Below are 57,077 nucleotides of genomic sequence, written 5' to 3'. Positions count from 1 at the left end.
CCTGGTCGAGCTGGACAAGGAGAACGCCGAGGTCGCGAAGGACGTCGCGCAGCACATCGCCGCGTTCGCGCCGAAGTTCCTCTCCCGTGACGCCATCCCGGCCGAGGTCGTGGAGAACGAGCGTCGCGTCGCCGAGGCCACCGCGCGCGAGGAGGGCAAGCCCGAGGCCGCCCTCCCGAAGATCGTCGAGGGTCGCGTCACCGGCTTCTTCAAGGAGCAGGTCCTGCTGGACCAGCCCTTCGCCAAGGACAACAAGAAGACCGTCCAGAAGATCCTGGACGAGGCCGGTGTCACGCTGAAGCGCTTCGCCCGCATCCGCGTCGGCGCCTGAGCCTCGGCAGGGCAGCGATTGACCCGCGACCCGCTAGGGTCGTACGCAGCCGACCGGTCACCGGCCGGCCGCTGATGTGACGAGGAGGCCATTGCCGCACAGGGAACCGAAAGGACCCACCGGCAATGGCCTTCTTCGTATGTGCACGAGGAGAACTCCAATGAATCAGGGTGCGGACGCCCACAGGGCCGCCGACGGCAAGAGCGACGACCACGGGAAACCCCGCCGGTTCCTGCTGAAACTGTCCGGCGAGGCCTTCGCCGGCGGCGGAGGGCTCGGTGTCGACCCCGATATCGTGCACGCCATCGCCCGGGAGATCGCGGCCGTGGTCCGCGAGGGCTACGAGATCGCCGTCGTCATCGGCGGCGGCAACTTCTTCCGCGGAGCCGAGCTCCAGCAGCGCGGCATGGACCGGGCGCGCTCCGACTACATGGGCATGCTCGGCACGGTCATGAACAGCCTCGCCCTCCAGGACTTCCTGGTGAAGGAGGGGGTCGAGACCCGCGTCCAGACCGGCATCACCATGGGCCAGGTCGCCGAGCCGTTCATTCCGCTGCGCGCCGTGCGCCATCTGGAGAAGGGCCGCGTCGTGATCTTCGGCGCGGGCATGGGCATGCCCTACTTCTCCACCGACACCACCGCCGCCCAGCGCGCCCTGGAAATCCACGCCGAGGCGATCCTCATGGGCAAGAACGGTGTCGACGGGATCTACGACTCGGACCCGAAGAAGAACCCCGCCGCGGTGAAGTTCGACGCCCTGGAGTACGGCGAGGTGCTGGCGCGCGGCCTGAAGGTCGCGGACGCCACCGCCATCAGCCTGTGCATGGACAACAAGCTGCCGATCCTGGTGTTCGAGCTGCTCGCCGAGGGCAACATCGCCCGCGCCGTCAAGGGTGAGAAGATCGGCACGCTCGTGAGCGACCAGGGCACGCGGGACTGAGACGCCCGTACGGCCGTCCGCCGCGCCCCCCGGGCAGCGGCGGACGGCAACCCGGGGCCGCGGGAAGACCACGGCCCGGGGATGGACAACCGCCTGCCGGTCGGACACCGTGCAGGAGAAGACGCGCGCAGGGGCGAGGCTCTGCTTACTGATAACACCAGGAGCAAGTGGTGATCGAAGAGATCCTCCTCGAAGCCGAGGAGAAGATGGAGAAGGCCGTCGTGGTCGCCAAGGAGGACTTCGCGGCGATCCGCACCGGGCGTGCCCACCCGGCGATGTTCAACAAGATCGTGGCGGACTACTACGGTGCGCTGACGCCCATCAACCAACTGGCGTCGTTCTCGGTCCCCGAGCCGCGCATGGCCGTGGTGACCCCGTTCGACAAGAGCGCCCTGCGCAACATCGAGCAGGCCATTCGCGACTCCGACCTGGGCGTCAACCCCAGCAACGACGGCAACATCATCCGAGTGAACTTCCCCGAGCTCACCGAGGAGCGCCGCCGGGAGTTCATCAAGGTCGCCAAGGGCAAGGGCGAGGACGCCAAGGTCTCGATCCGCTCCATCCGCCGCAAGGCCAAGGACGCCCTGGACAAGCTCGTCAAGGACAAGGAGTCCGGCGAGGACGAGGTGCGCCGCGCCGAGAAGGAGCTCGACGACACCACCGCGAAGTACGTGGCGCAGGTGGACGAGCTGCTCAAGCACAAGGAAGCCGAGCTGCTCGAGGTCTGATGAACGACGCATCCTGGGGAACCCCGTCGCGCGCCGGGCAGTGGGGATCCGCCGACCGGCACACCCCGTTCCCGGCGGGTCCAGTGCGCGAAGCGGCCGGGGCGGCGCAGACTCGGGCCATGCCGATCGTGCCCGACGCAGGCGGAGACCAGGAGGACCGTGACCAGGGGGCCACTCACCTCGGTGGCCCCCTGTTCCGCGATGAACGCGATGAACGCGACGAACGTCACCGAGGGGAGCCCGACATCCGGCCGCAGGAACCCGCCCCCCAGGCGCCCAAGGCGGGGAAGAAGAGCGCGGGCCGCGATCTGCGCGCCGCGATAGGGGTGGGCCTGGGGCTCGGCGCGGTCATCGTCGCCTCGCTCTTCGTCTACAAGCCCGTCTTCCTCGGCGTGATCGTTGTCGCCGTGGTGGTCGGGCTGTGGGAGCTGACCTCCCGGCTCGCCGAGCGGAAGGGCATCAAGGCGCCTCTGGTGCCGCTCGCCATCGGCGGGGCCGCGATGATCGTCGCGGGGTACGCCGACGGCGCCGAGGGTGCGTGGGTGGCCATGGCCCTCACCGCGCTCGCGGTGCTGGTGTGGCGGATGACCGAGCCGCCGGACGACTACCTCAAGGATGTCACGGCGGGCATCTTCACCGCGTTCTACGTGCCGTTCCTGGCCACCTTCGTGGCCTTGATGCTGGCAGCCGACGACGGTGCCTGGCGGGTGCTGACCTTCCTGATCCTCACGGTGGTCAGCGACACCGGTGCCTACGCGGTGGGCTGGCGCTTCGGCAAGCGCAAGCTCGCCCCGCGCATCAGCCCCGGCAAGACCCGCGAGGGTCTGATCGGTGCCGTGCTGTTCGCCATGGCGGCGGGCGCGCTGTGCATGCGCTTCCTGATCGACGACGGGGTGTGGTGGCAGGGCCTGCTGCTCGGCCTGGCCGTCGCGGTGAGCGCGACCCTGGGCGACCTCGGCGAGTCGATGATCAAGCGGGACCTGGGCATCAAGGACATGGGCCGGCTGCTCCCGGGTCACGGCGGCATCATGGACCGGCTGGATTCGCTGCTGCCGACGGCGCCGGTGGTGTGGTTGCTGCTGGTGGTTTTCGTCGGCGCCGGGTGACGCGGGCGCCGGTGGTGCGATCACTGCCGGTCGCTTTCGTCGGCGCCGACTGAACCTCGGCTGACCTGCGTATTCCCCTCGGGTGGGGCCCGCTGTCCACAGGACGGCGGGCCCCACCCGCGCGTCTGCGACACTAGAAGAACCATGCCTAAGCCCGGAGAACTCACTTTCGTCGCCCCCCGCGGAGCCAAGAAGCCCCCGCGGCACCTCGCCGACCTCTCGCCCGCGGAGCGCAAGGAGGCCGTCGCCGCCATCGGTGAGAAGCCGTTCCGGGCGAAGCAACTGTCCCAGCACTACTTCGCGCGGTACGCGCACGACCCCGCGCAGTGGACGGACATCCCGGCCGCCGCCCGCGAGAAGCTCGCGGGCGAACTGCTGCCGGAGCTGATGAGCGTCGTGCGGCACATCTCGTGCGACGACGACACCACCCGCAAGACGCTGTGGCGGCTGCACGACGGCAAGCTCGTCGAGTCCGTCCTGATGCGCTACCCGGACCGGGTCACCATGTGCATCAGCTCACAGGCCGGCTGCGGGATGAACTGTCCGTTCTGCGCCACCGGCCAGGCCGGTCTGGACCGCAACCTGTCGACCGCCGAGATCGTGCACCAGATCGTGGACGGCATGCGGGCGCTGCGCGACGGTGAGGTCCCGGGAGGCCCGGCGCGGCTGTCGAACATCGTCTTCATGGGCATGGGCGAGCCGCTGGCCAACTACAAGCGCGTCGTCGGCGCCATCCGCCGGCTGACCGACCCCGAGCCGGACGGCCTGGGGCTGTCGCAGCGCGGCATCACCGTCTCCACCGTCGGCCTGGTGCCGGCGATGCACCGGTTCGCCGACGAGGGCTTCAAGTGCCGCCTCGCCGTCTCGCTGCACGCGCCCGACGACGAGCTGCGCGACACGCTCGTCCCGGTCAACACCCGTTGGAAGGTCCGCGAGGTCCTGGACGCGGCCTGGGAGTACGCGGAGAAGTCCGGCCGCCGGATTTCCATCGAGTACGCCCTGATCCGGGACATCAACGACCAGGCGTGGCGCGGCGACCTGCTGGGCCGGCTGCTCAAGGGCAAGCGGGTGCACGTGAACCTGATCCCCCTGAACCCCACGCCGGGCTCGAAGTGGACGGCGTCCCGCCCGGAGGACGAGCGGGCGTTCGTCGCGGCGATCGCCGCCCACGGCGTCCCGGTCACCGTCCGGGACACGCGTGGTCAGGAGATCGACGGCGCCTGCGGTCAGTTGGCGGCGACCGAGCGCTGAGCCTCGCCGAGGGCGGGGAAGCGGGCGGGTGCACTGATACGGTGCACTCGCACCGCTCGCACAAATGAACAATCCGACAGGGGAGCGCACACAGCGCTGAGAGTGCGGCCACGCCGCAGACCCTCGGACCTGATCCGGTTAGTACCGGCGTAGGGAGTCAGCTCGACCATGAACACCACCCTCCGGCGTGCCCTGGGCGCCGTCGCCGTCTCCGCCCTGGCCGTTCCGGTCCTCGCGGCCTGCGGCGGCTCCGACGAGGCCAAGGAGACGGACGGCGGCAAGACGGTCACCCTCGTCTCGCACGAGTCGTTCGTCGTCTCCCCGGATGTGCTGAAGGAGTTCACGGCACAGACCGGGTACAAGGTCAAGACGCTCAAGAGCGGCGACGCCGGGCGGGCCGTGAACCAGGCGATCCTGTCCAAGAGCCACCCGCAGGGGGACGTGTTCTTCGGCGTGGACAACACGCTGCTCTCCCGCGCCCTCGACAACGGGATCTTCGAGCCGTACGAGGCCAAGGGCCTGGACCGGGTGGCGAAGGAGTACCGGGCCGACGACGCGGAGCACCGGGTGACGCCCGTCGACTCCGGTGACATCTGCGTCAACTACGACCGCGCCTACTTCACCGGCCACAAGCTGACGCCGCCGAAGACCCTCGACGACCTGGTGAAGCCCGAGTACAAGGGCCTGCTGGTCACCGAGAACGCGGCCACCTCCTCCCCGGGCCTCGCCTTCCAGCTCGCGACGGTGGCCAAGTTCGGTGACGAAGGCTGGCAGGACTACTGGAAGAAGCTCAAGGACAACGGCGTCGAGGTCGTCGACGGCTGGGAGCAGGCGTACAACGACCGTTTCTCCGGCTCCGCCGCCGGCCGCAAGGCCAAGGGCGACCGGCCGCTCGTCGTCTCCTACGCCTCCAGCCCGCCGGCCGAGGTGCAGGGCATGAAGGCGCAGCCGAAGTCGGCGGACGAGGCGCCGACCGGCGTCGCGACCGGCACCTGCTTCCGGCAGACCGAGTACGCCGGGCTGCTCAAGGGCGCGCAGAACGCCAAGGGCGGCAAGGCGCTGCTGGACTTCCTGCTGAGCAAGCGGTTCCAGGAGGACGTGCCGCTCAGCATGTACGTCAAGCCGGTGGTGACGGACGCGAAGCTGCCCGAGCTGTTCACGAAATTCGGCGCGACGGTCGACGCCCCGCAGACGCTCGCCCCCGAGAAGATCGCGAAGAACCGTGATCAGTGGGTCAAGGCATGGTCCTCGATCGTCCTGAAGTAACCGCACCGAAGGATCGCGGAGCGCGAGGGACGGGTGTCCGCCTCGGCCTGATGGCCGTCCCGCTCGCCTTCTTCGGTCTCTTCTTCGCCTATCCGGTGGCGGCGATCGTCACGCGGGGGCTGAAGGCGGACGGGCGGTGGCGGTTCGGCCGGATCGGCGAGGTGCTCAGCGACCCGGCGACCGGGCACGTCCTGTGGTTCACCACCTGGCAGGCGGCGGCCTCCACGGCGCTCACGCTGGTGCTCGCGCTCCCCGGCGCATACGTCCTGGCGCGCTTCGACTTCCCCGGCAAGGGGCTGCTGCGGGCGGTGGTCACCGTCCCGTTCGTGCTGCCCACCGTCGTGGCCGGGTCGGCCTTCCTGGCGCTGCTCGGGCGGCGGGGGCTGCTCGACGAGCTGTGGGGCGTCCGGCTCGACAACTCCGTGTGGGCGATCCTGCTCGCCCACGTCTTCTTCAACTACGCCGTGGTCGTCCGGACCGTCGGCGGGCTCTGGGCGCAGCTCGACCCCCGGCAGGAGGAGGCCGCGCGGGTGCTCGGCGCCGGCCGGTTCGCCGCCTGGCGGCGGATCACCCTGCCCGCCCTCGCCCCGGCGGTGGCCGCCGCGGCGCTGATGGTCTTCCTCTTCACCTTCACCTCCTTCGGCGCCGTCCAGATCCTGGGCGGCCCGCGGTACGCCACGCTGGAGGTCGAGATCTACCGGCAGACCGCCGAGCTGCTCGACCTGCCGACGGCCGCCGTCCTCACCCTCGTCCAGTTCGCCGCCGTCGCCGCCCTGCTCCTGGTGCACGCCTGGACCGTGCGCCGGCGCGAGTCCGTCCTGCGCCTGGTGGACGCGCGCCGCACCGCGCGCCGGCCGCGCGGCGCCGCCCAGTGGGGGCTGCTGGCCGCCGTGCTGGCCAGTGTGACCGCGCTGCTCGTGCTGCCGCTCGCGGTGCTCGTGCTGCGCTCCTTCGACGGGCCCGACGGCTACGGCCTCGACTTCTACCGCGCCCTGGCCTCGGCCGGGGACGACGGTGTGCTCGGCGTCGCCCCGCTGGAGACGATCGGCAACTCGCTGGCGTACGGTCTCGCGGCCACGGCCATCGCGGTCGCCGTCGGGGGACTGGCCGCCGCCGCGCTCACCCGGCGCGAGGGCCGGCTGGTCCGCGGCTTCGACGCGCTGCTGATGCTGCCGCTGGGCACCTCCGCCGTGACCGTCGGCTTCGGCTTTCTGATCGCCTTGGATGAGCCGCCGCTGGACCTGCGGACTTCCTGGATCCTGGTGCCGCTGGCCCAGGCGCTGGTCGGAGTGCCGTTCGTGGTGCGCACGATGCTGCCGGTGCTGCGCGCCGTCGACCCGCGGCTGCGGGAGGCCGCGGCGGTGCTCGGCGCGTCCCCGTGGCGGGTCTGGCGGGAGGTGGACCTGCCGATGGTCGGCCGGGCGCTGGCGGTCGCGGCGGGCTTCGCCTTCGCCGTCTCCCTCGGCGAGTTCGGCGCCACCGTCTTCATCGCCCGTCCTGACAACCCCACGCTTCCCGTGGCCGTGGCCCGGCTGCTGGGCCGGCCCGGGGAGCTGAACTACGGGCAGGCGATGGCCCTGAGCACGATCCTGATGCTGGTGTGCGCCGTGGCGCTGCTGGTGCTGGAACGCGTCCGCACCGACCGTACGGGGGAGTTCTGATGCCGACCGCTGCGATGCCGTCCGCTGCGATGCCGACCGCTCCGATGCTGCGCCTGGAAGGCGTCACCGTCCGCTTCGGTGACCGGACCGTCCTGGACGCCGTCGACCTCGACGTGGCCGAGCACGAGATCGTCTGTGTCCTCGGCCCCAGCGGCAGCGGCAAGTCCACGCTGCTGCGGGTGGTCGCCGGGCTCCAGCGGGCCGACGCGGGGCGGGTGTTCCTGTCCGGCGAGGACGTCGGCGGAGTGCCGGTGCACCGGCGCGGGGTGGGGCTGATGTTCCAGGACCACCAGTTGTTCCCGCAGCGGGACGTGGCGGCGAACGTCGCCTTCGGCCTGCGCACCCGAGGCGCCGGCCGGGCCGAGGCCCGAGGGCGCGTCACGGAACTCCTGGACCTGGTCGGCCTGCCGGGCGCCGGGCGCCGGTCCGTCGCCGCGCTGTCCGGCGGCGAGCAGCAGCGCGTCGCCCTGGCCCGGGCGCTCGCGCCGAGTCCCCGGCTGCTGATGCTGGACGAGCCCCTCGGTCAGCTCGACCGGAGCCTGCGCGAGCGGCTGGTGACCGAGCTGCGGCAGCTCTTCGGCCGGCTCGGCACGACCGTGCTGGCGGTCACCCACGACCAGGGCGAGGCGTTCGCGCTCGCCGACCGGGTGGTGGTGATGCGGGACGGCCGGATCGCCCAGCAGGGCACGCCCCTGGAGGTGTGGCGGCGGCCCGCCTCGGAGTTCGTGGCCCGTTTCCTCGGCTTCGACAACGTCGTCCCCGCGACGGTCTCGGGCGACCGGGCCGACACCCCGTGGGGCAAGGTGCCCGTCCCGGCCGGTGCGCCGGAGGGCGCGTCTCCGCTCCTGGTGCGGCCCGGCGGCGTCCGGTTGGTGGAGGACGGCCTTCCCTGCGAGGTCACGGCCCGGACCTTCCGCGGCGACCATGTGCTGGTCTCCTTGCGCCCGGAGCACGGCCCGGCGCTCCAGGCAGCGTGCGCGCTGGCGCACGCGCCGGAGGTGGGCGCCCGGGTCCGTGTCGCTTTCGACCCGGAGCACGTGGTGGTGCTGGGAGACTGAGTTCTCCCGGGACGGCGGGGAAGCGCCCGGGCCCCCTTCTTTTCTTGACCAGTTCTTGACCCAAGGCAACTTCCTCGCCGCATTGGACGTCTGGTTCAGGAGCAGGCGGTTCATTGGCGAACGGAGCAATTGGTGATCATCGGCCTTGTGACGGCTGTCGCGGCCTCGGCGTGCTACGGCACGGGTTCGGTCCTGCAAGCCGTGGGATCGCGGAAATCCGCTCAGCGGGAGGCGGCCTCGTCCCCCGAGGCGGGCGTGACCCAGCACGGCGGACCCAGCCTGTCCTCCACCGCCAAGGCCGCCGTGACGTGGGAGTTCATGGTCGGTACGGTCCTGGACTTCCTCGGCTTCGGCCTCGGCGCGCTCGCGGCCCGGATGCTGCCCCTCTTCCTCTCCCAGACGGTCATCAGCGCCAACCTGATCGTCACGGCGCTGCTCAGCATCAAGCTGCTCGGCATCCGGCTCAAGCGTCCCGAGTGGGCGTCCATCGCCGTGGTCTGCGTCGCTCTGGTGCTGCTCGCGACGGCCGCCGGGCACGAGGGCAGCGGGGAGACCGCTCGGTCCACGCACTGGTGGCTGCTGATCATCTCCGTCGTGCTGATGGCCGGTGGCACGGTGGCCGTGCGGCTGATGGGCTCCCGGGCCGCGATCCTCGCCGGTCTGCTCTCCGGGCTGGGCTTCGGTGCCATCGGTGTCGGGGTCCGCATACTCGACGGCATCGATCCGTTCGACGTGCCCACTCTTCTCGCCGACCCCGCTCTCTACGCGATCCTGATCTCGGGTGGCGTCGGCATGTACCTGCACACGGTGGCCCTGCAGATCGGGTCGGTCAACGGGGCGACGGCCGCGCTGGTCGTCGGCGAGACGATCCTCCCCGGCATCATCGGCGTCCTGCTGCTCGGCGACGCTTCTCGGGCGGGGTTCGCCTGGGTGGCCGTCCTGGGATTCATCCTGGCCGTGGCGGGCGCGGTCGCTGTCGCCTGGTTCGGCGAGCCCGACAGCCATGGGGCGGCGCCAACCGTCGCGGAGGCGCCCGAGGCGTCCGCGCAGCGCGTGTAGGAGTGCCCCGGCCCCTCCCTTTCACCGTTTCTTGCGGGGGCTACGCCCCCGCACCCCCGAAGCGCCCTGCGGGCGCTGTCCTCAAGCGCCGGACGGGCTGTTTCAGCCCGTCCGGCACTTGAGGACACGGGGGTCTGGGGGCTGGCCCCCAGGAAACGGTGATATGGGGGTGCCCCCTCTAGGGGAGGGGCCGGGGCACCCTCACCGCGTCAGCGGCAACGCCGCCAACTCCGCGATCACCCACGTCAGCGGGGCGAGAACGGCGACCAGGGCGACGGTCCGAACAGCGGCGGCGCCCCGCAGCAGCGACCCCGGCAACCCCAGCCGCAGCAACGCCGCCGTCGTCTCGGAACGCACCTGCCGAGTATCCAGAGCGGCGGTGATCGCCGTGGCGGTGGCGCAGGCCATGACCACGGCGGCGCCCAGCCCGGTGAGCGGGCCGAACGGCCGGGGGCCGGCGGCCTCCCAGGCCACACCGTAGAGCTCGGCGGCGGCCAGGGCACCGGCGGCGACCGCGCACAGCACACCGAGCGGCCGGCCCAGGCGCGTCGCCGCGTCCTGGAGCATGCGTCCGGCCAGCATCCGGACGGGACCGGGCCGCCCGGCCGCCAGCGCCGCCCCGCACCAGTGGGTCAGCCCGGGCCCGGCCAGGACCAGGCCCAGCACGGTGAGCAGCCAGCCGCCGAGGAGGCCGGGGGAGGCGCCGCCGTCCTGGCCGGGGAGCGCGAGCAGCCGCCCCGGTTCGGGCGCGGGCGCGTGGCCCACGTACGCCACCAGGGCGAGGCCGGTGGCGATGACGGCGATGCCCCAGGGGAGCCCGGCGTACGAGGGCCGGACGGGCGCGCCGCGCGACGGTACGCCGGTGTCGTCCGGCTGCGGACGGGCGTGTGCCGGGCCCGGGCGCCGGCGCGCCGCCTCGCGCGGGCGCAGAACGAGGGCGCACACGCCGGAGCTCACGGCGGGCAGCAGGGCGAGCAGGGTCACGGTGGCGGCCCAGGGCAGGGCGTGGCCGCCGTCCAGCAGCCGGTGCGCCGTTCCGCTCAGCGGGGTGCCGCCGAGGTCGCCCCGCAGCTCCAGGTAGACGAGGAGGGCGGCGCCGCTGCCCAGGCAGCAGGTGACGGCCGTCGAGGTGGCCGCCAGCAGGGCGAGCCGCACCGGCCCGAGCCCGATCGCGTCCAGCCCGTCCCGGGGCCGGGTGGCCGGGTCCGTCCGGGCCACCGCCAGCGCGAAGTACACGACCGCCGCGCAGGGAACCGCGCACCACAGCAGCCGCACGACCCCTTCCTCCGGCCGCTTCGGGTGCGCGACCGCGTATCCGAGGGCGCAGAGCAGCAGGAAGGCGGCGCCCGCCGCGGCGGCGGCGACCAGCACGCGCCGGAGCAGGACGAGCGGGTGCGCGCCCCGGGTCAGGCGGAGACTGAGCACGCGGCCCTGCCCTCCCCGTCGGGAGCGTCCGGTGCGGGGATGCCGCCGCCCCGGCGGCCGTCGGCGAGGCCGACCGTCCGGTCGGCGAGCGCGGCTTCCTCGTCGTCCGGTGTCGCGAGGACGACCGTGATGTGGTGGGAGCGGGCCGCGGTGGTGAGGGTGCGCAGGACCTGGGCCCGGTCGGTGCTGTGCAGCGGCGCGGTGGGGTCGTCGGCGAAGACGACGGTGGGCTCGCAGGCCAGGGCGCGGGCGACGGAGATGCGCTGGCACTGGGCCCGGGAGAGCGCGCCGGGCCGTTTGCGGGCGCAGTCGCCCACGTCGAGGCGTTCCAGCCACTCGGCGGCGGCCTGTTTGGCGGCGCGGTGGCCGGTGCCCCGGGCCAGCAGGGGGAGCGCGGCGTTCTCCCAGCCGGTCAGCTCGGGCACGAGGTGCGGGACGCTGTCGATCCAGCCGAACCGCTCGCGCCGCAGCCGCTCGCGCGCCGGGCGGGGGAGGGTGTGCACCGGCGCGCTGTTGAACCACACCTCGCCGGAGTCGGGCACGAGCTGGCCGGAAAGACATTGGAGAAGGGTGGTCTTCCCCGCGCCGCGCGGCCCGGTGACCGCGAGGACCTCGCCCTCGCGGATACCGACGGACACGCCTGCGAGGGCGGGGGAACCGTTGTAGGAGTAGTGCAGGCCGCGTGCCCAGAGCACGTCGTTGTCCGGCGGGGCCACCATTTCGAGCACACCTCGGGTCGCTGGAGGGTCCGTTCCCCTGTCCGGGTGAACGAACCGGGGGCCATTGGGTCACTGGCACCGTACGGAACGGGGATCCTAGCCCCGGTCCAGGCTCGGCGCGGGAGTGGTCCAGGAGTGGCCCACTTTCCTCCCATCGGGCTCATGGCGCGAGGGAGCGAAGAGGGTGTGCGGGGGCGGAAACGGCCTCATGGGGCGGGAAGGGGCGAGGAGGGTCCGGCGAGGGGCCCGCGCGCACCGCCGACATGGCGCGCGCGAGCCCCCGCCGGGCCCCCGGACCGTCAGATCCGGGCCCAGGCCTCGCCGAGGACGCCGCGCAGGATCTGCTCGATCTCGTCGAAGGTGCCCTGGTCGGAGACGAGCGGCGGGGCCAGTTGGACGACCGGGTCGCCGCGGTCGTCGGCCCGGCAGTAGAGGCCTGCCTCGAACAGCTCCTTCGAGACGAAGCCGTAGAGCAGCCGCTCGCACTCCTCCGGTGTGAACGACTCCTTGGTGGTCTTGTCCTTCACCAGCTCGATGCCGTAGAAGAAGCCGTCGCCGCGCACGTCGCCGACGATCGGCAGGTCGCGCAGTTTCTCCAGCGTGGCGCGGAAGGCGGACTCCTGGTCCAGCACGTGCCGGTTGAGGCCCTCGCGCTCGAAGAGGTCGAGGTTGGCCAGGGCGACGGCGGCCGAGACCGGGTGGCCGCCGAAGGTGTAGCCGTGCAGGAAGGTGTTCTTTCCCTTGAAGAACGGCTCGGCTATCCGGTCGGAGACCACGGCCGCGCCGATGGGGGAGTAGCCGGAGGTCATGCCCTTGGCGCAGGTGATGATGTCCGGCACGTAGCCGAACTTGTCGCAGGCGAACATCGTCCCGAGCCGGCCGAAGGCGCAGATGACCTCGTCCGAGACGAGCAGCACCCCGTGCCGGTCGCAGATCTCCCGCACCCGCGCGAAGTAGCCGGGCGGCGGCGGGAAGCAGCCGCCGGCGTTCTGCACCGGCTCCAGGAAGACGGCGGCGACGGTCTCGGGGCCCTCGAAGAGGATCTGCTGCTCGATCTGGTCGGCGGCCCAGCGGCCGAACGCCTCCGGGTCGTCCCCGTGGATCGGCGCGCGGTAGAAGTTGGTGTTGGGCACCTTGTGGGCGCCGGGGACCAGGGGCTCGAAGGGCGCCTTGAGGGCCGGGAGGCCGGTGATGGACAGCGCCCCCTGCGGGGTGCCGTGGTAGGCCACTGCCCGCGAGATGACCTTGTACTTGCCGGGGTTGCCGGTGAGCTTGTGGTACTGCTTCGCCAGCTTCCACGCCGTCTCGACGGCCTCGCCGCCGCCGGTGGTGAAGAAGATCTTGTTCAGGTCGCCGGGCGCGTAGTGGGCCAGGCGCTCGGCCAGTTCGATCGCCTTGGGGTGGGCGTAGCTCCACACCGGGAAGAAGGCCAGCTCCTGTGCCTGCTTGGCGGCGGCCTCGGCCAGTTCGACGCGGCCGTGGCCCGCCTGCACCACGAACAGCCCGGCCAGGCCGTCCAGATAGCGCTTGCCCTTGTCGTCGTAGATGTACGTGCCCTCGCCGCGGACGATCGTCGGCACGGGGGCGTTCTCGTACGACGACATGCGGGTGAAGTGCATCCACAGGTGGTCGTACGCCGTCTGGGAGAGGTCCTTGCTGCTCACGGCTATCGGGTTCCCCATGTATAGGTCTGTTTGCGGAGCTTGAGGTAGACGAAGCTCTCGGTGGAGCGCACACCGGGCAGGGTGCGGACGCGTTTGTTGATCACGTCCAGCAGGTGGTCGTCGTCCTCGCAGACGATCTCGATGAGCAGGTCGAAGGAGCCGGCCGTCACCACGACGTACTCCACCTCGTCCATCGCCGTCAGGGCGTCGGCGACCGGGTCGAGGTCCCCTTCGACATTGATCCCGATCATGGCCTGCCGGCGGAAGCCCACGGTGAGCGGGTCGGTGACGGCGACGATCTGCATCACGCCCTGGTCCAGCAGCTTCTGCACGCGCTGCCTGACGGCCGCCTCGGACAGCCCCACGGCCTTGCCGATGGCGGCGTAGGGCCGGCGCCCGTCCTCCTGGAGCTGTTCGATGATCGCCCGGGAGACGGCGTCGAGGGGCGGTGCGCCGGGGGCGCCCTTGGGATCGGCTGCGTTACGAGTGGCCACCAGGCCACTGTGCAGGAGGAGTCCGCCGTATGACAAGCATCCGGCGATGAAATCCGTTGTCGAAGGCACGCTGAATAACTGATTCCGTTGCTCCTGGCTGGTGGGTATATCGAAAGCGTGGCCCTCCTGGCTAGGCTGGGTGTCTCACCCGTCGGACATCTCACAGGAGAGGTGCACACCGTGACCACCGAGCCGCGCCGGTTGCGCAACTACATCAACGGGGAGTTCCGGGACGCCGCGGACGGACGGACCACCGAGGTGGTCAATCCGGCCACCGGTGAGGCGTACGCCACCGCCCCGCTGTCCGGCGCCGCCGACGTCGACGCCGCGATGGCCGCCGCCGAGGAGGCCTTTCCCGTCTGGCGCGACCTGGTCCCGGCCGAGCGCCAGAAGGTCCTGCTCAAGATCGCCGACGCGATCGAGGCGCGGGCCGAGGAGCTGATCGCCGCCGAGTCGGAGAACACCGGCAAGCCCCTCGCCCTCACCCGCAGCGAAGAGGTCCCCCCGATGGTGGACCAGATCCGCTTCTTCGCCGGTGCCGCCCGGCTGCTGGAAGGCCGCTCGGCCGGCGAGTACATGGAGGGGATGACCTCCATCGTCCGCCGCGAGCCGGTGGGCGTCTGCGCCCAGGTCGCCCCCTGGAACTACCCGATGATGATGGCCGTCTGGAAGTTCGCCCCGGCGCTCGCCGCGGGCAACACCGTCGTGCTCAAGCCGTCCGACACCACCCCGGCCTCCACGGTCCTGCTCGCCGAGATCATCGGCGGGGTGCTGGAGGAGCTGGGCCACCCCAAGGGCGTCTTCAACGTCGTCTGCGGCGACCGCGACACCGGCCGCCTGATGGTGGAGCACCCGGTGCCCGCCATGGCGTCGGTCACCGGTTCCGTACGGGCCGGGCAGCAGGTCGCCGAGTCGGCGGCCAAGGACGTCAAGCGCGTCCACCTGGAGCTCGGCGGCAAGGCGCCCGTCATCGTCTTCGAGGACGCCGACCTCGCCAAGGCCGTCGAGGACATCGCCGTGGCCGGCTACTTCAACGCCGGCCAGGACTGCACGGCTGCCACCCGCGTCCTCGTCCACGAGTCCGTCCACGACGAGTTCGTCACCGCCCTCGCCAAGGCCGCGGCCGACACGAAGACCGGGCGGCCGGACGACGAGGACGTGCTCTACGGTCCGCTCAACAACGCCAACCAGCTCGCCCAGGTCACCGGCTTCATCGAGCGGCTGCCCGCGCACGCCAAGGTCGAGACCGGCGGACACCGCGTCGGCGAGAAGGGCTACTTCTTCGCCCCGACCGTCGTCTCCGGGCTCAAGCAGGACGACGAGATCATCCAGAAGGAGGTCTTCGGCCCGGTCATCACCGTTCAGTCCTTCACGGACGAGGACCAGGCCGTCGCCTACGCCAACGGCGTCGAGTACGCCCTCGCCTCGTCGGTGTGGACGAAGGACCACGCGCGGGCCATGCGGATGTCCAAGCGGTTGGACTTCGGCTGTGTGTGGATCAACACCCACATCCCGCTGGTCGCGGAGATGCCGCACGGCGGCTTCAAGAAGTCCGGGTACGGGAAGGACCTGTCGGCGTACGGGTTCGAGGACTACACGCGGATCAAGCACGTGATGACGTCGCTGGGCTGACGCCTCACGCGTTCGAACGCGGGTTCCGGGACAGGCCGTGTCCCGGGCCCGCGTTTGTCGTTCGACCGTGTGCGCAGGTGGCGCGCGGGAGGGGGCGGAACGGTGATCGATGCGGACCGGCTCGATACGGAGGGGACAGTCCCGGAAGAAGAGCCGGGTGACACGTTCCTGGACGGCATGTTCGGTGCTCTGGAGCGCCTGCCGGCCCCTGAGGGTCATCACATCGAGATCGTCGAGGGGACGGTGTACATCACGCCGAAGACCCCTGGCCACTGGCGCATCATTCGAACGGTTTTGCGGCAGCTTGTCGACCACTTCGGCGAGGAATCCCCCATCGATTCGGATGTGCGAATGGATTTCCCCGGGTACCGGAACGGGTTCTGCCCGGACCTGGTCAAAGTGGCGGACGGGGGCCGGCCCGACGCGAGGGGCCAGTACGCGCCGAAGGATGTGGAGCTCGTCGTCGAGGTCGTCTCGGAGGGCACCAGGAGCAACGACCACGGCCCCAAGAAGCGGACCTACGCCGCGGCCGGTGTGCCCGTCCTCCTGATCATCGACCCCTCTACCGGCCGGTGTCATGCCCACACCTCTCCCCGGGGCGGCACCTACCGTTCGGAACTGATCGTCGAGTTCGGCGAGCCCGTCGACCTGACCCGCACCCCGCTCGGCCTGACGATCGCCACCGACAAGTTCCCCCGCGACTGACCCCGCCCCCGGCGTTCCCGTATCATCGACGGCCCGGCGAAGCGTCTGCCGGCACCCCCGATCTCCGGACACCCCGCCCCTTGTCCGCGAAGATCGCCTCCCCCATCCTGCCGTCATGCGAGAGAAGCCCGTGAAGCACCTGTCCCGCCGCTCCCTGCTGCGCGCGACGGTCGCCGGCGCGGGTGGAGCCGCGCTCGCCGGCTGTGGAGTCCCGGCCGCCTACATCGCCCCCGGCGACCGCGCCGCGAAGGATCGTTCCGCCACCGACCGGCGCCTGACGTTCGCCAACTGGCCGCTGTACATCGACACCGACGAGGACCACCCCGGCCGGCGCCCCACCCTGGAGGCGTTCGAGAAGCGCAGCGGCATCTCGGTGAAGTACACCGAGGAGATCAACGACAACGACGAGTTCTTCGGGAAGATCAGCCCCGCCCTGATGAACCATCAGGACACCGGGCGCGATCTGATCGTCGTCAGCGACTGGATGTGCGCCCGATACGTCCGCCTCGGCTGGGTGCAGGAGATGGACCGCGCCGCGCAGCCGAACGTCGCCCGGCACCTCGACCCGCTGCTGCGCAGGCCGTCGTTCGATCCCGGCCGCAAGCACACCGTGCCCTGGCAGTCCGGGATCACCGGCATCGCCTACCACCGCAAGAAGCTGGGCCGCGAGATCCGCAGCACGGCCGAGCTGTGGAAGGACGACCTGCGCGGCCGGGTCACCCTGCTGTCCGGGATGGACGAGGCGTTCACCCTGCTGATGATGGGCGACGGCGTCGACGTCACCCGGTGGACCGCCGACGACTTCCACCGCATGACGGACCGGCTGCGCCGCCTGGTCGCCAAGCGGCACATCCGCCGGTTCACCGGCAACGACTACATCAAGGAACTGTCCTCCGGCGACGTGCTGGCCTGCCAGGCGTACTCCGGGGACATCATCCAGCTCCAGGCCGACAACCCGGACATCGCCTTCGTGGTGCCCGAGGAGGGCGCGGAACTGTGGGCGGAGAGCCTGATGATCCCGGACCTCGCCCGGCACAAGGCGAGCGCCGAGCGGCTGATCGACCATTACTACCGGCCGGAGGTCGCGGCGGAGCTGGCCGCGTCCGTCAACTACGTCTGCCCGGTCCCCGCCGCGCGGGACGTGCTCGCCGCCTCGAAGGAGAAGGAGCTCGCCGAGCTGGCGGGGAACCCGCTGATCTTCCCGACCGACGACATGCGGAAGCGGCTGGCGACGGCGCGCGACATCTCGGCGAAGGAGCGGCCGGGGTTCGCGAAGGAGTGGAACGAGATCGTGGGGCTGTGAGGCCGTGAGACCTCCGACGCGTCCCGGCCGCGCCGTGGGGGCGGCGTGTCTCAGGCTGCCAGCAGCGCCCGGAGGGTGCTCACCCGGTTCGTGGTGATCGAGTCGACGTCGGCGGCCAGCAGGCGCCGCATGGAGCGCCGGGTGTCCGCCGTCCACGCGGAGACCAGGTAGCCGTCGGCGTGGTGCCGGGCGACCAGCTCCGGACTCACCAGCCCGAAGCGGTAGTTGAGCCAGTGCGGGCGGACCGCGGCGAGCAGGGCCGGGGAGGGCGGGGTCAGGGTGGTCCGGGTGAGGGCGATCTCCGCCTCCGGATCGGCCCGCCGCACCTCGCGCATGGACTCGGTGGCGCCGCAGTAGTAGACGCGGGCGGCGGCACCCGCCGCGTGCACCTCGGCGACGGCGGCGGCCGCGGCGGACGGGTCCGGGAGGTCGACGAACAGCCGCCCCGGGCCGTCCTCCGTCAGCGCCTCCCGCAGCGTCGGCACTCCGCCGCGGGTCAGGGCGCGCAGTTCGTCGGCGGTCACCGAGGCGAGGGCGCGGTCGTGGCCCCACAGCCGGCGCAGGGTGGCGTCGTGCAGCAGGACGGGCACCCCGTCGCGGGTGAGCCGGACGTCGATCTCCACCGCCGCCGCCCCGGCCCGGCGGGCCGAGCGGATGGACGGCAGGGTGTTCTCGCGGTGGACGTACGGGTCGCCGCGGTGGGCGACGGCCTGGAAGGCGCGGGTGATCGGCATCCGCCCATTGTGGCCGGAAGGGGAGCCGCGGGGCGGGCGGGGCCGGTGGTACGGCCGGCTGTGTTGTCGACGCGGGGGCGGCGCGGGGGCGATGCGGGTTTGAGTCGGGGCGAGGCGGGGGCGATGCGGGGAGAGGCCGGGGCATGCGGGGCGTGCGGGTGGGCCGGCCGCCTTCGGGCACGCGGCCGGTCGGCTGTGCCCGAGTGCCCGAGTGCCCGAGTGCCCGAGTGCCCGAGTGCCCGCCGGGGCCGGTCGTACCGGCGGGGCCCCGAAACGCCCGGCCTCGTCCGAGTACGGGGACGGGCCGGCCGCGCCAGGGCGGGGGGAGATGCCGGCGGTTTCCGGGCGCGGGTGGCGCGCCGGCCGCGTGCGGGCGCGGGGAGGCCCCGGTGCTGCCCTGCCCGCACGCCGCTCAGCCCGCGTGGGCCGCCGTGTACGCGTCGATCTCCGCGGTGAGCCGGGCCTTGCCCGCCGCGTCCATGAACGACGCCTCGACCGCGTTCTTGGCGAGGTCCGCGACGCCCCGGGCGTCGAGCTCCAGCAGCCGGGCGGCCACCGCGTACTCGTTGTTGAGGTCGGTGCCGAACATCGGCGGGTCGTCGCTGTTGACGGTGACCAGGACGCCCGCGGCGGCCATCTCCCTGATCGGGTGCCGCTCGATGTCGGTCACGGCCCGGGTGGCCAGGTTGGAGGTGGGGCAGACCTCCAGCGGGATGCGGTGCTCGGCGAGGTGCGCCAGCAGCCGGGGATCCCGGGGAGCGCTGGTGCCGTGGCCGATGCGCTCCGCGCGCAGCGCGGTCAGCGCGTCCCAGACCGTCTCGGGGCCGGTGGTCTCCCCGGCGTGCGGCACGCTGTGCAGTCCGGCGGCGATGGCGCGGTCGAAGTAGGGCTTGAACTGCGGGCGCGGGACGCCGATCTCGGGGCCGCCGAGACCGAACGAGACCAGACCGTCCGGCCGCAGGTCGCACGCGATGCGGGTGGTCTCCTCGGCCGCCTCGAGACCGGCCTCGCCGGGGATGTCGAAGCACCAGCGGAGCACCACGCCCAGCTCGGTCTCGGCCGCCTTGCGGGCGTCCTCGATCGCCTCGACGAAGGCCACGTCCGGGATGCCGCGCCGCACCGAGCTGAACGGAGTGACCGTCAGCTCCGCGTACCGGATGTTCTGCCGGGCCATGTCCCGGGCGATCTCGTACGTCAGCAGCCGGACGTCCTCGGCGTCGCGGACGAGGTCGACCACCGACAGGTAGACCTCGATGAAGTGCGCGAAGTCGCGGAAGGTGAAGAAGTCGGCCAGGGCCTCGGGGTCGGTGGGCACCGGGGAGTCCGGGTGCCGGGCGGCCAGTTGGGCGACGATGCGCGGGGAGGCCGAGCCGACGTGGTGTACGTGCAGTTCGGCCTTGGGCAGGCCGGCGATGAAGGGGTCGAGCGCTGACATGCTGGCCTCCGGGGAAGAGTCGGTCGGCGGGTCGGATCGCGGGTCGGATCATCGTATGCGGGCGGTCTCCGGCGCCGTTCGCGGAGGCCGTAGCATGACGGGGGAGCAGGGGAGGGCCAGTGTCCGACACGGGCAGCGCGCAGCAGGAGCCGCGGGACCGCGATCCGTGGGCCGCGCCGACGCGGGGAGTACCGGTCGACGGGGGCGGAGTCCCGCTCGGCAAGGGCTCCGAAGCCGCTCGTCCACCACTCCCGCCACCCGCACCGCCGGCGCCCGCTCCGACAGTGCCCGTGGCTCCGGTGCCCATGGCTCCGGCGCCTCCGGTACGGGACGGCGTCGTGCCGCCCGTCCCCCCGGCCCCCACCGGGCCCGGCACCCCGAGCGCGTGGCAGCCTCCCGCCCCCTACGGACCGCGGGGCGGCTCCCCGTACGGGCCGTCGCCGTACCCGGCGTACGAGGCCGTGCCCCCGGGGCCGGGCTCCCACGCCGGCCCGGGACTGCCGTACGGCGCGGGCCCGCCGCCCGGCACCGGACTGCCGTACGGTCCGGGCCCGGCGTACGGCTCGCTGCCGCCGGCGCCCGCCGTCCCGGACAACGGGTTCGGCACGGCCGCGCTCGTGCTGGGCATCGTCTCGCTCGTGCTCTCCGTCTCCGTGATCCTGGGGCTGGTCCTCGGGGTCCTCGCCGTCGTCTTCGGGGCCGTCGGGCGGGCGAAGGCCGTCCGGGGGGTGGCGTCCAACCGCGGTCAGGCCATGGCCGGGCTGATCCTCGGCGCGCTCGGACTGGCCGCCTCCGTGGCCGTCCTCGTCCTGGTGCTCAACCTGCCGGACGACGAGGAGCACGGGGACGACCGCTACGGCGACGATCCCGACGTCACCGAGATCAGCGACGTGACCCACCGGGCTTCCGACGCGTCCGGCGCTCCCGGCGGTTACGCGTCGGGCGCCGCCGGCCGGGAGCCGTTCGTGGTGTCCGCCAGCCGCTGACGGGCTTCCATCAGGGCGAAGCCCAGCAGGTTCAGCCCGTTCCAGCGGGCCGGGTCCCCGGCGCGCTCGTCGTCCGCGGCGAGGCCTATGCCCCACACCCGGTCCAGCGGGCTGGCCTCCACCAGCACCCTGCTCCCGGTGCCGAGCAGGTAGTCCCGCAGCTCCGGGTGGTGGCCGAACTTGTGCACGCTGCCTTCGACGACGAGCTCGAAGCGGTGCCTCCGCCACTTCTCCTCGTCGAAGCCGCGCACCGTCCGGCCGGCGTCCTTGGCCTGCTTGGGGTGGGCCGCGGCCAGCACCCGGGCCTCGGCCTCGGCGTCGCCGAACAGCCGGGCCTTGCCCGCCATCATCCAGTGCTCCGCCGTCGCGTAGGCCGTGCCGTCCACCGTGAAGGGGGACGGCCACCACTGGCTGAAACACCCCGGCCCCACCGCGCCGTCCCGCCGCGGGCGGTGCCCCCAGAAGAAGACGTACTTGGGACGCTCACCGCGTGTGACGGCCGCCGTCAGCTCCTCGACCGTCCGTGCGCTCTCCACACCCGTGTCCACCACGTCATTCCCCGTTCCCCTCGTCATGCCGCACATTCTGGCACCGGCCACTGACAACGGAGAGTGAATATCCGCGGAGGGCGGATCTTCGCCCTGCTTTACCCATAGCATTGCCCGGCGTATCTACAATGAGGGGATCACCTTTGTCCGGTTACGGTCAGAATCCTTACGGGCCGCCTCCGCAGCAGCCGCCCCAGCCGCCCGGCTACGGCTACCCGGGCCCGGGGAGCCAGCCGCAGGGCGCCTATCCGATGGCGCCGCCCGTCCAGCCGTACGGCGTCGGCCCGTACGGGATGCCGATGCAGCCGAACAACGGCCTGGGCACGGCCGGTCTCGTCACCGGCATCATCGGCGCGGTCTGCGGTCTGCTGCCCTTCCTGTACTTCTTCGCCTTCGTGCTCGGCATCCTCGGCATCGTGTTCGGCGCCGTCGGCCGGTCGAGGGTCACCAAGGGGCAGGCAACCAACCGCAGTTCCGCCACGGCCGGCGTCGTGCTGGGCATCGTCGCCCTGATCCTCCCGTTGCTCTGGTTCGCCTTCATTGCGAGCGCCCTCGGCATCGCCATGTGGTGACCCGACGGGCCGTCGCGGCCGTCCGGACGACTCACCGTACCGACAACACTGATTCCGTCGTGGAGTGAAATCTCCGCGACGGAATCTCTTGTTGTGGGCCGCTTCCTCTGCCAGGATCGGCGATCACATCCGGTAGGAGCGACGGCGGAGTCCGTCGTGGCCACGGCCCCGGCGGGCAACGGAGGAGTGAGCGATGCGGCACCCGCACGGCCCGTACGCGGACACCCCCGTCCGTATGTCACTGTTATGTGCTCTACGCCCCCACATCCGATGGATCCACACCCATGACTGCAACCGCCCCGAGCGGCCCCGGCGGCAGCGGAACCGACGTCCGCCTGGCCGGGATCAGCAAGCGCTACGGCGCCTTCACGGCCGTGCACCCGCTGGACCTCTCCGTCCCCGCGGGTTCGTTCTTCGCCCTGCTCGGGGCCTCCGGCTGCGGCAAGACCACCACCCTGCGCATGATCGCCGGCCTGGAGGCCCCCACCGCCGGCAGCGTCGTCCTCGCCGGCCGGGACGTCACCGCTCTGCCGCCGTACAAGCGCCCGGTCAACACCGTCTTCCAGAGCTACGCGCTCTTCCCGCACCTGGACATCCACGAGAACGTCGCCTTCGGCCTGCGCCGGCGCGGTGTGAAGTCCGTGCGCAAACAGGTCGGCGAGATGCTCGACCTCGTCCAGCTCGGCGACCTCGCCCGGCGCCGGCCGCACGAGCTCTCCGGCGGCCAGCAGCAGCGCGTGGCCGTCGCCCGCGCGCTCATCAACCACCCTCAGGTGCTGCTGCTCGACGAGCCGCTGGGCGCCCTGGACCTCAAGCTCCGCCGCCAGATGCAGCTCGAACTCAAGCGGATCCAGACCGAGGTCGGCATCACCTTCGTGCACGTCACCCACGACCAGGAGGAGGCGATGACGATGGCCGACACCGTGGCCGTGATGAACGCCGGCCGGGTCGAGCAGCTCGGCGCCCCCGCCGACCTCTACGAGACCCCGCGCACCACCTTCGTCGCCAACTTCCTGGGCACCTCCAACCTCATCACCGCCGAGGTCGTCGACGCCTCCGGCGACGACCTCGTGCTGCGCGCCGCCGACGGCAAGCTCGCGCTGCCCGTCGCCCGCTGCCAGGTCCCGGCGCGCACCGGTGACAAGATCCTCGTCGGCATACGGCCCGAGAAGATCGCGCTCACCCACGCCGACGACGCCGAGACCGTGCCCGACGGCCGCAACCGGGTGCGCGGACGTATCAGCTCCGCGAGCTTCATCGGCGTCTCCACCCAGTACCTCGTCGACGCGCCGGTCGCCACCGGCACGTCCGGTCTGTCCGTCTACGCCCAGAACGTCGAGCGCGACCCCCGGCTGGTCCCCGGCGCCGAGGTGCTCCTGCACTGGAACCCCGGCCATGGCTTCGGACTGGACGCCGCGCAGCGCATCGAGGCGGGCACCGACGTGGACCTGGGGGAGGCACCCTCATGACGACGGTCGCCCCCGACCCCACCGAGACCCCCGCCCGGCCGTCCGCCCCGGGCCGGCGCGTCCCCTACTGGCTGCTCCTCCCCGGCATCCTCTGGCTGCTGGTCTTCTTCGTGGCCCCCCTCGTCTACCAGGCGTCGACCTCCGTCCAGACCGGCTCGCTGGAGGACGGCTTCCGGGTCACCTGGCACTTCGCCACCTACTGGGACGCCCTGGACGCCTACTGGCCCCAGTTCCTCCGCTCCATCGGCTACGCCACCGCCGCCACCGCGCTCTGCCTGCTGCTCGGCTACCCGCTCGCGTACCTCATCGCCTTCCGGGCCGGGCGCTGGCGCACCCTGCTGATGGTGCTGGTCATCGCACCGTTCTTCACCAGCTTCCTGATCCGCACCCTGGCCTGGAAGACAATCCTGTCCGACGGCGGACCCGTGGTCGCCGCCCTGGACTCGCTGCACGTCCTGGGCCTGACCGACGCGCTCGGCGTCACCGAGGGGCACCGGCTCCTCGCCACCCCGCTGGCCGTCGTCTGCGGCCTCACCTACAACTTCCTGCCCTTCATGATCCTGCCGCTCTACACGTCCCTGGAACGCATCGACGGCAGGCTCCACGAAGCCGCGGGCGACCTCTACGCGAGCCCGTTCACCACGTTCCGCCGGGTGACCTTCCCGCTGTCCATGCCCGGCGTCGTGGCCGGCACGCTGCTCACCTTCATCCCCGCCGCCGGCGACTACATCAACGCCGAACTGCTGGGCTCCCCGGACCAGAAGATGATCGGCAACGTCGTCCAGTCGCAGTTCCTGCGCGTGCTCGACTACCCGACCGCCGCGGCGCTGTCCTTCCTCCTCATGGCCGTGATCCTCGCCATGGTCACCGTCTACCTCCGGCGGGCCGGAACGGAGGACGTCGTCTGATGCGCGCCGCCGCCCGCCCGCTGCACTGGTTCCGCCGCCACCTGGTGGTGATCGCCGGTCTGGGCACCCTCGCCTACCTGCTGCTGCCCAACGTCATCGTCACCGTCTTCTCGTTCAACAAGCCCGCCGGCCGCTTCAACTACGAGTGGCGGCGGTTCTCCACGGACGCCTGGACGCACCCCTGCGACGTCGCCGGCCTCTGCGGCTCGCTGTCGCTCAGCCTCTGGATCGCCCTCTGGGCCACCGTGGGCGCCACCGTGCTCGGCACCCTGGCCGCCTTCGCCCTGGCCCGCCACCGCTTCCGCGGCCGGGCCGGGGTGAGCGGACTGGTCTTCCTGCCGATGGCGATGCCCGAGGTCGTGATGGCCGCCTCGATGGCCACCCTCTTCCTCAACACGGGCGTGGCCTTCGGCTTCTGGACGATCCTCATCGCCCACATCACGTTCTGCCTGAGCTTCGTCGTCACCGCCGTCAAGGCCCGGGTGGCGAGCATGGACCCGCGGCTGGAACAGGCCGCGCAGGACCTCTACGCCACGCCGCTCCAGACGTTCCTGCGCGTCACGCTGCCGATCGCCGCGCCCGGCATCGCGGCCGGGGCCCTGCTGTCGTTCGCGCTCTCCTTCGACGACTTCGTCATCACCAACTTCAACGCCGGCTCCACTGTGACCTTCCCCATGTACGTCTGGGGAGCCGCGCAGCGGGGCACGCCCGTTCAGATCAATGTCGTCGGCACGGCGATGTTCGCCGTCGCCGTCCTGTGCGTCCTGGCCGGCCAACTGGCCGGACGCCGGAAAAACAGAAGAAGAGGCAGCCGAAGGAGCTGAGAACATGGCCGCTCGTGCCATGAACCCTGCCCAATCACTTTCCGACACCGCTCTGCGCCCCTACTGGCTCGACGACCCCGGCCGGCCCGACCCCCGCCCCGCCCTCGTCGGCGACGAGCACTGCGATCTGCTCGTCGTCGGCGGCGGCTACTCGGGGCTCTGGACCGCCCTCAACGCCAAGGAACGCGACCCCGCCCGCGACGTCGTCCTCATCGAGGCCGAGGAGACCGGCTGGGCCGCCTCCGGCCGCAACGGCGGCTTCTGCGCCGCCTCCCTCACCCACGGCGTCGCCAACGGCCTCGCCCGCTGGCCCGACGAGCTCCACCGCCTGGAGGAGCTCGGCCGGCGCAACCTCGACGGCATCGAGGCCGCCCTCCGCCGCCACTCCATCGACTGCGACTTCGAACGCACCGGCGAGATCGACATCGCCACCGCCCCGCACCAGGTGGCCGAATTGCGTGAGGCCGCGGAGGAATACGCGGCCCACGGCATCACCGGCCACGAGTACCTCGACCGCGACGCCCTGCGCGCCGAGGTCGACTCCCCGACCTTCCTGGCCGGCCTCTGGAACCGCGACGGCGTCGCCATGCTGCACCCGGCCAAGCTCGCCTGGGGCCTCAAGCGCGCCTGCCTGGAGCTCGGCGTGCGGATCTATGAGCACACCCCCGGCAGCGGCCTGTCCTCACGCGGCGCCGGGGTCGCCGTCCGCACCCCCTACGGGCGGGTGTTCGCCCGGCGGGCCGCCCTCGGCACCAACGTCTATCCGTCGCTGGTCAAGCGGCTGCGCCCGTTCATCGCCCCGGTCTACGACTACGTCCTCGTCACCGAGCCGCTGACCGAGGAGCAGCTCGCGGCCGTCGGCTGGAAGCGGCGGCAGGGGCTCAGCGACTCGGCCAACCACTTCCACTACTTCCGCCTCACCGCCGACCGGCGGATCCTGTGGGGCGGCTACGACATCGTCTACCACTACGGCGGCGAGGTCCGGGCCGAGTACGACCACCACCCGGCCACCTACCAGCGGCTCGCCGAGCACTTCTTCCGCTGCTTCCCGCAGTTGGAGGGCGTCCGCTTCACCCACGCCTGGGGCGGCGCCATCGACACCTGCTCCCGCTTCTCGGCCTTCTTCGGCACCGCGCACGGCGGCCGGGTCGCCTACGCCCTCGGTTACACCGGACTCGGTGTCGGGGCCACCCGGTTCGGCGCCGACGTCATGCTCGACCTGCTGGCGGGGGAGCGGACCGAGCGCACCGAGCTGGAGATGGTCCGCAGCAGACCCCTGCCCTTCCCGCCGGAACCGGTGCGGTCGGTGGGGATCGGCATCACCCAGTGGTCGATGACCCGGGCCGACGAGAACGGCGGGCGGCGCAACCTCTGGCTCAAGGCGATGGACAAGGTGGGGCTGGGCTTCGACAGTTGACGCCGGCCGACCGCCGGCCGATCACCGCCTGCCCGCCCGCTGACCCGCCGGCCGGTGAACCCGGTCGGGGGAATCCCGCCGGACCCGCGTAAGGGCCGCCCGGCCGCCCCCTCCCACCCGTGCACGCACACACCCGACACGGAGGAGGCAGGCGTATGAGCGGCGGCGCCGGCAGGACGAGCGCGGTGGAATGGCTGGCATCGGCCGCCCCCGATCCCGCGGGCTGCCGGTGGGAGTGGGAGCGCAATCCCTTCGGGATCGCCCTGCTGCCCGCCGGCAGGCTCTGGGACGTCCTCATCTTCCCCGGCGGCCTCGGCCGCCCCACGGCCGACGTCCTGGCAGGGCGCGCCGGAACACCCGGGCCCGTCCTCGCCGACGAACGGGCGGGCCGCGTCGGCTTCCTCGTCCCGCCCGGGACGGCGACCCGGTGGCTGGCCACCGGGGTGCGCGGTGCCGGGCGTGGCACCTGGATCGTGGTGCCGCACCCGGTCCGCAACGCCTCCCTGGTCCGCTGGCTGGTACCGCCCGACGGGTCCGGGCTGCTCATCGACCCGGTGGTGCTGGAGCTCTCCCTGCACGAGGCCGCCGCCCGGCTCGCCCGCGGCTGAGCGCCCGGGACAGGCACCACAGCACGAGCGCGGCCAGGCACCAGGAACCGAGGACGTCCAGCGGCCAGTGGTAACCGCGGTGCACCAGACCGGCTCCCACCGCCACGTCGAGCAGGACGTACCCGGCGGCGGCCCGGCGGGAGCGGGTGACCAGCAGCAGGGCGGCGCCGTAGGCCACGGCGGCGGTGGCGGTGTGGCCGGAGGGGAAGAAGCCGTCGTGCGGGCCGGCCCCCATCGCGGGCGGCCCGGGCCGGCCGACGAGGGTCTTGAGCGGGACGACGAGGGCGGGCACCGCCGCCATGGCGAGGGCGGCGGCCAGCGCGTGCGACCACGGCCGGCCGCGCCGCAGGACCGCCCACAGCGCCGCGACGGCGAGTACCGGTACGGCGACGGAGGCGTTGCCGAGGTCGGCGAGGAAACCGGTGACCACCCGGGGGAACGCGGCACCGGAGACGGCGCGCCCCACCCGCTCGTCGAGCGCGCGCAGCGGGCCGTGCCCGGCCACCTGCCAGGTGAGCAGGGCGAACAGGACGACCGAGAGCACCGGGAGGAGAACGCCAGGAAGGCGGAAGGCCGACGGCTCCGGAACAGGGGGGGAGGTTCCGAGGCCGCCGGCCGGGCCGGCGTGCCGCTCGCCCCGGGGGGTGTGGAACGGGCGGCCGTCCGATCGGTGAGGAGTCCCGGGGCCCGTGTCTCTCGTGACCCCGGTCGCGTGCGCGGTGGCACGGCCGCGCCGGTACGGGGGACGCACCGGCGGGGCGTCGTCCGCAGTCCCCTGCGGACGGGGTGTCTCACTCATCTGCAGAAACCGTACGGCAGGGCGGGCGGCGGACGGTAGCCGTGTCACCCGTCCACCACCCGCCCCGCACAGGTTCTTCACGGGCGCCCGTGCAGACGCCCGCGCACGCCGGTCCGGAAACGGATCAGGAGCCGGCCGGACAGGGACCAGGAGCTGGTCAGAGCCGTGCGAAGGCCGCCTCGATGATGTCCAGACCCTCGTTGAGCAGGTCCTCGCCGATGACCAGCGGCGGCAGGAAGCGCAGCACGTTGCCGTAGGTGCCACAGGTGAGGACCAGCAGCCCCTCGGCGTGGCAGGCCTTGGCCAGCGCACCGGCGGCCTCCGGGGCGGGAGCCTTGGTCTCCGGGTCCTTGACCAGCTCGACCGCGATCATCGCGCCGCGGCCGCGGATGTCCCCGATGACCGGGAACTTCTCCTGCATGGCGGCCAGGCGGCCCTTCATGACCTCCTCGATGCGCTTCGCCTTCGCGTTGAGGTCCAGCTCGCGCATGGTCTCGATCGCGCCGAGCGCGGCGGCACACGCCACCGGGTTGCCGCCGTAGGTGCCGCCGAGGCCGCCCGCGTGCGCCGAGTCCATGATCTCCGCGCGGCCGGTGACCGCCGCCAGCGGCATGCCGCCCGCGATGCCCTTGGCGGTGGTGATCAGGTCCGGGACGACGCCCTCGTCCTCACAGGCGAACCACTGGCCCGTGCGGCAGAAGCCGGACTGGATCTCGTCCGCCACGAAGACGATGCCGTTGTCCTTGGCGAACTCCGCGATCCGCGGCAGGAAGCCCTTGGCCGGCTCGATGAAGCCGCCCTCGCCGAGCACCGGCTCGATGATGATCGCGGCCACGTTCTCCGCGCCGACCTGCTTGGTGATCTGGTCGACGGCCTGGGCCGCGGCCTCGGGGCCGCAGTTCTCCGGGCCGGTCGGCCAGCGGTAGCCGTAGGCCACCGGCACCCGGTAGACCTCGGGGGCGAACGGGCCGAAGCCGTGCTTGTACGGCATGTTCTTGGCGGTGAGCGCCATCGTCAGGTTGGTGCGGCCGTGGTAGCCGTGGTCGAAGACGACGACCGCCTGGCGCTTGGTGTACGCGCGGGCGATCTTCACCGCGTTCTCGACGGCCTCGGCGCCCGAGTTGAACAGCGCCGACTTCTTGGCGTGGTCGCCCGGGGTCAGCTCGGCGAGCCGCTCGCAGACCTCGACGTACCCCTCGTACGGCGTGACCATGAAGCAGGTGTGGGTGAAGTTCGCCAACTGCGCGGACGCGCGGCGGACCACGGCCTCGGCGCTGGCGCCCACCGACGTCACGGCGATGCCCGAACCGAAGTCGATCAGCGAGTTGCCGTCCACGTCCTCGATCACGCCGCCGCCCGCGCGGGTGGTGAACACCGGCAGCACCGAGCCGACGCCCCCGGCGACCGCCGCCGTACGACGCGCCTGGAGCTCCAGCGACTTCGGGCCGGGGATGGCGGTGACGACGCGGCGCTCCTGGGGGAGGGCCGAGCCTCCGGACAGTTCGGTCATGGGTGGGCTCCCGGGGGAAGAACGCGGACTTTTCACCGCAGGCTAAGGGCGGGCCGACGGCCCCGGCATGTTCCGTTCGGGAGCAGTACGGGCGCGCCGTTGTCCGGACGGTACATGGCGGACGGATGCGGGACGGGCCGCGACCGCCGCCTCCTCCGCCGGCCGGGACCGGACTGTGCCGGGACGGGTGGGGCCGTCAGCGGGCCGGGCGCCGGCCCTTTCGGGGTGTGCGGTGGCGTCTTCGGGCCGTGCGGGGCCGCCTTCGGGCCGGGTGGTATCGCGATCGGGCCGAATGGTGGGCGCCTTGGGGCCGCCCGTGCGGGGCCGTCTTCGGGCCGGCGGTGGGCTCCCCGGACCGGCCGGATGGCGCCGCCGGACCGGGCGGTGGCGTTCCCGGGCCGGCCGGGTGGCACCCACGGGGCTGTCCCGAGCCAGCCCCGAGCCGGCCCCGAGTCAGCCCCGAGCCTTCCCGGAAGTCGGCCCGGAGACGCTGAACTCCCCGCTCAGGGCCGCTAGATTGGCCACGCGACGTCGGTCCGGCCGCAGCCGGGCCGCACGGCCGCAGGCAGCAGCGGGACCGGCCGGCGGGGGCAAGGGGCAGCGATGGCATCCGAGGACACGTACGGGGACGCGTACGGCGCACCCCCCTTCCACGGTGGCCGCCCGGCCCGGCCCGACCCGTCCGGCCCGACCGCCCCGCCCATGCCGCTCCGGCCCCCGGCGCCCCGGAGGCCCGCCGAAGCCGCCGGGGCCGCCGAGGCCGAGCACCCCTTCCTCACCTGGCTGCGCACCCCCCGGCCGGCCGCCCAGCCGGGCGTCTGGCGCTTCGGTCACCGCCCCAAACCGCCCGAGGAGCCCGGCCGCACCCCCGGGCGGCAGCTCGTCGGCGGTGCGGTGATCTCGATGCTGTGCGGCTGGCTGGTCTGGTCCCTGCTGTGGCACGGCTACTTCGGGCCGTACTGGAAGTGGCCGCTGAAGGCGCTGGTGCCCGGCGACTGGGACGAGCTGTCCCGTGAGTGGATGCTGTCCTCCTACCTCTACTACGCCCTGTGGTTCTGCGGCCTCGTCGTCCTCTTCGCCCGCATCGGCCGCGTCCCCGAACTGTGGCGCCGCTACGGCGGCCCGGCCTGGTCCTCCCTCAAACGCCGGCTCGGACTCCGGCTGCCCCCTGCCCTGCTCCCGGAGCGGCCGGACCGCATCCCCAGGCCGCTGCTCGTGCGCCGCGCCCTCCTCGCACTGGCCGGCGGGGTCCTCGCCTGGGAACTCTGCTACGACGTGTTCGACACGGTCTGGCTGTGGCCGCTGACACACGTCATGCCGGTTTCCTGGATGCAGCCCCCGATGTTCTTCTACGCCACTTACGCGTACTACACCCTCTTCATCGTCCTCTTCTTCGTTCTGGCCGCCCGCGTGGGCTGCTGGGGCGAGCTCTGGCGCCGGTACGCGGCCCCGGACCGGCCACCGCGCACCCCCGGCCGGACCACCGGGGACGCCCTCCCGCCCGACACCGACGAGGACCCCGCCGACTGGCCCCGCCTGCGTGCCGAAGGCGCCCCCGACGCCGCCGAGCGGCTCGCGGCGGATGCCCGCCGGGGTCTGATGAACGACGTGGACCGGGCCCGGATCGAACGGGCCTGGGAGGCCGTCCGCGACCGGCCCGAGTGGCGGGCCGCCTTCACCGACGCCGTGCTGCGGGCCGGTGCCGCGGCCTGCGCTCATCCCTCCGGCGCGCGCGACCTCGGCGTCCGGGCCGCCCGGCACGACCTGATCACCGGCCAGGTCCGGATCGGCACCGCCGCCGAGGACCGGCGCAACCCCTACGACCACCGCGGCGTCGGCTGGGCGCTGGACCCCGGGCTGCTCGGCACCTCCCTGCTCGCCGTCGGCCCGCCCGGCTGCGGCAAGACGGCGGGCCTGGTCCGCCCGGTGCTGGAGTCGCTGTGCCTGCAGGCGCTCGCCGGGCGTGCCGCCGTGGTCGCGGTGGGGGCGGCGGGTACCGCCCTGGCCCCCGACGAGGCGTTCGACGTGGTGATCCGCATCGGCCGCCCGGACTCCGCGTACGACCTGGACCTGTACGGCGGCACCGACGACCCCGACGAGGCCGCGGCGATCCTCGCCGAGGGTCTGGTCGGCGACCTCGCCGCCGCGCTCCCCGGCGGGGACGGCCGCCGTGCCGCCACCGCCCTCGCCCAGATCCTCGGCCCCTTCCACGGTGCGCACGGCCGCTTCCCGTCCGTCCAGGAACTGCGCGAGCTGCTCGACGGCTCGCCCGCGGCGGTCGACGCGCTCCGCGACCGGCTCGCGGCCGGCGGGCAGGGCGCGCTGGCCCGGGAGCTGGACGCCCGGGAGCGGCAGGCGCGGCGTCCCGGTGACCCGGCGCCGATGCTGGCCGACCGCATCGCGCTGCTCGACCGCCCGGCCTTCGCGGGCTTCTTCGACACCGGCGACCCCCGGCGTACGTTCTCCCTCCGCACCCTGGAGCACCCTCTGCGGGTCCGCGTCGACCTGCCGGAGCGCGGCCACGCGGAGGCGTCCCGGTTGCTGGCCCGGCTGATCCTCGCCCAGTTCACCGAGTCCGCCGCCGCCCGCGCCGACCGCTCGCTCTTCGCCTGCCTGGTGCTCGACGACGCCACCCACACGGTGACCGCCGAGTCGGTACGCGGCCTCCAGCGGCTGCGCTCGGCGCACGCCGGCGCGGTCCTCACCCTCCGCACGCTGGACGACGTCCCCGAGACGCTGCGCAGCGCCCTGCTCGGCACCGTCGGCTGCCGGATGGCCTTCTCGGGCGTGACGACGTGGGACGGCGCGCGGTTCGCCGAGGTCTGGGGGAAGGAGTGGGTGGAGACCCGCGACGTCACCGACCGCCAGATCATCGCCCACGAGCCGCTCACCCGCGCCCTGCACGTACTCCGCCGGGTGGTCACCGGCCGCGCGGTCACCGCCCAGTCCGTCACCGTGCGGACGGTGGAGCGGGAGCGCTGGTCCGCCTCCGAACTGGCGCACGGGGTGCCGCCGGGGCACGCGGTGCTCTCGGTGACCTCCGTACGGGGGGCGACGACGCCGCCGGTGCTCGTGAACCTGCGCGACTAGGGGGTGTCCGACGGATCTCCGTGGCGTCAGACGCCCCCAGCCGACCGGAGGAGGGAGCCGGGGCAGCGCCGGTCGTGCTCCACTGAGGCAGAATCGGTCACAGCAGTTCATACGGGACGGCCCTGTCGCCGTGCCGTCCCGCGCCGGTCGCGCAGGTTCACCCGAAGCCGCCCATCCGAAGGTGCCATGCCCCCCACGCTCGCCTCGCTCGTCCACCACTCCGCCCTCAAGCTCACCGTGCTCGCGGGCCGGGAGCGGCTGGACACCCCCGTCCGCTGGGCGCACGTCAGCGAACTGGCGGACCCGGTGCCCTGGATGGAGGGCGGTGAGCTGCTGCTCATCACCGCCATGAAGATCGACGCGGCCGACCCGGACACCGTGCGCCCCTACGTCGGACGGCTGGTCAAGGCGGGCGTCGTCGGTCTGGGGTTCGCCGTGGGCGTCAACTACGAGCAGGTGCCGCCCGCTCTCGTCGAGGCCGCGGAGGAGGCGGGACTGCCGTTGCTCGAGGTGCCCCGGCGCACCCCCTTCATCGCCATCAGCAAGGCCGTCTCCGCCGCCATCGCCGCCGACCAGTACCGGGCGGTCACCGCGGGCTTCGCCGCCCAGCGCGAACTGACCCGGGCCGCCCTCGGCCCGGACGGCCCCGCCGGGCTGCTCGCCCGGCTCGCCGCGTACGTCGACGGCTGGGCCGCCCTCTACGACGCCTCGGGCGCGGTCGTCGCCGCCGCCCCCGACTGGGCCGCCCGCCGCGCCGCCCGCTTCGGCCCCGACGCCGGACGGCTGCGCGGCCGGCCCGCCCCCGCCAGCGCCGTCGTCGCACCGGAGGAGGGCGACGACCGGGTCGAGCTCCAGTCCCTCGGCACCGGCCGGCGCGCCCGCGGGGTGCTCGCCGTCGGCACCGCCGCGCCGCTCGGCACGTCCGAGCGGTACGCCGTGCACTCGGCCGTCGCCCTGCTCACCCTCGCCACCGAGCGCTCCCGGGCCCTCCAGGACGCCGAGCAGCGGCTGGCGGCGGCGGTGCTGCGGATGCTGCTGTCGGGGGAGGCCGAGCACGCGCGGGCCGTCGCCGGGAAGCTCTACGGGTCCCTGCTCGACCAGCCTTTCCGCGTGCTCGTCGCGGAGCCGGTGCCCGCCGCGTCCGAGGGTGCCGAACCGGAGGCCGGCGACCCGCTCGCCGCCCTCGCCGACGCGGCGGAGGCGGCGGCCAGCCGGGCGGCGGAGCCGGTGCTCGCCGTGCCGGACGGGGGGCGGCTCGTGCTGCTCGGGCCGGACGGCGGCGCCGCGCTCGCCGCCTGCGAGGCGGCCGCCGGCGAGGAGGGCGCAGGCCTGGCGCTCGGCCTGTCCGCCACCACGGCGCCCGCCGACACCGCCGCCGCCCTCCGCCAGGCGGAACAGGCCCTCTCCGTCGCCCGGCGCCGCGGCCGCCCCCTCGTCGGACACGAGGACGTCGCCGCCGGGTCAGTCCTCCCCCTCCTCGCCGACGATGCGGTGCGGGCGTTCGCCGACGGGCTGTTGCGGGCGCTTCGGGCGCACGACGCGGCGGGGCGCGGGGACCTCGTCGCGTCGCTGCGGGCCTGGCTCTCGCGGCATGGGCAGTGGGACGCGGCCGCGGCCGACCTGGGGGTGCACCGGCATACGCTGCGGTATCGCATGCGGCGCGTGGAGGAGATTCTGGGGCGGTCGCTGGACGATGCGGATGTCCGGATGGAGCTGTGGCTGGCGCTGAAGGCTTCGCCTGGGGCGTAGGAGGGTTGCCCCTCTGGGGAGGGACCGGGGCCACCGCGCCGATCCGGCGCGCCCGCCCGCACCCACACTCCACAGCGGACAAACCATGCCTGCCGGACCGCCCCCTACGGTGGGGAAGCGAACCAATCACCCCCACTTCGGAAGGGCCGGGCCCGTGACCGACACCCCCGCTCCGCACGCGTTCTGGCTGGCCGGCCGTGAGGCCACCGGCGAGGAGACCTTCGACGTCACGAACTCCTGGGACGGCCGCCTGGTCGGCACCGTGAGCGTGCCCACCGAGGCCCAGGTGGAGGAGGCCGTGGCCGCCGCGCACGCCGTCCGCGAAGAGTTCGCGGCGACGCCCGCGCACGTCCGGACGGCCGCCCTCGACCACGTCGCCAAGCGGCTGGCCGAGCGCACGGAGGAGATCGCGCGACTGATCTCGGCGGAGAACGGCAAGCCGATCAAGTGGGCGCGCGGCGAGGTCGGCCGCGCCGTCTCCGTGTTCCGGTGGGCCGCCGAGGAGGCGCGCCGGTTCAACGCCGGTGACGCGCAGCGCCTGGACACCGACCCGGGCTCCACCGGCCGCCTCGCCCTGACCCGCCGCTTCCCGCGCGGCGTCGTGCTCGGCATCGCGCCCTTCAACTTCCCGCTGAACCTGGCCGCGCACAAGGTCGCCCCCGCCATCGCGGTCGGCGCGCCGATCATCCTCAAGCCGGCCCCGGCGACCCCGCTGTCCTCGCTGGTCCTCGGCGAGCTGCTCGCGGAGACCGAGCTGCCGGCCGGTTCGTGGAGCGTCCTGACGGTTCCCAACGACCGTATGCCGGCCCTCGTCCGGGACGAGCGGCTGCCGGTGATCTCGTTCACCGGTTCCGGCCCGGTCGGCTGGTCCATCCTGGACTCCGCGCCCCGCAAGCACGTCACCCTGGAGCTGGGCGGCAACGGCGCGGCCGTCGTCCTGGCCGACTGGTCCTCCGAGGCGGACCTGGACTGGGCGGCGCAGCGCATCGCCACCTTCTCCAACTACCAGGGCGGCCAGTCCTGCATCTCCGTGCAGCGCGTCATCGCCGACGCCTCGCTGTACGAGCGGCTGGTGCCCAAGGTCGTCGCGGCCGTCGAGGCGCAGGTGACCGGTGACCCGTCGGACGCGGCCACCGATGTCGGCCCGCTGGTCAGCGAGGACGCCGCGAAGCGCGTCGAGTCCTGGGTGGACGAGGCCGTCGCCGCGGGCGCGAAGCTGCTCGCGGGCGGCAAGCGCGAGGGCGCCACCTACGCGCCCACCGTGCTCGCGGACGTCCCGGCCGGCGTGACCATCGCCTGCGAAGAGGTCTTCGGACCGGTCCTGACCCTCGCGAAGGCGGACGGCGAGGAAGCCGCCTTCGCGGCCGTCAACGACTCGCCCTACGGCCTCCAGGCGGGCGTCTTCACCCACGACCTCCAGACGGCCTTCCGGGCACACCGTGCCCTGGAGACCGGTGGTGTCGTGATCGGCGACGTCCCGTCGTACCGCGCCGACCAGATGCCGTACGGCGGCGCCAAGCAGTCCGGCGTGGGCCGCGAGGGCGTGCGCTACGCGATGGACGACTACACCTACGAGCGGGTGCTGGTCCTGACGGGCCTCGCCCTGTAACGCCCGGTTCCGTACCACTCGGCGCGCTCCGGGTCCGTGACCCGGAGCGCGCCGGTCCCCCGTGAAGCCGGCACGTCCCCCGTTGGTTCCCCCGTGAAGCCCGGGGTGCCGACGGGAACCGACTCTAGGGAACCGGCGGGCCGGTCCCATCCCCCGGCCGGTTGAATCCCGGGTCAACCCCTGCGGTAGCCCGTCGCCTCCTCCTCCACCCGCCGCGGCAGGCGCCACCGCCCGCGCCCGGCCGATGCCGTGCCCCGCGCGGCGTGGATACGCTGCGGCGGTGCGGAGGGCAGGGGAGGCAGGAGCGGCGGGGGCGGCGGGAGGACGGCCGCGGGCGTGGTCGCGCGCGCCGGAACGGCGTTCCGCGGAATGGCCGGTATGGGTGCGGGACGCGCCGCTGGCCCTGGGCTGCGCCATCGCCACCGTCGTCTACGCCGGCACCGCGTCGGCCACGAACGCGCCCTGGGACCGGCCCGACGCCCTGGGCTACGCGCTGATCTGCGTCATCAACCTGAGCCTGGCCGTCCGCCGGCGGGCGCCCGTCCTGACGTTCGCCCTGACCAGCGCCCTGTGGCTGGTGTTCGTCGCGGCCGGCTTCTGGCCGATCGTCAACAGCCTCTGCCCCATGGTGGCGCTCTACTCGGTCGCGGCGAGCCGCCCCAGGCCGGTGGCCGTGGTCTGCGGCCTCTGCTGCGCCGGGTGCGCGGTGCTCACGACCGTGCTCGGCCACACCGACGACCTGGTGACCACGGTCGCCCAGGCCGCGGTGATGCTCGGCATCATCCTGAAGTTCGGCGGCAATGCCCGGCAACTCGCCGAGCGCAACGCCGAGTTGTGCGATCTGGCGGCCCAGTTGCGCCGGGAGCGCGAGGAGAACGCCCGCCGCGCCGTCGCCGAGGAGCGCGTCCGCATCGCCCGTGAGCTGCACGACGTGGTCGCCCACCACATGTCCGTGGTGTCGGTGCAGGCCGGGCTCGCCCGCTACGTCTTCGCCAGCGATCCGGCCACCGCCCGGGACGCGCTGGGCACGATAGCGGCCAGCAGCGGGGAGGCGCTGGAGGAGATGCGCCGGCTGCTGGCCGTGCTCCGGGTCGGCCCCGAGGGCGGGGACGAGGCCGAGCGGACCGGGGGCGACTGCCCGTATCACCCGATGCCGGGGCTGGGCCGGCTGGAGGCGACCGTGGAGCGGGTGCGGGCGGTCGGTGTCCGCGTGGAGCTGGAGGTCACGGGGGAGCGGCGGCCCCTCCCGGCCGGCCCCGACCTGTGCGCGTACCGCGTGGTCCAGGAGGCGCTGACCAACATCATCAAGCACGCGGGCACCGCCCGCGCGGTGGTCCGCGTCGCCTTCCGGCCGAACGAACTGGAGCTGAGCGTCACCGACGACGGCCGGCCGTCGCCCCGGCGGCGAGGGAACGTTCCGGCCAACCCGGTGCCGTCCGGCGGCCACGGATTGATCGGCATGCGCGAGCGCGCCAGGATCTACGGGGGGAGACTCGCGGCCGGCCCGCGGGCGGACGGCGGGTTCGAGGTCCGGCTGACGCTTCCCCTCCAGTGACCGGCGGGGGCGGGACGGATGACGACCGGCGAGCGGGACGGCGGCACCGGCATACGCGTGCTCGTCGTGGACGACCAGGTGCTCATCCGGGCCGGCGTCGCGGCCCTGCTGCGCGCGGCCCCCGGCGTGACCGTGGCGGCCGAGGCCGCCGACGGGCAGGAGGCCGTCGACCTCGCCCTCGCCCACCACCCGGACGTCGTCCTCATGGACATCCGGATGCCGGGCCTCAACGGCGTCGCCGCCACCGAGCGCATCCTCGCCGCCGGCCTGGTCCCCGCGCCCAGGATCCTCGTCCTCACCACCTTCGACCTCGACGAGTACGTCTACGCCGCGCTGCGCGCCGGCGCCTCCGGCTTCCTGCTGAAGGACGCCGGGCCGCAGCGGCTGCTGGCCGCCGTCACCGCCGTCGCGGGCGGGGACACCCTCTTCTCGCCCAGCGTCACCCGCCGCCTCGTCGAGGCGTTCACCCGGCCCCGGCCCGCCCCCGAGCCCCCGCGGAGCGAGGCGCTCGACGCGCTCACCGGCCGGGAACGGGAGGTGCTGCGCCACACCGGGCGCGGCCTGTCCAACGGGGAGATCGCCACCGAGCTCGTCATCAGCGAGGCCACCGTCAAGACCCACCTCAACCGTGCGATGGCCAAACTCGGCCTGTGCAGCCGCGCCCAGGCCGTCGTCGTGGCCTACGAGAGCGGCCTGGTGACGCCCGGCAGGCAGCCCTGAGGCGGGGCCCCGGTAGGCCGGAACCCTGCGCGCGGTCTGGTAGACACCCTGCGGATCGGGTACATACGGACCGGTAGCACCGGTCGGTACCGACCGGGACAACCGCGACGACGTGAAGCGGCGAGGTGCCCCATGACCGCACCATCCGTACGGCCGGTCTCCGAGCGTGAAGCCCGCCGGGTCGCCGAGGCGGCCCGCGAGCAGGGCTGGCAGAAGCCCAGTTTCGCCAAGGAACTCTTCCTCGGCAGGTTCCGGCTCGACCTGATCCACCCGTACCCGACGCCCGCGCCGGAGGACGTGCTGCGCGGCGAGGAGTTCCTCGCCCGGCTGCGCGCGTTCTGCGAGACGCGGATCGACGCCGCCCGCATCGAGCGCGAGGCGCGCATCCCCGACGAGACGGTCGCGGGCCTCAAGGAGCTCGGCGCCCTCGGAATGAAGATCGACACCAAGTACGGCGGTCTCGGTCTCACCCAGGTGTACTACAACAAGGCCCTGATGCTCGTCGGCTCGGTCAGCCCGGTCGTCGGAGCGCTGCTCTCCGCCCACCAGTCCATCGGCGTCCCGCAGCCGCTGAAGCTGTTCGGCACCCAGGAGCAGAAGGACGCGTTCCTGCCGCGCTGCGCCCGCAGCGACATCTCGGCGTTCCTCCTCACCGAACCGGACGTCGGCTCCGACCCGGCCCGGCTGGCCACCACCGCCGTGCCCGACGGCGACGACTACGTGCTGGACGGCGTCAAGCTCTGGACGACCAACGGCGTCGTCGCCGACCTGCTGGTCGTCATGGCCCGGGTGCCGAAGAGCGAGGGGCACAAGGGCGGCATCACCGCGTTCGTGGTGGAGACGGCGTCCGAGGGCGTCACCGTGGAGCGGCGCAACGCCTTCATGGGCCTGCGCGGCATCGAGAACGGCGTCACCCGCTTCCACGGGGTCCGGGTGCCGGCGGCGAACCGCATCGGCCCGGAGGGCGCCGGCCTGAAGATCGCGCTGACCACGCTGAACACCGGACGGCTGTCCATCCCCGCGATGTGCGTCGGTGCCGGCAAGTGGTGTCTGAAGATCGCCCGCGAGTGGTCGGCCGCCCGGGAGCAGTGGGGCAAGTCCATCGCCCGCCACGAGGCCGTCGGCGCGAAGATCTCGTTCATCGCGGCCACCACCTTCGCCCTGGAGGCGATCGTCGACCTCTCCGCCCAGATGGCCGACGAGGACCGCAACGACATCCGCATCGAGGCCGCCCTCGCCAAGCTCTACGGCAGCGAGATGGGCTGGCTGATGACCGACGAGCTGGTCCAGATCCGCGGCGGCCGGGGCTACGAGACCGCCGCCTCCCTCGCCGCCCGCGGCGAGCGCGCGGTCCCCGCCGAGCAGATGCTCCGCGACATGCGCATCAACCGGATCTTCGAGGGCTCCACCGAGATCATGCACCTGCTGATCGCCCGGGAGGCCGTGGACGCCCACCTCTCGGTCGCCGGCGACCTCATCGACCCGGAGAAGTCCCTGGGCGACAAGGCGCGGGCCGGGGCCCGGGCCGGCGGCTTCTACGCCCGCTGGCTGCCCAGGCTCGTCACCGGCCCGGGGCAGGTGCCGACCAGCTACGCCGAGTTCCACCCGGCCGGCCACAGCGACCTCTCCGGGCACCTGCGCTACGTCGAACGCGCCTCGCGCCGGCTCGCGCGCTCCACCTTCTACGCCATGTCCCGCTGGCAGGGGAGGCTGGAGACGAAGCAGGGGTTCCTGGGGCGCGTGGTGGACATCGGCGCCGAACTCTTCGCCATGAGCGCCGCCTGCGTCCGGGCCGAGCAACTGCGCACCCAGGGGACGCACGGCCGGGAGGCGTACGGGCTCGCGGACGCCTTCTGCCGACAGGCGCGCATCCGTACCGACGAGCTCTTCGCCCGGCTGTGGACCAACACCGACACCCTCGACCGCACGGTGGTGAACGCGGTGACGGCCGGGGCCTGCACCTGGCTGGAGGAGGGCATCCTCGACCCGAGCGACGACGGCCCCTGGATCGCCGACGCCACCCCGGGCCCGTCCAAGGCCGAGAACGTGCACCGGCCCGTGCGCTGACCGCTCCCCGCGCCGGTCCGCCCGGGTCCCCCGCTCTCCGGTCCGGCGGGTTCCCCGCCCCCCGGCCCGGCGGGCTCGGGGGAGCGGGGGGCGCGTCCGTTCCGCCGAGCCCCGGCCCCCCGCCCGCCCGGACCGCCGCAGCCCCCACAATGGGGGGATGACCGACTCCCTCGCTGACCCGCATCTGCGCTACTCCGTCCCCACGCACCGGAGCGGCGGCCCGCGCGAGATCGTGATCCTCGGTTCCACCGGCTCGATCGGGACCCAGGCCGTCGATCTGGTGCTGCGCAACCCCGACCGGTTCCGGGTGACGGCCCTGTCCGCCGCCGGCGGCCGGGTCGAGCTGCTCGCCGAGCAGGCGCACCGGCTGGACGTGCGCGCGGTGGCCGTGGCCCGGGAGGAGACGGCTCCGGCGCTGCGGGCGGCGCTGGCGGCCCGGTACGGTGCCCGGCCGCTGCCCGAGGTCCTGGCGGGCCCGGACGCGGCCACGGAGCTGGCGCGCGGCGAATGCCACACGGTCCTCAACGGCATCACCGGTTCCATCGGCCTGGCGCCGACGCTGGCGGCCCTGGAGGCCGGCCGGTCGCTGGCGCTGGCGAACAAGGAGTCGCTGATCGTCGGCGGCCCGCTGGTGAAGGCCGTGGCCAAGCCCGGCCAGATCGTCCCGGTGGACTCCGAGCACGCGGCGCTCTTCCAGGCGCTGCTGGGCGGTGCCCGCGGCGAGGTCCGCAAGCTGGTGGTGACCGCCTCCGGCGGCCCGTTCCGCGGCCGGACCAGGGAGCAACTGGCCGCCGTCACCCCCGCGGACGCCCTGGCGCACCCCACGTGGTCCATGGGCCCGGTCATCACCGTCAACTCGGCGACCCTGGTCAACAAGGGGCTGGAGGTGATCGAGGCCCACCTGCTCTACGACGTCCCGTTCGACCGTATCGAGGTCGTCGTCCACCCCCAGTCGTACGTGCACTCCATGGTCGAGTTCACGGACGGTTCCACGCTGGCCCAGGCCACGCCGCCGGACATGCGCGGCCCGATCGCCATCGGTCTGGGCTGGCCCGAGCGGGTGCCGGACGCCGCCCCGGCCTTCGACTGGTCGAAGGCGTCCACCTGGGAGTTCTTCCCGCTCGACGAGGAGGCCTTCCCCTCCGTCGCGCTGGCCCGGCACGTCGGCGCCCTGGGCGGCACCGCGCCGGCCGTCTTCAACGCCGCCAACGAGGAGTGCGTCGACGCGTTCCTCTCCGGCGGCCTGCCGTTCAATGGCATCGTGGACACCGTCGCCGAGGTCGTCGCGGAGCACGGCACCCCCGACCGGGGAACCCTCCTCACGGTCCCGGACGTCCTGCATGCGGAGACCTGGGCGCGTGCCCGGGCCCGCGAACTGGTGGCGCGTACGGCAACCGCGGTCCGTACGGCCGGAGCGACCTCGGAGGCCCGCGCATGACCCTTCTGATGACGGTCCTCGGGATAGTCGTCTTCGTGGTGGGCCTGCTGTTCTCCATCGCCTGGCACGAACTCGGCCACCTCTCGACCGCGAAGATGTTCGGCATCCGGGTGCCGCAGTACATGGTCGGCTTCGGCCCGACGATCTTCTCCCGGAAGAAGGGCGACACCGAGTACGGCATCAAGGCGATCCCGCTCGGCGGCTACATCCGCATGATCGGCATGTTCCCGCCCGGCGAGGACGGCAAGATCACGGCCCGGTCCACGTCCCCCTGGCGCGGCATGATCGAGGACGCCCGTTCGGCGGCGTTCGAGGAGCTCCAGCCGGGTGACGAGAGCCGCCTCTTCTACACGCGCAAGCCCTGGAAGCGCGTGATCGTGATGTTCGCCGGGCCGTTCATGAACCTGGTGCTCGCCGTGGCGCTCTTCCTCGGCGTGCTGATGACCTTCGGCATCCGCACCGAGACGACGCAGGTCGGCTCGGTCCAGGACTGCGTCGTCAAGGCCTCCAGCGCCACCGACACCTGCCCCAAGGACGCCCCGAAGTCCCCGGCCAACGCGGCCGGCCTGCGGGCCAAGGACAAGATCGTCGCCTTCAACGGCCACCCGACGCCCGACTGGCAGTCGATCCAGAAGGACATCCGGAAGACCACAGGACCGGCCGTGATCACCGTCGAGCGCGACGGCAGGCGCCTCGACCTGCACGCCGATCTGATCAAGAACCAGGTCCAGAAGTACGACGGCGACGGCAATCCGGTGCGCGGCGAGTACGTCACCGCCGGTTTCCTCGGTTTCGCGCCCGCCAGCGGCATCGTCCAGCAGTCCTTCGGCCAGTCCGTCGACCGGATGGGCGACATGGTCCGGTCCGGCGTCGAGTCCCTGGTCGCCCTGCCCGGCAAGATCCCCGACCTGTGGAACGCGGCCTTCGACGGCGGCGAGCGCAAGGCCGACTCCCCGATGGGCGTCGTCGGCGCGGCCCGGGTCGGCGGCGAGGTGTTCACCCTGAACATCCCGCCGTCCCAGCAGATCGCGCTGATGCTGTACCTGGTGGCCGGCTTCAACCTCTCGCTGTTCCTCTTCAACATGCTGCCGCTGCTGCCCCTGGACGGCGGACACATCGCCGGTGCCCTGTGGGAGTCGGTGCGCCGGATGTTCGCCAAGCTGTTCCGCCGCCCGGACCCGGGCCCGTTCGACGTGGCCAAACTGATGCCGGTCGCCTACGTCGTCGCGGGGATCTTCATCTGCTTCACCCTGCTCGTCCTGGTGGCCGATGTGGTGAATCCGGTGCGCCTGACGTAGGGAGGGCGGGGGTCCGCCCCCGCCTTCGCGCCCCCCGCGCGCGGAACCCGTTCCGCCACCGTTCGTTCGGGCGGTGTTCGGGGCGGGATGTGCTTCCGGGGAGGCGCTTGCCGTAATCTCGGAAATCTCGGAGACCGGAGCCCGCCGATCTCGGGACCATGATTCAGACCTTGGGGTTGCTCGCCAGATGACCGCGATTTCGCTGGGAATGCCGTCCGTTCCGACCAAGCTCGCCGACCGCCGGGTCAGCCGCAAGATCCAGGTCGGGTCGGTGGCCGTGGGTGGGGACGCGCCGGTGTCGGTGCAGTCGATGACGACCACGCGGACGTCGGACATCGGTGCGACGTTGCAGCAGATCGCGGAGCTGACGGCTTCCGGTTGTCAGATCGTGCGGGTGGCGTGTCCGACGCAGGATGACGCGGACGCGCTGAAGGTGATCGCGGCGAAGTCGCAGATCCCGGTGATCGCGGACATTCACTTCCAGCCGAAGTACGTGTTCGCGGCGATCGACGCCGGGTGTGCGGCGGTGCGGGTCAACCCCGGCAACATCAAGCAGTTCGACGACAAGGTCAAGGAGATCGCCAAGGCGGCCTCCGAGGCGGGCACCCCGATCCGCATTGGCGTGAATGCCGGGTCGCTGGACCGGCGGCTGCTCCAGAAGTACGGCAAGGCCACGCCCGAGGCGTTGGTGGAGTCGGCTTTGTGGGAGGCGTCGCTGTTCGAGGAGCACGGCTTCCGGGACATCAAGATCTCCGTCAAGCACAACGACCCGGTGGTGATGGTCAACGCCTACCGGCAGCTCGCGGCGCGGTGTGACTACCCGCTGCACCTGGGGGTGACGGAGGCGGGTCCGGCGTTCCAGGGCACGATCAAGTCCGCGGTGGCGTTCGGTGCGCTGCTGGCGGAGGGCATCGGTGACACGATCCGGGTCTCTTTGTCGGCGCCGCCGGCGGAGGAGGTCAAGGTCGGCATCCAGATTCTGGAGTCGCTGAATCTGCGGCAGCGCCGGCTGGAGATCGTTTCGTGTCCGTCGTGTGGGCGGGCGCAGGTGGACGTGTACAAGCTGGCGGATGAGGTGACGGCGGGCCTGGAGGGTATGGAGGTGCCGCTGCGGGTCGCGGTGATGGGGTGTGTGGTCAACGGTCCGGGTGAGGCGCGTGAGGCGGACCTGGGTGTGGCGTCCGGCAATGGCAAGGGGCAGATCTTCGTGAAGGGCGAGGTCATCAAGACCGTGCCCGAGTCGAAGATCGTCGAGACCCTCATCGAAGAGGCCATGAAGATCGCCGCCCAGATGGAGAAGGACGGCATCCCCTCCGGCGAGCCCGAGGTCAGCGTCGCCGGCTGACCCGCGCCCTGCCCCGCGGCGGGATGCCCACGGTCCTCCCGCCGCGACGGGGTAAGCGCCGAACCGGAGAGGTAAAGTGCCAGGAATCTGTTTCCTGGCCTCGGGCCGCGACGGTGAGGCACCCCACACGTGTTGACGACGACCACGACCAAGGTCCTGGAACCCGGCGATCTCGACGCCGCCCTCGCGGTGCTCGACCGCGACCCCGTCGCCAACGCCTTCGTCGCCGCCCGGGTCCAGGTCGCCGGTCTCGACCCCTGGCGGCTCGGCGGCGAGATATGGGGCTGGTACGTCCACGGGCGCCTGGAGGCGCTCTGCTACGCCGGTGCCAACCTCGTCCCCATCTGCGCCGGCCCCGAGGCCGTCCGCGCGTTCGCCGACCGCGCCCGCCGGGCCGGCCGCCGCTGCTCCTCCATCGTCGGCCCGGCCGAGCCCACCGCCGCCCTCTGGGCGCTGCTGGAGCCGCACTGGGGACCGGCCCGCGAGGTCCGCGCCCACCAGCCGCTCATGGTGACCCGCTCGATGCCGGACGACGTCGACCCCGACCCGCTGGTCCGCCGCGTCCGCAAGGACGAGATGGAGCTGATCCTCCCGGCCTGCGTCGCCATGTTCACCGAGGAGGTCGGCGTCTCGCCGCTGGCCGGCGACGGCGGGCTGATCTACCAGGCGCGCGTCGCCGAACTGGTGGGCTCCGGCCGGTCGTTCGCCCGCATAGAGAACGGCAAGGTCGTCTTCAAGGCCGAGATCGGCGCCGCCACCGCCCGCGCCTGCCAGATCCAGGGCGTCTGGGTCGCCCCCGAACACCGGGGCCGCGGACTCTCCGTGACCGGCATGGCCGCCGTCCTCGACCACGCGCTCCGCGAGGTCGCCCCGGTGGCCAGCCTCTACGTCAACGACTACAACGCCGCCGCCCGCGCCACCTACCGCCGGGTCGGCTTCCGGGAGATCGGCGCCTTCATGAGCGTGCTGTTCTGACGCGCCGCCGTCCCCCGCCACGGTCTGCCGCCGCCGTGATCCGCCACGGGGACCCGTCGCCGCTGACCCGCCGCCCCCGGGCCCGTCGGGAAGACCGGCCGGCCGGGTAGCCTCCCCGCATGGATGACATCGTGGTCGGCCCGCTCGACCTCGCCGCCCGGGTCGACGACGCGCTGGCCGTGCAGGCCGTGGCCTTCGGGCTCAGCGCCGAAGAGGTCGGCGTCCGACGCCACATCGTGCTCCGCCACCTCACCAACCCCGGCGCCCGCGCCCTCGGCGCGACGACCGGCAGCGGGCGGCTCGTCGGCTTCGTCTACGGCATGCCCAACGACCGCCGGCACTGGTGGTCCACCGTGGTCGAGCCGTACCTGCGGGCCACGGGGACGGAGGAGTGGCTGGACGACACCTTCGTGATCACCGAACTGCACGTTCACCCCGCCTTCCAGAACCGGCGGATCGGCCGGACGCTCATCACCGCGCTCACGGCGGACGCGGCGGAAACCCGCTCGATCCTCTCCGCCATCGACGTGGAGAGCCCGGCCCGCGCGCTCTACCGCAAGCTCGGCTACCGGGACTTGGCCCGGCAGGTGGTCTTCCCCAGCGCCGTCAGCCCCTACGTGGTGATGGGGGCGGAACTGCCGCTGCTCGACTGACCGGACCGCCCGGCGGCCGGGAAAAACCCGGTGAGAACCGCCCGGCCCGCCGCTACTCTCCGGGCATGTCACCTGTTCAGCGCCTTTCCGCCCTGATGCTCAAGACCCTGCGCGACGACCCGGCCGACGCCGAGACGCCGGGCCACCGGCTGCTGGTCCGCGCCGGTTACGTCCGCCGGAGCTCCGCGGGGGTGTGGACCTGGCTGCCACTCGGCAAGAAGGTGCTGGACAACGTCGCCCGCGTGGTGCGCGAGGAGATGGACGCCATCGGCGGCCAGGAGGTCCTGCTGCCCGCCCTGCTGCCCCGGGAGCCCTACGAGGCCAGCGGCCGCTGGACGGAGTACGGGGACCTCCTCTTCCGCCTCCGCGACCGCAAGGGCGCCGAGTACCTGCTCGGGCCCACGCACGAGGAGGTCTTCACCCTCACCGCCAAGGACCAGTGCACGTCCTACAAGGACCTCCCGGTCACCCTCTACCAGATCCAGAACAAGTACCGGGACGAGGCCCGGCCCCGCTCCGGGGTGCTGCGCGGGCGCGAGTTCCTGATGAAGGACGCCTACTCCTTCGACGTCGACGACGAGGGCCTTGCGGAGTCCTACCGCCGCCACCGCGAGGCGTACCTGCGGATCTTCGCCCGCCTCGGGCTCGACCACCGCGTGGTCTCCGCCGTCTCCGGCGCCATGGGCGGCTCCGCATCGGAGGAGTTCCTCGCCCCGGCCGCCGTCGGCGAGGACACCTTCGCGGACTGCCCGGGCTGCGGCTACGCCGCCAACACGGAGGCGGTCACCACGGCCGTCGAACCCGTGGACCCCGCCGCGCACGGGCCGCTGGAGGAGCTGGACACCCCCGGCACCGCCACCATCGACACGCTCACCGCCCACCTGGGCGTGCCCGCCTCGGCCGTGCTCAAGAACGTCCTCGTCAAGGTGGACGGCGAGATCGTCGCCATCGGCGTACCCGGCGACCGCGAGGTCGACCTGGGCCGGGTCGCCGAGCGGCTGGCCCCCGCCGAGGTCGGGCTCGTCACCGCCGAGGACTTCGCGCGCCACCCCGACCTGGTGCGCGGTTACGTCGGCCCGCAGAAGCTGCCCGTCCCCTACTGGGCCGACCCCCGGGTGGCGCCCGGCACCGCCTGGACCACCGGCGCCAACAAGCCCGACACCCACGCGCGGAACGTCGTCTGCGACCGGGACTTCACCGTCGACCGGTACATCGACGCCGTCGTGGTCGAGCCCGGCGACCCCTGCCCCCGGTGCGGCACCGGCCTCCGGCTCGGGCGGGCCATCGAGATCGGCCACATCTTCCGACTGGGCCGCAAGTACGCCGACATCTTCGGATTCGACGTGCTCGGCCCCGAGGGCAAACCGGTCCGCGTCACCATGGGCTGCTACGGCATCGGCGTCTCCCGCGCCGTCGCGGCCCTCGCCGAGCAGACCCACGACGAGCGCGGCCTGTGCTGGCCGCGCGAGGTCGCCCCCGCCGACGTCCACGTCATCGTGGCGGGCAAGGCCGTCCAGGCGGAACTGGCCGACACCCTCGCCGCCCGACTGGCCGACGCCGGGGTACGCGTCCTGCTCGACGACCGCGCGGGCGTCTCGGCGGGCGTCAAGTTCGCCGACGCCGAACTCATCGGGATCCCGGCCCTGCTGACCGTCGGACGCGGCGCGCCCGACGGCCGGGTGGAGCTCAAGGACCGGCGGACGGGAGAGCGGGAGGAGCTGTCCGTGGACGCGGCGGTGGAGCGGATCGCGGCACTCGGCTGACCGGACGCGCGTGCGGGGCGGCCTTACGTCAACACCGTTGCCAAGAAACCGGGTTGACGGCCGCCTCGCCGGTCCGCCAGGTCGTGCGGCCCGCGTGAGGAGTCCGCCGTACGTCCGGTGCCCGGGGGCGGCTCCGCGTCCCCCGGCCGCCGGACCCACCCTGACGCTTCGGCATCGGCGCGAGGGGCTGGGGGCGTCGGCTCCGTGCCGGGTGGCGGGGGTCATCGGCGGGCCGGCATGCCCGGTGTTCCGCCCGGACGCGGCCCCCGGGGCGAGGCAACCCCCCTCCGGCGCGCCGGCGCCGGGGCCCGCGCTACAGCAACGCCGCGAACTCCAGCAGGAGTTCGGCGGCCTTCCCCGCGCCGGAGGCCCGTTCCCGCATGCCGTCCGCCACCGCGCGGAACAGGGTCCAGCCGCGCAGCCGGTCCGCGTCCACCTCCAGGGCGTCCGCGAGGCGGGCCCCCCGGCGGCGTACGGTGGCCGCCGCGCCGGGGGAGGCGAGGAGGGTGTCGGCGCGGTCGCGGACCAGCCGGGCGAGGTCGTACGCGCGCTCGCCGGTCAGCGGGCGGGGGCCCACGGCCAGCCAGGGCAGCCGCTCGCCGGCCAGGACCTTGCCCTGGTGGTAGGCGCCGTGCAGCAGGCTCGGCGGCTCGTCGGCCGGGCCCGGTGCCAGCGCGTCCCGCAGGTCCAGGGCCTCGTCGACGAGCGCCCGGGCGTCCGCCGCCCAGGGCTCCTCGCGCCAGGTGCGCAGGGCGTCGGCGATGCGGGCCGTGTGGTCCGCCACCGAGGGGATCGCCGCGCCGCCGGGCGGCGCGACCCACAGCCGCTGGAGCGTCGCCGACGCCTCCAGTTGTGCCTTCGCCTCGGCGAGCGACCTCAGCCCGACGTCCGGGTGCAGCCGCTCCAGCAGCAGCGCGCCCGCCTCGGGAGCGGCGGCGAGCGCCCGTACCGCGCTCAGCCCGTCCCAGTGCTCCAGCGCGGTGTGCTCGGCCGCCGCCGCGTCACCCGGGGGGAGGAGCTTGAGCACCGCCGGGGTGCCGTCGGCCCGGCGCACCAGCACCACCAGGGCCGTCCGTCCACCCGGCGCCTGCACCCGTTCGGGTGTCAGCTCCCAGCGGTCGAGCCACTCCCGGGCCGTCGCCGGAAGCCCGGCGAGCCAATGGCGGGCGGCCTCCGCGCGGGCCGGTTCGGGGTCCGAGCCCAGGGCGCGAACCAGCCGTTCCGGCGGTTCGAGGCGGTCGTTCGCGTGGCCCATCCCTGTGCCGTCCCTTTCGTCCGTGCCGTGGAGCCGGCCCGGGACGAGCGCTACGCGCCGTCCGGTCCGCCGGCCGGGGCCCGCCCGACGAGCCCAGGGAAGGCTACGCTCCCGCCCCGCCAGCGCGTTCCCCGCACCGCCGCCTCGCGCAGCGCCGCCGCGGCCTCCCCGCGCAGCGCGCCGCCCGCCGCCGCGACCAGGTCGGCGTAGACGGCCGCGACCCGGCTCTCCAGCTCCGCCGCCAGGCGCGCCGCGGCGGGGGCGTCCGGGACGGGGAACGGCAGCGCGTACGCCGCCTCGGCGGCGGCCGGCGTGCCGCCGAGGTCGCGGACGGCGCGCCGCATCGCGTCGCGCCGGGCGCGGTGCGCCTCGTAGGCCTCACGGGCCTCCTGGGCCCGTTCCTCCCCGGCGCGGGCGCCCACGACGCCGTACCCGTAAACCGCGGCGTGTTCGGCTGCCAGGGCCGCCTGAGCGGCGGTCAGGGCGGCGGGGTCCGTCATGCGCCGGCCCCCAGCAGGTAGGCGTGGGCCGCGCCGGCCGCCGCCACGGAGGCCAGCAGCCGGGCGAGTTCCGGCGGGGCGCCGCCGAGTGCCGCGCCGTGGCCGTCGGCCGTACGGCGCTCGGCGGCGGCGAGCGCGGCGAGCGCCTCGTCGGGGTCGTCCGGGACGGCGGGCGGGGGCGTGGAAGGAGCGGGGGCGGGGCCGGCGCCGAACGCCTCGGCGTGGCGGGCCGTTTCGGCGCGCAGCGGGCGCAGCCGGGGGGCCAGGTCGCCGTGCGTGGCCAGCGTCGCGTCGTAGCGCGCGAGCAGGGCCGCCGCCGCCCGGCCGGCTTCGGCGCGGAGCCGCGCCGCGGCGCGGGCCCGGTCGTCGCCGTCCGCCGGGCCGCCGGCGCAGGCCGTGAACAGCGGCGCGCCGCCCAGCAGTACCGCCGCTCCCGTCAGCACCGCGCGCCTGCGTGGGCCGCCGCGGGCCCCCGCCGTCGTCGTGAACGCCACGTTCCACTTCCTGCCGGTGGTCGTCGGGACACCGTCGCGGGACCAGAGGTCGTGATCACCGTTCGTGAGCGTACCGGCGCCCGGCGCCCGTCCCGCGGACGAGGCACCGAATCGTCAGCCGGGTGCCGGAACGGATAGGCTTTGACCAGACACGCGACTTTCCCACAACAGCACACGCGGCCGAGGAGTCACCCGGATGAGCACCACCCAGAGCGAGCGGCTCCGCGAGCTGCTCGCCCCTCTCGTCAGCGCACGGGAGCTGGATCTGGAAGAGGTCGACGTGACGCCGGCCGGCAAACGGCGTGTGCTGCGCATCGTGGTCGACTCCGACGAGGGCGTCCAGTTGGACGAGTGCGCCGAGCTGAGCCGCGAGATCTCCGCGAAGCTCGACGAGACCGACGTCATGGGCGGTGCCCCGTACGTCCTCGAGGTCACCTCTCCCGGCGCCGACCGTCCCCTCACCGAGCACCGGCACTACGTCCGGGCCACCGGCCGGCTGATCAAGGCCCAGCTCACCGCGGGCGGCGAGCTGGTCGCGCGGATCAAGGCCGTCGACGACGAGGGGCTGGACGTGGAAGTACCGGGTGTGAAGGGGCGCAAGCCCACCGCCCGGCGGCTGGCCTTCGACGAGATCGCGAAGGCCCGCGTGGAGATCGAGTTCAACCGACCGTCCGGTGCGGGGGCCTCCCAGGCCGAAGCGGAAACCGACGAGAACCAAGAGGAGGCGTAGCCGTGGACATCGACATGAGTGCCCTGCGGGGCCTGGTGCGAGAGAAGGAGATCTCCTTCGACCTGCTGGTCGAGGCGATCGAGTCGGCGCTCCTCATCGCGTACCACCGCACCGAGGGAAGCCGCCGCCGGGCCCGCGTGGAGCTGGACCGGTCCACCGGCCACGTCACGGTCTGGGCCAAGGAGGACCCGCAGGACCTCGCCGAGGGCGAGGAGCCCCGGGAGTTCGACGACACCCCGTCCGGCTTCGGCCGGATCGCCGCGACCACCGCCAAGCAGGTCATCCTCCAGCGTCTGCGCGACGCCGAGGACGAGATCACTTTCGGTGAGTTCGCGGGCCGCGAGGGCGACGTCGTCGCCGGCGTCGTCCAGCAGGGCAAGGACCCCAAGAACGTCCTGGTCGACATCGGCAGGCTGGAGGCCATCCTGCCGGTGCAGGAGCAGGTCCCCGGCGAGGACTACACCCACGGCACCCGGCTGCGCACCTATGTGGTGCGGGTGGCCAAGGGTGTCCGCGGCCCCTCCGTGACGCTCTCCCGGACCCACCCCAACCTGGTGAAGAAGCTCTTCGCCATGGAGGTCCCGGAGATCGCCGACGGTTCGGTGGAGATCGCCGCCATCGCCCGCGAGGCTGGCCACCGCACCAAGATCGCCGTCCGTTCGACCCGGTCCGGGCTGAACGCCAAGGGCGCCTGCATCGGCCCGATGGGCGGCCGCGTCCGCGCGGTGATGGCGGAGCTCAACGGCGAGAAGATCGACATCGTCGACTGGTCGGACGACCCGGCGGAGCTCGTCGCCCACGCGCTGTCCCCCGCACGGGTGAGCAAGGTCGAGGTCGTGGATCTCGCCGCCCGCTCCGCCCGGGTGACCGTGCCGGACTACCAGCTCTCGCTCGCCATCGGCAAGGAGGGGCAGAACGCCCGTCTGGCCGCGCGGCTCACCGGCTGGCGGATCGACATCCGGCCGGACACCGAGCAGCAGGACAGGCCGGAGTGAGCCGGTAGCGAGCGCGGTCGGACGGAAGCACCAGGGGGCGCGCGAGGCAGGGCCAGCGCCGGTAACGGTACGTCGCGCCCCGGCGCTCGCCCCCTGCCGGAGCGCCGCTCCACGCCTCGTCGGACCGGTGTCGTGGGTCACGAGTCAAAAAGCATACGGAGTCGATCTGTGCCCCAAAGGGGTGAGCTCGGCTCGGGGAGGTAGACTTAACCAGTGTCTGGCCGGACGCATGCCCGCGCATGCCCTCAGCGCACCTGTGTGGGGTGCCGGGAGCGTGCGGCCAAGGGCGATCTTCTGCGGATCGTGCTGATCGAGGACGCCTGCGTCCCCGATCCTCGCGGTACGCTGCCCGGCCGGGGTGCCTCCGTGCACCCCACACTGGTCTGTCTCGACCTGGCGGTCCGCCGCCGGGCGTTCCCCAGGGCTTTCAGAAGCCCGGGACCGCTGGACACCGCGGAACTGCGCCGTCACATCGAGCGGATCGGGCAGTAAAGAGTTAGGCCCCACATCAGTGGGGATGTCCCAGGCATGGGTGCCCCGGTACCCGTGCGGTCAGGTACCTCGCGATTTGGAAGTAGGTCGAGATTGCGATGAGCACTCGATGAGTACGCGATGAGTACGCCCATGAAGTAGCGACGGTCCGGTTGACAACCCGGACCTAGAAGGAGCGAAGTGGCTAAGGTCCGGGTATACGAACTCGCCAAGGAGTTCGGAGTGGAGAGCAAGGTCGTCATGGCCAAGCTCCAAGAACTTGGTGAATTCGTCCGTTCGGCGTCCTCGACGATCGAGGCGCCGGTCGTCCGTAAACTGACTGACGCGCTGCAGGGGCCCGGCGGCAACGCCGGCAAGTCCGCTGCCAAGCCCGCGGCGCCGCGCAAGGCGGCCCCCGCGAAGCCGGGCGCGCCCACTCCGGGCGCCCCGCGCCCCGCCGCACCGGCCCCCAAGCCGGCCGCGGCCCCCACCACCCCCAGCACTCCCAGCACCCCCAAGCCCGCCGGTGGCGCCCCCACCCCGGGTCCCCGTCCGGGTCCGAAGCCGGCCCCGGCCAAGCCCGCCCCGGTCACTCCGGTTCCGGCCGCGGAGTTCTCCGCCCCGGCTCCGGCGCAGCCCGCCGCCCCCCAGCAGCCCGGCGCCCCGCGTCCGGGTGCTCCCGGCCCGCGCCCCGGCGCGCGTCCGGCGCAGTCGGGTCAGCAGCGTGACGGCGGCCAGGGCCAGCGCGCCCCCCGTCCGGGTCAGGGCGGTGCCCGCCCCGGCGGTCGTCCGGCCGGTCCCCGTCCGGGCAACAACCCCTTCACCTCCGGTGGCTCCACCGGCATGGCCCGCCCGCAGGCCCCGCGCCCGCAGGCTCCCCGCCCCGGTGGCGGTCCGGCCGGTCCCGGCGGCGCCCCGCGTCCGCAGGGCGGTCCCGGCGGCGCTCCCCGGCCCCAGGGCCAGGGCGGCGCTCCGCGTCCGACCCCCGGCGGCATGCCCCGTCCGCAGGCTCCCGGCGGCGCCCCGCGTCCCGGCCCGGCGGGCAACCGTCCGAACCCCGGCATGATGCCGCAGCGTCCCGCTGCCGGCCCGCGTCCGGGCCCCGGCGGTGGCGGTCGTGGTCCCGGTGGCGGTGCCGGTCGTCCCGGCGGCGGCACCGGTCGTCCCGGCTTCGCCGGCCGTCCGGCCGGTCCCGGCGGCGGCGGTCGTCCCGGTGGCGGCGGCGGCTTCGCCGGTCGTCCCGGCGGCGGTGGCCCCGGTGGCGGCGGCGGCTTCGGCGGCGGTCGTCCCGGCTTCGGCGGGCGTCCCGGCGGCCCCGGTGCCCGTGGTGGCACGCAGGGTGCCTTCGGCCGTCCCGGCGGTCCGGCCCGTCGCGGCCGCAAGTCCAAGCGTCAGCGGCGCCAGGAGTACGAGGCCATGCAGGCCCCGTCCGTGGGCGGCGTGATGCTGCCGCGCGGCAACGGCGAGACCATTCGCCTGTCGCGTGGTGCCTCCCTCACCGACTTCGCGGAGAAGATCGGCGCCAACCCGGCGTCGCTCGTCGCCGTGATGATGAACCTCGGCGAGATGGTCACGGCCACGCAGTCCGTCTCCGACGAGACGCTGCAGCTCCTCGGCGGCGAGATGAACTACACGGTTCAGATCGTCAGCCCCGAGGAGGAGGACCGCGAGCTCCTCGAGTCGTTCGACATCGAGTTCGGTGAGAACGAGGGCGGCGAGGAGATGCTCGTCGCGCGTCCGCCGGTCGTGACCGTCATGGGTCACGTCGACCACGGCAAGACGCGTCTCCTCGACGCGATCCGCAAGACCAACGTGGTCGCGGGCGAGGCCGGTGGCATCACCCAGCACATCGGTGCCTACCAGGTCGCGACCGAGGTCAACGACGAAGAGCGCAAGATCACCTTCATCGATACCCCGGGTCACGAGGCGTTCACCGCCATGCGTGCCCGTGGTGCGAAGTCGACCGACATCGCGATCCTCGTGGTGGCGGCCAACGACGGTGTCATGCCGCAGACGATCGAGGCCCTGAACCACGCCAAGGCGGCCGACGTGCCGATCGTGGTCGCGGTCAACAAGATCGACGTCGAGGGCGCGGACCCGACCAAGGTGCGCGGTCAGCTCACCGAGTTCGGGCTGGTGGCCGAGGAGTACGGCGGCGACACGATGTTCGTCGACATCTCCGCCAAGCAGGGTCTGAACATCGACAAGCTGCTCGAGGCCGTCGTCCTCACCGCCGACGCCGCGCTCGACCTGCGCGCCAACGCGGAGCAGGACGCGCAGGGCATCGCGATCGAGGCCCACCTCGACCGCGGCCGCGGCGCCGTGGCCACCGTCCTCGTCCAGCGCGGTACCCTCCGCGTCGGCGACACGATGGTCGCGGGCGACGCCTACGGCCGCGTGCGGGCCATGCTCGACGACAAGGGCCAGAACGTGGAAGAGGCGGGTCCGTCGACCCCGGTCCTCGTCCTCGGTCTGACCAACGTCCCGGGCGCCGGCGACAACTTCCTGGTTGTCGACGAGGACCGCACGGCCCGCCAGATCGCCGAGAAGCGCGCGGCGCGCGAGCGCAACGCCGCCTTCGCCAAGCGCACCCGCCGGGTGTCCCTCGAGGACCTCGACAAGGTGCTCAAGGCCGGTCTGGTCCAGGATCTCAACATCATCATCAAGGGCGACGCGTCCGGTTCGGTGGAGGCTCTCGAGTCCTCGCTGCTCCAGCTCGACGTCGGCGAAGAGGTCGAGATCCGCGTGCTGCACCGCGGTGTGGGTGCGGTCACCGAGTCGGACATCAACCTGGCGACCGGCTCCGACGCGATCGTCATCGGCTTCAACGTCCGCGCCGAGGGTCGTGCCACCCAGATGGCCGAGCGCGAGGGCGTCGACGTCCGGTACTACTCGGTCATCTACCAGGCGATCGAGGAGATCGAGGCGGCCCTGAAGGGCATGCTGAAGCCGGAGTACGAAGAGGTCGAGCTCGGTACGGCGGAGATCCGCGAGATCTTCCGCTCGTCCAAGCTGGGCAACATCGCGGGTGTCCTCATCCGTTCCGGCGAGGTCAAGCGCAACACCAAGGCGCGCCTCATCCGCGACGGCAAGGTCATCGCGGAGGAGCTCAACATCGTCGGTCTGCGTCGCTTCAAGGACGACGTCACCGAGATCCGCGAAGGCTTCGAGGGCGGTATCAACCTCGGAAACTTCAACGACATCAAGATCGACGACGTCATCGCGACGTACGAGATGCGGGAGAAGCCGCGAGGCTGATCACCGAAGCTCGTCCGGGGCCGGTCGGCGGGGAATATCCCGTCGATCGGCCCCGGCCGTTGCGTGTACGGTTTCGAATAAGCCGTACACATGACGGATGCCCAAGGCCCCACGGGTGGCATGAACCCGCACCACATGTATGTAGGGACGCTGTCCTTCGACCTCCTCCTCGGCGACGTCCGGTCGCTGAAGGAGAAGCGCTCCGTCGTCCGCCCGATCGTCGCCGAACTGCACCGCAAGTACGCGGTGAGCGTGGCGGAGGTCGGCGAGCAGGACCTCTACCGCAGGGCCACCATCGGCCTGGCGGCGGTCTCCGGCGACATGGGGCACCTCACGGACCTGCTGGACCGCTGCGAGCGCTGGGTCGCCGCACGTCCGGAAGTGGACCTGCTGTCCGCGCGGCGGCGGTTCCACGGCGAGCACGACGACTGAAACACCAAGAAGGAGACGGACCAGTGGCCGACAATGCGCGGGCTAAGAAGCTGGCGGACCTCATCCGGGAGGTGGTGGCCCAGAAGCTGCAGCGCGGCATCAAGGACCCGCGGCTCGGCAGCCACGTGACCATCACGGACACCCGGGTCACCGGCGACCTGCGGGAGGCTACGGTCTTCTACACGGTCTACGGGGACGACGAGGAGCGCGCCGGCGCGGCCGCCGGGCTGGAGAGCGCCAAGGGCATGCTCCGGTCCGCGGTCGGCAAGGCGGCGGGCATCAAGTTCACGCCCACCCTGACGTTCGTGCCGGACGCCCTGCCGGAGAACGCCCGGACCATCGAGGACCTCCTCGACCGCGCCCGCGACCTGGACGCCAAGGTGCGCCAGGAGGCCTCGGGCAAGGACTACGCCGGTGAGCCCGACCCGTACCGCAAGCCGGGCGAGGACGACGACAACGGGACCGCCGAGGGTGGCGCCTCCGCATGAAGCGCAAGTCACCGCCCGGCCCCGACGGTCTCGTCATCGTCGACAAGCCGGCCGGCTTCACCTCGCACGACGTCGTCGCCAAGATGCGCGGCATGGCGAAGACCCGCCGCGTCGGGCACGCCGGAACGCTCGACCCGATGGCGACCGGCGTGCTCGTCCTCGGCGTCGAGCGGGCCACCAAGCTTCTCGGCCACCTCGCGCTGACCGAGAAGGAGTACGTGGCCACCATCCGGCTCGGGCAGAACACCGTGACGGACGACGCCGAGGGCGAGATCACCTCCTCCGCCGACGCCTCCGGGGTCACCCGTGAGGCGATCGACGCCGGGGTGGCCAAGCTGACCGGGGCCATCATGCAGGTCCCGTCCAAGGTCAGCGCGATCAAGATCGACGGCAAGCGCTCCTACAAGCGGGCGCGTGAGGGCGAGGACTTCGAGATCCCCGCCCGCCCGGTGACGGTCTCGTCCTTCGTCGTGCACGCCGTGCACCCGGCGGAGGCCGCGGACGGCACCCCGGTGCGGGACGTGCTGGTCTCCGTGGTCTGCTCGTCCGGCACCTACGTCCGTGCCCTCGCGCGCGACCTGGGCGCGGACACCGGCGTCGGCGGTCACCTCACGGCGCTGCGCCGCACCCGCGTCGGCCCGTACGGGATAAGCGAGGCGCGGACCCTGGACCAGCTCCAGGAGGAGCTGACCGTGATGCCCGTCGCGGACGCGGTCTCCGCCGCGTTCACGCGCTGGGACGTCACCGAGGAGCAGGCCAAGCTGCTCGGCAACGGGGTGCGGGTGCGGATGCCGCTCTTCGACACCCCCGGTCCGGTCGCCGTCTTCGGCCCGGACGGCACCTTCCTCGCCCTGGTCGAGAGCCAGGGCGGCCGGGCGAAGAGCCTCGCCGTCTTCGGCTGATCCCGGCCTTGGCGACCGCCGGACACACCGTGGGGGGGGGGCCCCCGGACCCCCGCGCCCCCCCCCCCCCCCCCCCCCCACCCGATGAGATCCAAATGTAAGCCCCCATTCACCCCCCCCGGCCGGGCCGGGGGTTGA

Annotated in this window: 50 protein-coding genes and 1 riboswitch (1 of these 51 only partly in view); of the genes, 38 read left to right on the top strand and 12 right to left on the bottom strand. The window is 73.0% G+C overall.

From position 1 onward, the window contains the following. The 9 genes from tsf to ACZ6X9_RS00365 all read left to right on the top strand — a co-directional run. A protein-coding gene (gene tsf / locus ACZ6X9_RS00405; RefSeq protein WP_469775719.1) for a translation elongation factor Ts crosses the window boundary here: on the top strand, positions 1–331 show its 3' portion. The gene continues 506 nt to the left of window position 1, outside the view; 331 of the gene's 837 nt are visible here — the last part of the coding sequence; the start codon falls outside the window, past its left edge; the stop codon is at positions 329–331. Between the two features lie 160 nt (positions 332–491). Continuing rightward, positions 492–1,271: a UMP kinase gene (pyrH, locus tag ACZ6X9_RS00400; RefSeq protein WP_004944811.1), complete on the top strand. Its 780-nt coding sequence runs from the start codon at positions 492–494 to the stop codon at positions 1,269–1,271. A gap of 170 nt (positions 1,272–1,441) precedes the next feature. Then, on the top strand, positions 1,442–1,999 hold the full coding sequence (gene frr / locus ACZ6X9_RS00395; RefSeq protein WP_433023639.1) for a ribosome recycling factor: 558 nt from the start codon (positions 1,442–1,444) through the stop codon (positions 1,997–1,999). Continuing rightward, positions 1,999–3,105, top strand: a complete 1,107-nt coding sequence (locus ACZ6X9_RS00390) for a phosphatidate cytidylyltransferase (RefSeq protein WP_469775718.1) — start codon at positions 1,999–2,001, stop codon at positions 3,103–3,105. Before frr ends, ACZ6X9_RS00390 begins: the two co-directional genes overlap by 1 nt. A gap of 144 nt (positions 3,106–3,249) precedes the next feature. Beyond that, on the top strand, positions 3,250–4,356 hold the full coding sequence (gene rlmN / locus ACZ6X9_RS00385; protein ID WP_223769780.1) for a dual-specificity RNA methyltransferase RlmN: 1,107 nt from the start codon (positions 3,250–3,252) through the stop codon (positions 4,354–4,356). Positions 4,357–4,424: 68 nt separating this feature from the next. Next, positions 4,425–4,529, top strand: a riboswitch (TPP riboswitch). After that, positions 4,525–5,622, top strand: coding sequence for a thiamine ABC transporter substrate-binding protein (locus ACZ6X9_RS00380; RefSeq protein ID WP_469775717.1), 1,098 nt, complete (start codon positions 4,525–4,527; stop codon positions 5,620–5,622). (Overlaps the previous riboswitch by 5 nt.) Continuing rightward, a complete protein-coding gene (locus ACZ6X9_RS00375) occupies positions 5,598–7,283 on the top strand; it encodes an ABC transporter permease (RefSeq protein ID WP_469775716.1) in 1,686 nt (561 codons plus the stop codon). Before ACZ6X9_RS00380 ends, ACZ6X9_RS00375 begins: the two co-directional genes overlap by 25 nt. Next, positions 7,283–8,341, top strand: a complete 1,059-nt coding sequence (locus ACZ6X9_RS00370; RefSeq protein ID WP_469775715.1) for an ABC transporter ATP-binding protein — start codon at positions 7,283–7,285, stop codon at positions 8,339–8,341. Before ACZ6X9_RS00375 ends, ACZ6X9_RS00370 begins: the two co-directional genes overlap by 1 nt. A 132-nt stretch (positions 8,342–8,473) precedes the next feature. Next, the gene (locus ACZ6X9_RS00365; protein ID WP_469775714.1) at positions 8,474–9,400 is read left to right on the top strand and encodes a hypothetical protein; all 927 of its coding nucleotides are present in this window, start codon (positions 8,474–8,476) and stop codon (positions 9,398–9,400) included. 201 nt (positions 9,401–9,601) lie between these two features. Here ACZ6X9_RS00365 and ACZ6X9_RS00360 read toward each other — a convergent pair whose 3' ends face one another. From ACZ6X9_RS00360 to ACZ6X9_RS00345, 4 genes are all read right to left on the bottom strand, one after another. Beyond that, entirely contained in the window at positions 9,602–10,825 is a 1,224-nt protein-coding gene (locus ACZ6X9_RS00360; protein ID WP_469775713.1) for a hypothetical protein, read from the bottom strand. After that, on the bottom strand, positions 10,807–11,544 hold the full coding sequence (locus ACZ6X9_RS00355) for an ABC transporter ATP-binding protein (protein WP_469775712.1): 738 nt from the start codon (positions 11,542–11,544) through the stop codon (positions 10,807–10,809). The genes ACZ6X9_RS00360 and ACZ6X9_RS00355 overlap by 19 nt, the downstream gene beginning before the upstream one ends. Positions 11,545–11,843: 299 nt before the next feature. Further along, positions 11,844–13,226, bottom strand: a complete 1,383-nt coding sequence (locus ACZ6X9_RS00350) for an aspartate aminotransferase family protein (protein ID WP_469775711.1) — start codon at positions 13,224–13,226, stop codon at positions 11,844–11,846. Beyond that, positions 13,211–13,717: an Lrp/AsnC family transcriptional regulator gene (locus tag ACZ6X9_RS00345; protein WP_469776600.1), complete on the bottom strand. Its 507-nt coding sequence runs from the start codon at positions 13,715–13,717 to the stop codon at positions 13,211–13,213. Before ACZ6X9_RS00345 ends, ACZ6X9_RS00350 begins: the two co-directional genes overlap by 16 nt. A 165-nt stretch (positions 13,718–13,882) precedes the next feature. Here ACZ6X9_RS00345 and ACZ6X9_RS00340 point away from each other — a divergent pair, with 165 nt between their 5' ends. The 3 genes from ACZ6X9_RS00340 (at position 13,883) to ACZ6X9_RS00330 (ending at position 17,342) form a co-directional block, all read left to right on the top strand. Continuing rightward, positions 13,883–15,334, top strand: coding sequence for a gamma-aminobutyraldehyde dehydrogenase (locus tag ACZ6X9_RS00340; RefSeq protein ID WP_469775710.1), 1,452 nt, complete (start codon positions 13,883–13,885; stop codon positions 15,332–15,334). A gap of 102 nt (positions 15,335–15,436) precedes the next feature. Next, complete coding sequence (locus ACZ6X9_RS00335) at positions 15,437–16,039, top strand: Uma2 family endonuclease (RefSeq protein WP_469775709.1); 603 nt, start codon at positions 15,437–15,439, stop codon at positions 16,037–16,039. A 115-nt stretch (positions 16,040–16,154) separates the two neighbouring features. After that, entirely contained in the window at positions 16,155–17,342 is a 1,188-nt protein-coding gene (locus tag ACZ6X9_RS00330) for a polyamine ABC transporter substrate-binding protein (RefSeq protein ID WP_469775708.1), read from the top strand. Positions 17,343–17,392: 50 nt separating this feature from the next. On the opposite strand, the gene ACZ6X9_RS00325 is transcribed toward ACZ6X9_RS00330, so the two are convergent. Beyond that, entirely contained in the window at positions 17,393–18,076 is a 684-nt protein-coding gene (locus ACZ6X9_RS00325; protein WP_469775707.1) for a glycerophosphodiester phosphodiesterase, read from the bottom strand. A gap of 412 nt (positions 18,077–18,488) precedes the next feature. Further along, complete coding sequence (locus tag ACZ6X9_RS00320; RefSeq protein ID WP_469775706.1) at positions 18,489–19,511, bottom strand: adenosine deaminase; 1,023 nt, start codon at positions 19,509–19,511, stop codon at positions 18,489–18,491. A 299-nt stretch (positions 19,512–19,810) separates the two neighbouring features. Here ACZ6X9_RS00320 and ACZ6X9_RS00315 point away from each other — a divergent pair, with 299 nt between their 5' ends. Beyond that, a complete protein-coding gene (locus tag ACZ6X9_RS00315) occupies positions 19,811–20,497 on the top strand; it encodes a DUF4190 domain-containing protein (protein ID WP_469775705.1) in 687 nt (228 codons plus the stop codon). Here the strand turns inward: ACZ6X9_RS00315 and ACZ6X9_RS00310 are convergent. Beyond that, a complete protein-coding gene (locus tag ACZ6X9_RS00310; RefSeq protein ID WP_469775704.1) occupies positions 20,443–21,072 on the bottom strand; it encodes an NADAR family protein in 630 nt (209 codons plus the stop codon). The genes ACZ6X9_RS00315 and ACZ6X9_RS00310 overlap by 55 nt on opposite strands. Positions 21,073–21,173: 101 nt before the next feature. Between ACZ6X9_RS00310 and ACZ6X9_RS00305 the strand changes: the two genes are divergently transcribed. The 6 genes from ACZ6X9_RS00305 (at position 21,174) to ACZ6X9_RS00280 (ending at position 26,843) form a co-directional block, all read left to right on the top strand. Next, on the top strand, positions 21,174–21,617 hold the full coding sequence (locus ACZ6X9_RS00305; protein WP_469775703.1) for a DUF4190 domain-containing protein: 444 nt from the start codon (positions 21,174–21,176) through the stop codon (positions 21,615–21,617). A gap of 284 nt (positions 21,618–21,901) precedes the next feature. Next, positions 21,902–23,086: an ABC transporter ATP-binding protein gene (locus tag ACZ6X9_RS00300; protein WP_469775702.1), complete on the top strand. Its 1,185-nt coding sequence runs from the start codon at positions 21,902–21,904 to the stop codon at positions 23,084–23,086. Then, positions 23,083–23,994, top strand: coding sequence for an ABC transporter permease (locus ACZ6X9_RS00295; RefSeq protein ID WP_469775701.1), 912 nt, complete (start codon positions 23,083–23,085; stop codon positions 23,992–23,994). The genes ACZ6X9_RS00300 and ACZ6X9_RS00295 overlap by 4 nt, the downstream gene beginning before the upstream one ends. Next, positions 23,994–24,818 (top strand): ABC transporter permease, encoded by an 825-nt coding sequence (locus tag ACZ6X9_RS00290; RefSeq protein ID WP_469775700.1) that lies wholly within the window; start codon positions 23,994–23,996, stop codon positions 24,816–24,818. The genes ACZ6X9_RS00295 and ACZ6X9_RS00290 overlap by 1 nt, the downstream gene beginning before the upstream one ends. A gap of 4 nt (positions 24,819–24,822) precedes the next feature. Continuing rightward, a complete protein-coding gene (locus tag ACZ6X9_RS00285) occupies positions 24,823–26,235 on the top strand; it encodes an NAD(P)/FAD-dependent oxidoreductase (protein ID WP_469775699.1) in 1,413 nt (470 codons plus the stop codon). A 155-nt stretch (positions 26,236–26,390) separates the two neighbouring features. Further along, complete coding sequence (locus tag ACZ6X9_RS00280; RefSeq protein WP_469775698.1) at positions 26,391–26,843, top strand: bifunctional DNA primase/polymerase; 453 nt, start codon at positions 26,391–26,393, stop codon at positions 26,841–26,843. On the opposite strand, the gene ACZ6X9_RS00275 is transcribed toward ACZ6X9_RS00280, so the two are convergent. Beyond that, on the bottom strand, positions 26,779–27,387 hold the full coding sequence (locus ACZ6X9_RS00275; protein WP_469775697.1) for a phosphatase PAP2 family protein: 609 nt from the start codon (positions 27,385–27,387) through the stop codon (positions 26,779–26,781). The two genes, ACZ6X9_RS00280 and ACZ6X9_RS00275, sit on opposite strands and share 65 nt — an antisense overlap. Positions 27,388–27,799: 412 nt before the next feature. Then, positions 27,800–29,152, bottom strand: coding sequence for a 4-aminobutyrate--2-oxoglutarate transaminase (gabT, locus tag ACZ6X9_RS00270; protein WP_469775696.1), 1,353 nt, complete (start codon positions 29,150–29,152; stop codon positions 27,800–27,802). A 603-nt stretch (positions 29,153–29,755) separates the two neighbouring features. Between gabT and ACZ6X9_RS00265 the strand changes: the two genes are divergently transcribed. The 12 genes from ACZ6X9_RS00265 to ACZ6X9_RS00210 all read left to right on the top strand — a co-directional run bounded on the left by ACZ6X9_RS00265 (position 29,756) and on the right by ACZ6X9_RS00210 (position 47,414). Then, positions 29,756–32,242, top strand: a complete 2,487-nt coding sequence (locus ACZ6X9_RS00265) for a proline dehydrogenase family protein (protein ID WP_469775695.1) — start codon at positions 29,756–29,758, stop codon at positions 32,240–32,242. A 186-nt stretch (positions 32,243–32,428) separates the two neighbouring features. Beyond that, positions 32,429–33,991: a PucR family transcriptional regulator gene (locus ACZ6X9_RS00260; RefSeq protein WP_469775694.1), complete on the top strand. Its 1,563-nt coding sequence runs from the start codon at positions 32,429–32,431 to the stop codon at positions 33,989–33,991. A 154-nt stretch (positions 33,992–34,145) separates the two neighbouring features. Then, positions 34,146–35,600: an aldehyde dehydrogenase family protein gene (locus tag ACZ6X9_RS00255; protein ID WP_469775693.1), complete on the top strand. Its 1,455-nt coding sequence runs from the start codon at positions 34,146–34,148 to the stop codon at positions 35,598–35,600. Positions 35,601–35,982: 382 nt separating this feature from the next. Beyond that, positions 35,983–37,155: a sensor histidine kinase gene (locus tag ACZ6X9_RS00250; protein WP_469775692.1), complete on the top strand. Its 1,173-nt coding sequence runs from the start codon at positions 35,983–35,985 to the stop codon at positions 37,153–37,155. Between the two features lie 18 nt (positions 37,156–37,173). After that, the gene (locus tag ACZ6X9_RS00245) at positions 37,174–37,875 is read left to right on the top strand and encodes a response regulator (protein WP_469775691.1); all 702 of its coding nucleotides are present in this window, start codon (positions 37,174–37,176) and stop codon (positions 37,873–37,875) included. Between the two features lie 132 nt (positions 37,876–38,007). Next, positions 38,008–39,942 (top strand): acyl-CoA dehydrogenase family protein, encoded by a 1,935-nt coding sequence (locus tag ACZ6X9_RS00240; protein WP_469775690.1) that lies wholly within the window; start codon positions 38,008–38,010, stop codon positions 39,940–39,942. A 157-nt stretch (positions 39,943–40,099) separates the two neighbouring features. Then, entirely contained in the window at positions 40,100–41,380 is a 1,281-nt protein-coding gene (gene dxr / locus ACZ6X9_RS00235; protein WP_469775689.1) for a 1-deoxy-D-xylulose-5-phosphate reductoisomerase, read from the top strand. Then, a complete protein-coding gene (locus ACZ6X9_RS00230) occupies positions 41,377–42,678 on the top strand; it encodes a M50 family metallopeptidase (RefSeq protein ID WP_469775688.1) in 1,302 nt (433 codons plus the stop codon). The genes dxr and ACZ6X9_RS00230 overlap by 4 nt, the downstream gene beginning before the upstream one ends. A 187-nt stretch (positions 42,679–42,865) precedes the next feature. Next, positions 42,866–44,023: a flavodoxin-dependent (E)-4-hydroxy-3-methylbut-2-enyl-diphosphate synthase gene (gene ispG, locus ACZ6X9_RS00225; protein ID WP_469775687.1), complete on the top strand. Its 1,158-nt coding sequence runs from the start codon at positions 42,866–42,868 to the stop codon at positions 44,021–44,023. Positions 44,024–44,152: 129 nt separating this feature from the next. Then, entirely contained in the window at positions 44,153–44,998 is an 846-nt protein-coding gene (locus tag ACZ6X9_RS00220) for a GNAT family N-acetyltransferase (RefSeq protein WP_469775686.1), read from the top strand. 119 nt (positions 44,999–45,117) lie between these two features. Further along, positions 45,118–45,651 (top strand): GNAT family N-acetyltransferase, encoded by a 534-nt coding sequence (locus ACZ6X9_RS00215; RefSeq protein ID WP_469775685.1) that lies wholly within the window; start codon positions 45,118–45,120, stop codon positions 45,649–45,651. 65 nt (positions 45,652–45,716) lie between these two features. Beyond that, a complete protein-coding gene (locus tag ACZ6X9_RS00210) occupies positions 45,717–47,414 on the top strand; it encodes a proline--tRNA ligase (protein WP_469775684.1) in 1,698 nt (565 codons plus the stop codon). A 313-nt stretch (positions 47,415–47,727) separates the two neighbouring features. On the opposite strand, the gene ACZ6X9_RS00205 is transcribed toward ACZ6X9_RS00210, so the two are convergent. From ACZ6X9_RS00205 to ACZ6X9_RS00195, 3 genes are read right to left on the bottom strand one after another with little or no spacing between them, the layout of a single operon-like run. Further along, positions 47,728–48,669 carry an aminoglycoside phosphotransferase family protein gene (locus ACZ6X9_RS00205; protein WP_469775683.1) on the bottom strand — a complete coding sequence of 314 codons (942 nt, stop codon included), beginning with the start codon at positions 48,667–48,669 and terminating at the stop codon, positions 47,728–47,730. Between the two features lie 50 nt (positions 48,670–48,719). After that, on the bottom strand, positions 48,720–49,169 hold the full coding sequence (locus tag ACZ6X9_RS00200) for a DUF4439 domain-containing protein (protein ID WP_469775682.1): 450 nt from the start codon (positions 49,167–49,169) through the stop codon (positions 48,720–48,722). Next, entirely contained in the window at positions 49,166–49,663 is a 498-nt protein-coding gene (locus tag ACZ6X9_RS00195) for a hypothetical protein (protein WP_469775681.1), read from the bottom strand. The genes ACZ6X9_RS00200 and ACZ6X9_RS00195 overlap by 4 nt, the downstream gene beginning before the upstream one ends. A gap of 196 nt (positions 49,664–49,859) precedes the next feature. Here ACZ6X9_RS00195 and rimP point away from each other — a divergent pair, with 196 nt between their 5' ends. From rimP to truB, 7 genes are all read left to right on the top strand, one after another. Continuing rightward, the gene (rimP, locus tag ACZ6X9_RS00190; RefSeq protein ID WP_469775680.1) at positions 49,860–50,393 is read left to right on the top strand and encodes a ribosome maturation factor RimP; all 534 of its coding nucleotides are present in this window, start codon (positions 49,860–49,862) and stop codon (positions 50,391–50,393) included. A 2-nt stretch (positions 50,394–50,395) separates the two neighbouring features. Continuing rightward, positions 50,396–51,388 (top strand): transcription termination factor NusA, encoded by a 993-nt coding sequence (gene nusA / locus ACZ6X9_RS00185; protein ID WP_469775679.1) that lies wholly within the window; start codon positions 50,396–50,398, stop codon positions 51,386–51,388. A gap of 213 nt (positions 51,389–51,601) precedes the next feature. Next, entirely contained in the window at positions 51,602–51,880 is a 279-nt protein-coding gene (locus ACZ6X9_RS00180; RefSeq protein WP_469775678.1) for a YlxR family protein, read from the top strand. Between the two features lie 180 nt (positions 51,881–52,060). Continuing rightward, positions 52,061–55,117, top strand: coding sequence for a translation initiation factor IF-2 (infB, locus tag ACZ6X9_RS00175; protein ID WP_469775677.1), 3,057 nt, complete (start codon positions 52,061–52,063; stop codon positions 55,115–55,117). Between the two features lie 135 nt (positions 55,118–55,252). Further along, positions 55,253–55,549, top strand: coding sequence for a DUF503 domain-containing protein (locus ACZ6X9_RS00170; RefSeq protein ID WP_185945999.1), 297 nt, complete (start codon positions 55,253–55,255; stop codon positions 55,547–55,549). Positions 55,550–55,572: 23 nt separating this feature from the next. Continuing rightward, complete coding sequence (rbfA, locus tag ACZ6X9_RS00165) at positions 55,573–56,037, top strand: 30S ribosome-binding factor RbfA (RefSeq protein WP_469775676.1); 465 nt, start codon at positions 55,573–55,575, stop codon at positions 56,035–56,037. After that, positions 56,034–56,939, top strand: coding sequence for a tRNA pseudouridine(55) synthase TruB (truB, locus tag ACZ6X9_RS00160; protein ID WP_469775675.1), 906 nt, complete (start codon positions 56,034–56,036; stop codon positions 56,937–56,939). Before rbfA ends, truB begins: the two co-directional genes overlap by 4 nt. Positions 56,940–57,077: the final 138 nt, after the last annotated feature.

The organism is Streptomyces sp. NPDC052910, assembly GCF_055585605.1.
This window is presented reverse-complemented; position numbering and strand designations above follow the sequence as displayed.

Coding starts and splice junctions, on each gene's coding strand:
- ACZ6X9_RS00370 (WP_469775715.1), top strand. CDS start 7,283: ATGCCGACCGCTGCGATGCCGTCCGCTGCGATGCCGACCGCTCCGATG.
- ACZ6X9_RS00285 (WP_469775699.1), top strand. CDS start 24,823: ATGGCCGCTCGTGCCATGAACCCTGCCCAATCACTTTCCGACACCGCT.
- ispG (WP_469775687.1), top strand. CDS start 42,866: ATGACCGCGATTTCGCTGGGAATGCCGTCCGTTCCGACCAAGCTCGCC.
- ACZ6X9_RS00210 (WP_469775684.1), top strand. CDS start 45,717: ATGTCACCTGTTCAGCGCCTTTCCGCCCTGATGCTCAAGACCCTGCGC.
- ACZ6X9_RS00290 (WP_469775700.1), top strand. CDS start 23,994: ATGCGCGCCGCCGCCCGCCCGCTGCACTGGTTCCGCCGCCACCTGGTG.
- gabT (WP_469775696.1), bottom strand. CDS start 29,152: ATGACCGAACTGTCCGGAGGCTCGGCCCTCCCCCAGGAGCGCCGCGTC.
- ACZ6X9_RS00245 (WP_469775691.1), top strand. CDS start 37,174: ATGACGACCGGCGAGCGGGACGGCGGCACCGGCATACGCGTGCTCGTC.
- dxr (WP_469775689.1), top strand. CDS start 40,100: ATGACCGACTCCCTCGCTGACCCGCATCTGCGCTACTCCGTCCCCACG.
- ACZ6X9_RS00380 (WP_469775717.1), top strand. CDS start 4,525: ATGAACACCACCCTCCGGCGTGCCCTGGGCGCCGTCGCCGTCTCCGCC.
- rlmN (WP_223769780.1), top strand. CDS start 3,250: ATGCCTAAGCCCGGAGAACTCACTTTCGTCGCCCCCCGCGGAGCCAAG.
- ACZ6X9_RS00170 (WP_185945999.1), top strand. CDS start 55,253: ATGTATGTAGGGACGCTGTCCTTCGACCTCCTCCTCGGCGACGTCCGG.
- ACZ6X9_RS00240 (WP_469775690.1), top strand. CDS start 38,008: ATGACCGCACCATCCGTACGGCCGGTCTCCGAGCGTGAAGCCCGCCGG.
- ACZ6X9_RS00230 (WP_469775688.1), top strand. CDS start 41,377: ATGACCCTTCTGATGACGGTCCTCGGGATAGTCGTCTTCGTGGTGGGC.
- pyrH (WP_004944811.1), top strand. CDS start 492: ATGAATCAGGGTGCGGACGCCCACAGGGCCGCCGACGGCAAGAGCGAC.
- ACZ6X9_RS00350 (WP_469775711.1), bottom strand. CDS start 13,226: ATGGGGAACCCGATAGCCGTGAGCAGCAAGGACCTCTCCCAGACGGCG.
- ACZ6X9_RS00320 (WP_469775706.1), bottom strand. CDS start 19,511: ATGTCAGCGCTCGACCCCTTCATCGCCGGCCTGCCCAAGGCCGAACTG.
- ACZ6X9_RS00330 (WP_469775708.1), top strand. CDS start 16,155: ATGCGAGAGAAGCCCGTGAAGCACCTGTCCCGCCGCTCCCTGCTGCGC.
- ACZ6X9_RS00200 (WP_469775682.1), bottom strand. CDS start 49,169: ATGACGGACCCCGCCGCCCTGACCGCCGCTCAGGCGGCCCTGGCAGCC.
- ACZ6X9_RS00300 (WP_469775702.1), top strand. CDS start 21,902: ATGACTGCAACCGCCCCGAGCGGCCCCGGCGGCAGCGGAACCGACGTC.
- ACZ6X9_RS00305 (WP_469775703.1), top strand. CDS start 21,174: ATGAGGGGATCACCTTTGTCCGGTTACGGTCAGAATCCTTACGGGCCG.
- ACZ6X9_RS00280 (WP_469775698.1), top strand. CDS start 26,391: ATGAGCGGCGGCGCCGGCAGGACGAGCGCGGTGGAATGGCTGGCATCG.
- ACZ6X9_RS00205 (WP_469775683.1), bottom strand. CDS start 48,669: ATGGGCCACGCGAACGACCGCCTCGAACCGCCGGAACGGCTGGTTCGC.
- rimP (WP_469775680.1), top strand. CDS start 49,860: ATGAGCACCACCCAGAGCGAGCGGCTCCGCGAGCTGCTCGCCCCTCTC.
- ACZ6X9_RS00375 (WP_469775716.1), top strand. CDS start 5,598: ATGGTCCTCGATCGTCCTGAAGTAACCGCACCGAAGGATCGCGGAGCG.
- ACZ6X9_RS00390 (WP_469775718.1), top strand. CDS start 1,999: ATGAACGACGCATCCTGGGGAACCCCGTCGCGCGCCGGGCAGTGGGGA.
- ACZ6X9_RS00355 (WP_469775712.1), bottom strand. CDS start 11,544: ATGGTGGCCCCGCCGGACAACGACGTGCTCTGGGCACGCGGCCTGCAC.
- ACZ6X9_RS00265 (WP_469775695.1), top strand. CDS start 29,756: ATGGCATCCGAGGACACGTACGGGGACGCGTACGGCGCACCCCCCTTC.
- truB (WP_469775675.1), top strand. CDS start 56,034: ATGAAGCGCAAGTCACCGCCCGGCCCCGACGGTCTCGTCATCGTCGAC.
- ACZ6X9_RS00325 (WP_469775707.1), bottom strand. CDS start 18,076: ATGCCGATCACCCGCGCCTTCCAGGCCGTCGCCCACCGCGGCGACCCG.
- ACZ6X9_RS00295 (WP_469775701.1), top strand. CDS start 23,083: ATGACGACGGTCGCCCCCGACCCCACCGAGACCCCCGCCCGGCCGTCC.
- ACZ6X9_RS00260 (WP_469775694.1), top strand. CDS start 32,429: ATGCCCCCCACGCTCGCCTCGCTCGTCCACCACTCCGCCCTCAAGCTC.
- ACZ6X9_RS00310 (WP_469775704.1), bottom strand. CDS start 21,072: ATGACGAGGGGAACGGGGAATGACGTGGTGGACACGGGTGTGGAGAGC.
- ACZ6X9_RS00215 (WP_469775685.1), top strand. CDS start 45,118: ATGGATGACATCGTGGTCGGCCCGCTCGACCTCGCCGCCCGGGTCGAC.